Raw genomic sequence first — 57,671 nt, 5'->3', positions numbered from 1 at the left:
AGTTTTAATCGAAAATATCTCCGTAAAACCACGTGGTAAATTTGCATTGGCCAAAAACAGACAGCAGCAATTTATCCTCTGTCAGTACCAGAATGATAAATATCTGCTTTCCAAACTCAACCTTAATACAAAGGAATATTCCGAGCTGAATGTTTCAGGGCATCACATTCCCCAGAATTTTGAACCGGTTTATTTTGATCAGAATTTTTATCTCTACCACGAGGAATTTCCGTCCGTTTTCAAAATCAATATCGAAGGCGAATTGTCTGTAGAAATGGTGAAAAATGATAATGACATCAAGAAAAATCAGAAAAGAGTAGAGGTGGAAATTAACAAGCAGATTCATAATGATATCAAGATTTTGAATAGCTTTAATAAGATTGGGATCAACGCAGAAAATAATATTGTGATATCAAACAATGAATTGGCTCAAAAGATGGATAATTCGCTGACGCTGTACAGAAACAGATCTGAGATTAAGATATCGGCGCAGCAGAACAAGAACAAATTTTTGTTTTCAGATGGCAGCGAGATCATTGCAGATTCCCGTGGAATGTTGACTTTCACCAGCAGCAACAAGAATATTCCGGTTTTCTACATTCCGTCTGCGGAAGATGGTTTTCTGGCTTTAGCAACCAATTTGGAATTCGGCGGATCAGAATATTATCTTTATGAATCTACAAAATTGAAAATACGCGAAAGGGAAGAGATGTACTCGGAATATCTGGATGCTTACATCAATCATATTTTAGCTTATGGAACTGATTATTAAACCTTTTTCCGAAAACAGCTATCCTAAAAAAGGAATTCTTATCAAGAGTTCCTCGCCGCATTATTGGCTTTCCGAAATGGATTTTTTAAGCATCGATATCAATCAAGTAAAAGCGTACGCCATTCCGTCCAACGAACCGAATGTTTTATATGGTTGTCTTTTGGTTTTTGAAAATATTGCTCCAAAGGAAATCGGTAAGAATTCTTATTTTCAATGTGTAAACAACCAATTATTTATTCCGGAAAATACAACCATTTATCCTAAAATAACTCAGGAAGACTGGCTGAATATTACTCATGAATATTTAATTATGCATCCGGATTTCGGATTGGTAAAACTGGATCAGGAAATTGACTGGATTTCATTGCTACAGGATTCTGAGAAAAGTAAGGATGTCGTCAGAAAAGCTTCGAAAGGCATTAGAATTCCTCAGAATATTGAGAGTTTTTCAGTTGAAATCAATGATGAAAAAATTCTGGAATCGCTTCAAAATCCCAAAACAGAAGAAGAATGGATGAACGATCTGCCTTTCAACATGAAAAAAGTGATGGCAGGCAACAAAAAAGAGATAGAAAAATATCTGCAATATCTTGAGAAGTATCCCGACAGAGCCGCAGATTTCGGAGTTCCGCTGGATGTTGCAGGAACTTCCCGAGGCGATGGTTTTTCGAAATACAGATTCGGAGGCAGCTGGCTCAGCAGAATTTTTGGTAATAGAAATGCTTCGTCAACTGGAAACGACAATGCAGGTTCTGGAAAAAAAGGATGGATTATTCCAGCTGCGATTATTGTAATGCTGATTGCGAGAGTCGGTCTCATCACTTATAACAAAAGTGAAACTCAAAAGCAATCTTCGGGATCAATTGAAAATATTAACAAAAATACAAATCAACCTCCGCCTCCGATAATTGCAGTGACTTCCGGCGTTACGGATATCGACCTGAAAATCGATTCGATGTACGGACAGAAAAGAAAGGAATTGATGGATGAACTGATGAAAGCATCCTTGAGTTTTGGTAAAACGCACGAAAAAAGCTACGAAGATTATTTAAAAGAAGGCGGAAGGCCAATTAATGAAATTCAGGATGAGATTATTGATTTTAATGAAGAAACAGCGCTTACAACTGATTCGTTAAAAAAAGTTTACAGAAAAAAAATCTCTAAATTTTTAGTGGAAAATGAAACGAAGTACAAGAATAAAATCAAAGATTCACTGAAGAAAACGGGATCTGGAATTCCGGCCGATCAGGGAGTTGTTTCAACTATTTTAAAGAAAAAACAGGTTTTGGTCGAGGATTCATTGGGTCGGCTTTACGGTACAAAAGAATATCCGGATCCGCCAGTTGACCCGAATAAAGCGACACCAATCCAGAGCTTAAACAAAGACAAGCCTTACGCTGAAAAAGATATTTCGATATTGGAAATTTTTTATCTGATTGCAGGGATTGTAGGAATTGTGGGATTGTACAATTACTTTTTCAGAAAGAAATCTCTGAATTTAGGCGGCGAAAATGTCCCGACAGGAATTAAGATTTTTCTGATGGTTGTTTTGTTGGCGATGTTGGTTTACATCTTTTATCCATTGGTGGAAATGTTCGGCTATAACTGGTTTGTATGGATTTTGGTTATTTGTATAATGCTTCTGCTTTACCGATTATTCAGTGAGGACAAAAATATTTTAAAATCTGATAAAGATGAATAGGCAGAAATTTATAAACAAATTTGCAACAGCGTTTTTCATTCTGGCATTTTTCAAAATTGTCAGCATTTTGGCGCAGCTCTTTCACAAGGATTTTTGGAGTGTGATTGGCACATTGCTGATTTTCCTGCTGATTGCTTTTATTGTTTTCGTCGTTATTCTAGGCCTGGAAGACAAGGAAAAAAAAGGCAGTTTGTCGGAACGAAACCGACGTCGTGGCAGTGGAAATTTCTACCTGGAATCTTCAATCTTTGACAGACTTAGAAATAAATATGAGGAACTTGCTCAGAAATATGTTGATGAAAAAAATTACGTCAAGGCTTCTAAAGTTTATATGAATCTGCTCAAAGATAATTACCGGGGCGCAAAAACTTTGGAAAATGGCGGTTTGTACAATGAAGCCGCAGTGATTTATCTCAAAAAACTGAATAACAAAGCCGATGCAGCCATCTGTTACGAGAAAGCAAAACAGTACAGGAAAGCTATTGACCTTTACAAGGAACTTCATCAGAAAGAAAAAGTGGGCGATTTGTACAGAGAAATCAATGATGTCAAATCTGCAAATTCCTATTATCAAATGGTTGTGGACGATTATGTTAATAATTATCAAATCGTCAAAGGATCATTGATCTACCGGAAAAAAATGGAAATGCCGGCCGAAGCTCAAACTATTTTGTTGAAAGGCTGGAACGAAAATCGGGACGCGTTCAATTGTCTCAATAATTATTTTGCTAATATTAGTGATGTTAAAATTCTTGACCAAAAGATTCAGGAATTGTATGTAGGTTTGCCTGCCGACAAGAAGATGACTTATCTTCAGGCTTTAAAAATCGAATTCAAAAAAGACCCGAAACTTCAGGCTATCACGAGAAATATTGCTTACGAAATCATTGCCGAAAAAGTAAAAACACATTCTGAGATTGTGAATGAATTGAAACATTTCAATCCGGAAGATGAGGTAATTCTCAAAGATATTTCGAGGTATAAAACGGCACGGAATAAGATGTTTAGGAATTAAAAAAATCTTTGTTGTATTTTCTGATTTTCCGGTCACTACTTTAATTTGTTCTTAATCCGGGTTTCACATGCAAGTGCAGGATACCGCAAGTTCCCAAATTGTATATTTTTATAAAGTTGAAATAAAGCAAACTTTAAGCTTTATTAAAAAATCCAATTATGAAATTCCAAAACAACTTTATATTAGCTCTTTTTGCTCTATTTATATTTTCATCAAGTGTAAAAAGCCAGAATGTTTGGCCAGATGGAACCAAAATTGACAAGTGGTTTCAAGAAAACAAACCAACAGACATCAATAAATTAGGAAAAAAATACATCTTGACAGCCAATGGCGTGAAGAACGACAGTACAATTCTTCAGACCAAAGAACTTCAGGCAGTGATTGATTTGGCTTCTAAAAATGGCGGTGGAGTTGTGGTGGTGCCGAAGGGAACATTTCTCATCAGTTCGGTGTTCTTCAAACAGGGAACGCATTTGCATCTGGAAAGTGGAGCAAAATTAAAAGGAAGCGACGATATCAACGATTTTCCGGTGGTTACGACAAGAATGGAAGGTCAGACGGTAAAATATTTTCCTGCTTTAATTAATGCTGACGGATTGGACGGTTTCACGATTTCAGGAAAAGGAACTTTGGATGGAAACGGACTTCGTTTCTGGAAATCTTTTTGGAAAAGACGCGAGTGGAATCCAAAATGTACCAATATGGATGAAATGAGACCTAGAATTATCTATGTTTCAAACTCAAAGAATGTGCAGGTTGAAGGAATTACGATTAAAAATTCTCCGTTCTGGAGTACGCATTATTATAAAAGTGATTTCGTTAAATTATTAAATCTGACGATTCTCGCGCCGAAAGAACCAGTGAAAGCACCGAGTACAGACGCGGTTGACATCGATGCGTGTACCAATTTTCTGATTAAAAATTGCTATATGTCAGTCAATGACGATGCAATTGCTCTGAAAGGCGGAAAAGGTCCAAAGTCTGATAAAGATCCGAACAACGGCGAAAACAGAAACATCCTTATCGAAGACAACAGTTTCGGATTTTGCCACAGCGTTTTAACTTGCGGAAGTGAGTCGATTCACAATTATAATGTGATTTTACGAAATTCTAAAGTGAACGATGCATCAAGATTATTACATTTAAAAATGCGTCCGGACACGCCTCAGCATTACGAATATCTTACGGTTGAAAACATCACAGGAAATGTAAAAACATTTCTTTATGTAAAAGGCTGGAACCAATTTTTTGATTTAAAAGGTGAGGAAAGACCGAAAAAAGGTTTGGCTAACAATATCACCATAAAAAATATCGACATCAGTTGCGAAACGGCATTCTCTGTTGAAAAATCTGATTTATTCGACTTAAAAGATTTCACATTTGAAAATTTCAAAATCAAAGCTCTAAAGCCTGAAATGCAAAACCTGAATCACATTCAGAATTTAAAGCAAAAAAATATCAATGTGACGCAAGTCGCTTCTCTCACGCAATCTTACGACAAAAAAGACGATTCCGATATTTCTGCTAAATGAGTTTTTTTTCCAAAATATTCGTTCTTTTATGCTTTTGCTCACAGTTTCTGCATTCTCAATCTAAGGAAATCCAATTCCTGAGCGGGACAGATTCTGAGCATACCAAAGAGTGGGATTTTTGGATAACCGGCGGACGGAAATCCGGAAGCTGGGATAAAATAAAGGTTCCTTCACAATGGGAACAGCAGGGATTTGGCTCGTACAACTATGGAAGAGATTACGTCACCTACGGCAAAAATTTTAAATTTAATGATGAAGTAGGTCTGTACAAACACAAATTTCAAGTTCCCAATTCCTGGAAAGGAAAATCAGTGAACATCGTTTTCGAAGGTTCGATGACCGACACCGAAGTGAAAATCAACGGAAAGTTGGCCGGAGAAATTCATCAGGGCGCTTTTTATGAATTTAAATATGATATTTCCGACAAAATACTATTCGGAAAAGAAAATATTTTAGAAATTAAAGTTTCCAAAATCTCTGCGGACAAATCAGTCAACAACGCAGAACGTCTGGCAGATTATTGGGTTTTAGGCGGAATTTTCCGTCCGGTTTATTTAGAAGCCAATCCTAAAGAATACATTTCATTAACATCCATCGATGCCAAGGCAGACGGGACTTTCCGTTCGAATATTCATTTAAAAGGAATCAATTCTGTCAACAATGTAAAGGTTGAAATTTTTGATGTTAAAAATAATCTCGTCGGCGAATCTCAAGTGACCGTTCAAAAAGGTGATACTTTAAAACAGATTCAATTCTCCATTAAAAATCCAAAACTCTGGACAGCCGAAACGCCTAATTTATACAAGGCGAAATTCAGTTTACATAAAAACAGAAAAAACATATTCCAAACAGAGGAAAAATTCGGTTTCCGAACAATTGAAATCCGAAAAGGCGACGGCATTTACATCAACGGAACCAAAATCAAAATGAAAGGCATCAACCGTCACGTTTGGTGGCCTGAAACAGGTAGAGAGGTTAACAAAAACATCGATTTGATGGACGTTCAGCTTATCAAGGAAATGAATATGAATGCAGTTCGATGCGCTCATTATCCACCGAATAAATCGTTCTTACAAATTTGTGATTCTTTAGGTTTGTATGTTTTGGATGAATTGGCGGGATGGCAGAAGAAATACAGCACTGAAGTTGGCAAAAAACTCGTGAGAGAGATGGTTACGAGAGATTCTAATCATCCTTCCATTATTTTTTGGAGTAACGGAAACGAGGGCGGACATAATTTTGATTTGGATGCAGAATATGCAAAATATGACTTGTCCAACCGTCCTGTAATTCACGCGCATCACAAGCCTGGAAACGCTTTCAACCGAATTGACTGCAATCATTACGAAGATTATTACAGCACCAAAAAAATTCTCGAAGGAGAAAATATTTATATGCCAACCGAGTTTCTGCACGCACAGGATGACGGCGGTGGTGGAACTTCTCTGGCCGATTATTGGGAACTTCACTGGAATTCCAAGAAAGGTGCGGGCGGTTTTCTCTGGGCTTTTGCAGACGAAGGTTTGGTACGAACCGATTTTAATAATCAACTTGATGTGAACGCAATCAACGCTCCCGATGGAGTGCTAGGTCCGCATCGTGAAAAAGAGGGAAGTTTTTACGCCATCCGTGAAATTTACAGTCCGGTAAAAATTGATTTGAAAACCTTACCGAATGATTTTAATGGAACAATTCCTGTTCAAAACCGGTATCATTTTACGAACTTAAATGAATGTCAGTTTGAATGGAAATTGGTGAAATTTAAAACACCATTTTCATCTGAATCTGGTTTTGATTTGATTCAAAATGGAAAAGCAGAATCTCCGAATATTAAACCGACTGAAAAAGGAAGTATTTATTTAAATCTTCCTGCGAATTGGAAAGAAAGTGATGCTTTAATGCTGACTGCAACAGATTCTTTTGGAAAAGAAATTTACACGTGGACTTGGAAAATTATATCGAACGATGAAATTTCAAAACAATTTTCAAAATCATTAATTAAAAAATTTTCGGTTTCAGTTATCGAAAATGATTCCTTGTTTATTTTGAAATCAGACGAAAAAGAATTTTCATTTGGAAAAAAAGATGGATTGTTAAAGTCTGTCATTTTAGATAAAAAAGGCAAAAAAATGACCTTCCTAAACGGACCGGTTTTCGTGAATGGAAAAACAGAATTACCTTCCATAAAAGCTTTTGCAGAAGGACAAAATCAAGTCATTCAGATTTCATACAAAGACGGGAAAAAAGCCGTTTGGAAACTGAATCCGAATGGAATTTTAGAATTGAATTATGAATATTCACTTGCCGGAGATTATCAGTTTGCAGGTGTAACTTTTGACTATCCCGAAAATTATGTTATCGGCGCAAAATGGCTCGGCAAAGGTCCATATCACGTTTGGAAAAACAGAACTCAGGGACAGACTTACAACGTCTGGCAAAATCTCAAGAACTCAACCCGAACTGGTTTTTCACCTGGGATTTATCCTGAATTTAAAGGCTATTTTGACGATATTTCGTGGTTGCAGTTGAATACTGCTGAAGGAAAAATTACGGTCGGAACGAAAGAAGAAAAAATGTTCGTCAGACTTTTTGATTTTTACGGAATTTATGGTGCAGAAGGGTATCCGAAACTGCCGACTGGAAATATTTCTTTCCTCGATGCTATTCCGCCGTTGGGAACCGCTTTGGCGTTTAACATTAATAATGACACTTCAACTTTAGGCCCAGAAAGTGAGCCGAATCATTTGAAAGGAACATTCAAAAGAACTTTGTATTTCTATTTTGGTCTGCCGGATTTGGGCGACGAAAATAAGCAGTTTACAATGCCGAAAGAAAATATTTTAACAGATTAAAATGATGAACTGGATAAGATTTTTGACGCTGTTTTTAGGTTCGTTTTTGTTTGCGCAACAGACGACTTTCAAGTTTGATTTTGGCAAAGACAGAACCGAAAACGGATTTATTCCCATCACGTCAACCTCAAAATTTGATAAGAAAATCGGTTACGGATTTATGGATATTTCCGGTCTGAAATCTGTTGATAACGGCGGAAATGCTTTGACAGGAGATTATATTACCAGCGAAAAACCATTCTATTTTTCAGTCGCGATTCCTGAAGGAAACTATGACATTACATTAAATCTTGGTGATTCTAAAGGAAGTTCAGAAACAACAGTACGTGTAGAAAACCGTCGTTTGATGCTGAATGATATTAAAACAAAAAAGGGTGAAATTATAGAAAAACAAATCACAGTTCACGTCAAAGACAGCATCATCCGAAATCAGGACGGAACTCAAATTGGAATTGTAAAACTGAAACCAAGAGAACGAAAATATCTGCACTGGGACAATTTGCTTACGATTGAATTCAATGACGAAGCACCAAAAGTTTGTTCGGTCATCATTCAGCCTAACAAAATGACGAAAACTATTTTTATAACCGGCGATTCCACGGTTGTAGATGCGCAGTACGAACCCTGGGCGTCGTGGGGACAGATGTTGCCATATTTTTTCGTCCCGAATGAAGTCGTGACTGCCAACTACGCCGAAAGCGGAGAAACCCTCAAAGCCTTTGAAGACCGCCACCGAATTGATAAAATCTGGAATAAAATAAAACCTGGAGATTATCTGTTCATTCAGTTCGGGCACAACGACCAGAAAGCGGGCAACAGTACAAAATCCGGTTATAGAAAAAGATTAAAAGAATGGATTTTAAAAGCCAAAGAATTGGGAGCAATTCCGGTTTTGGTTACTTCAATGAACCGCAGAGTTTTTGATAAAAACAACAAAATAGTTAATACTTTAGATAATTTTCCTGACGCAATGAGAGAAATTGCGAAGGAAGAGAAAGTTGATTTAATCGATTTGAATGCTTTAAGCAAAACCTTATTCGAAGCGATGGGACCGGAAAAAGCAAAGAAAGCATTCGTCCATTATCCCGCAAATTCTTATCCCAACCAACCAACTGCTTTGGCGGATGATACGCACTTCAACACCTATGGTGCTTATGAATTGGCGAAATGTGTCGTGAAATCTATCGTCGACCAAAATTTACCTTTAAAGAAATATATTTCAAAAAATTATAAAAATTTTAACCCAAATAAACCTGATAAAGTTGAAAACTTCCACTGGCCGGAATCTGTTTTTATGGAATCTCTCAAACCTGATGGAAATTGAAAGTAATATAATGATGCGAACCGAAATTTTGTTTGCCCCAGCCCTGAAGGGAGCAAAATTTCTGTGAGAGTTATTTCAATATATTTCCCATTCATTCTGAGTATGAGCAAGAAAGAAGTTAAGAGAAATAATTTAGATGAAATTGGTAGTCCTGAAAGGACATCATCAAAAGCATTGGGTGAAGCCCAATGATAAAGTGAAGAAATTGCAAACAAGCCCTGAAAGGGCGAAATCAGAAACGTATCAAAAAAAATCTTTGATTTTTTAAAACTTGTGTGTTCTTCTAAAATGCCGAATCACTCACTAAAAATAACTAATGTGTCCAAAATATTTTGTGACTTTTATGGTTAATTAAACAGTTAAAAATGAAAATTAAAAATATAGTCAGTCTCAGTCTCCTCTGTTTTGCCTTCGGAAATCTCTCCGCACAAAACCCGTGGCCCAAAACAACCGAGACCGCAAAACCTTGGACCCGATGGTGGTGGATGGGAAATGCCGTCGACGAAAAAGGATTGGATAAACAACTCACTACTTTAAATAAAGCAGGTTTCGGAGGCGTGGAAATCGTGCCGATTTATGGCGCAAAAGGGTTCGAAAAACAATACCTCACTTACCTTTCTCCGGAGTGGATGAAAATGCTCCAGTTCACAACCAACAAAGCAAAAAGCCTGAATATGGGCGTCGATATGTCAGTCGGAACAGGCTGGCCAATCGGCGGACCGCAAGTTGACGAACAGGATGCGGCGACAAAAATGATTGTTCAGACCTATACGATTTTATCGGGTGAAAAATTTTCAGATAAAATCGTTCTGAAAGATGAGAAACAGAAGACTTTAAAAACGGTAAAACTCGATATTGTCACGGCTTACAATGAAAAAAATGAAGCTGTAGTTTTAACGGATAAAATTAATGCTGACGGAACTTTAAACTGGAAACCAGGTTTAGGAAAGTGGACGGTTTACGCAGTTTTTGTGGGTAAGACTTTACAAAAAGTAAAACGTGCGGCGCCAGGTGGCGAAGGTTACACTTTAGACCACTTTTCGCCGGACGCAACCAAGGATTATCTGAAAACTTTTGACAAAGCTTTTGGAAATTCCAACTACGGAATCAGGTCTTTTTTCAATGACAGTTATGAGGTTTATAATGCCGACTGGACGCCGGATTTTTTAAATGAATTCAAAAAGAGAAGAGGCTATGATTTAAGTCCGTTCATCAAATATCTCGTAAGCAACGAGGAAAATGAAATTGCAGGAAGGGTAAAATCTGATTACAGAGAAACTCTGAATGAATTGATTTTAAACAATTTCACCAAAGATTTCACCAACTGGGCGCATTCCAAAAACTCAAAAAATACCAATCAGGCACACGGTTCGCCGGGAAATTTGTTGGATTTATATGCAGCAGTCGATATTCCTGAATCTGAAACTTTTGGAAGTTCGATTTTTGAAATTCCAGGGTTGAAAAGAGATACTGCGGATATTCAGAAATCAGATATGCCGGATTTTAATATGTTAAAATTTGCTTCTTCGGCAGCGAATGTGACTGGCAAAAAATTAACTTCCAACGAAACTTTTACCTGGCTGACAGAGCATTTCAAAACCTCTTGGTCACAGGCAAAACCGGAAGTAGAGCAGGTGTTTTTATCGGGAATCAATCACGTTTTTTATCACGGTACGACTTACACTCCGGCAGATGTGAAGTTTCCGGGATGGTTGTTTTATGCGTCGGTAAATTTCATTCCTGAAAACAGTTTGTGGCCACATCTGAAAGGATTAAATTCCTACATCGAACGCACGCAATCTGTTTTGCAAAACGGAAAATCGGATAACGAATTGTTGATATACTGGCCGGTTTACGACCAATGGGCGAGTCCGAAAGGGAAAGATGTGACATTCAAAGTTCATAACATTGAAAAATGGTTGGTGCCGACTCCGATGTATGAAAATATGAATAAGCTCAGTAAAATGGGGTATTCTCTCGATATGATTTCGGATAAAATGATTGGCGAATCAAAGTCGGAAAATCAGAAAATTCAGGTTTCAAAGGAAGGCTCGGCTTATCAGGTTTTAATTATTCCTGAACTGACGTATCTGCCGGAATCTACTTTAAAAAACATAATAGATTTAGCTCAAAACGGAGCATCAATTATCTTTCAAAACGAACCAAAAGATATTCCCGGAAACTTTGAAGTGGAAAAAAGAAGAACGCAGTTAAAATCTTTGTGGAATCAGATTCCGTTTCAAAATCAAACTGGAAATGTGAAATTTGCTAACGTCGGTAAAGGAAAAATTGTGTTGAGTTCTGATGTTGCAAAAGCTTTGGAATATTTAAAAATTGAAAGAGAAAAGCTGACCGATACAGGATTGAAATTCGTCAGAAGACAGTTCGACGGCGGAAAATATTATTACATCGTCAACCATACTTCAAAGGAAATCAATCAAAATATTCCGTTGAATTTTGTTGGAAAACAAGTGACATTGATGAATCCTGAAAATGGAGATTATGGACTTGCAAAGACTCAGAATAATTCAGTAAAAGTTCAGTTGAAATCAGGAGAATCCTTAATTATAAAAAATACCGAAGATATTTATACCTCGATTCCCAATTGGTATTACGCTGAAAAAACAGAAGCGCCGATTCTTTTAAACCAACCTTGGCAACTCACTTTCAAAGAAGGCGGTCCTGAACTTCCGAAGACCAAAACTTTAGACAAACTTCAGCCTTGGACCTACTTCACAGAAGATGCTTCAACCCAAAGTTTTTCCGGAACCGGAGTGTACACGACAACTTTAAAATTAAAAAAGAAAAACGGCGACGATTATCTTCTAAAATTCGATAAACTCTATGAAAGTGCAAAAGTGATTGTCAACGGTCAGGATGCCGGAATAGTCTGGAGTCTGCCTTTTGAAATCAACATCGGAAAATATCTGAAGAAAGGAAAAAATACAATCCAAATCGAAGTCTGCAACCTGATGGCGAACCGAATCCGTGATATGGACCAGAAGAAAATCCAGTGGAGAAATTACCACGAAATCAATTTTGTGAATATTAACTATAAGCCGTTTGACGCATCCAACTGGAAAGTTCAGCCTTCCGGTCTGGACGGCGAAATTCAATTAATTCCAATTCATTATTCAAAATAAAAATTAATTATGACTAAAAATATCATAAAAACATTCGCATTAGGAACTTTGCTGACCTTCAGTTTTTCCAATGCCCAGCAGAAACCGAAAATCGTTTTAGACAACTTTTTCAACAACGAAAAAAAGGAAAATAAAGAAACTAAAGTTCTGGAGTCGTGGCATTACACGTGGAACGACACCAGCAACGGCGGGTTTTCTTTGCTGGGAGAAATCTTTACAAAGCAGGGTGCAGAAATCAGTACTTTGAAGACCGCTCCGTCCAAAAAAGATTTGAAAAACGCCAATATTTACATCATCGTCGATGCCGATATTGACAAAGAAGCATATGGCGGAAAGGCTAATCTGATTGACCCGACCAGCATCAAAAACCTGATAGATTGGGTGAAAAAAGGAGGCGTTTTGGTACTGATGAGCAACGATACTGGCAACTCAGAATTCGAACATTTCAATAAACTGGCTGGCGAATTTGGAATTCATTTTAACGATGACAGCTACAACCGCGTGCAGAAAAGAGAATTTGAACAGGGAAAAGTGATGGTTCCGGCAGGTAATGAAATTTTCTCCGAACAAAAATTATATATGAAAGAAGTGGCGACGGTTTCCGTGAAAAGTCCAGCGAAAGAATTGCTTTCTGCGGAAGGCAAAAACATCGCAGCCATCGCAAAAATAGGCAAAGGAACTGTTTTCGCGCTAGGCGACCCGTGGTGCTACAACGAGTATATCGACGGCAAAAAACTTCCTGCAGATTTCACCAATTATCAGGGAACTGAAGAGTGGGTGAAATGGTTGTTGAAACAGACTTCTAAGAAATAATTTTTGTGAAGTGCAATCGGTTGAAAATTGTTTGAGAAGATTTATTTGGGCAGCTATTTCCGCCTTCCGCTCCCAATCTTTTTTGCAAGACGATTTTCAGTTTAAATAGAACTTGCAGCTAAGCAAAAAAGGATTTCCGCTCAAGTCGGGCTGCACGAAATCGAGAAACGAGATTCATTGAATCAAAGTAAAAATAGAAACTAGGAGATAGATTCACGGTTTTAAAATGTTTTTAAATTTTAAAAGCCCTGAAGGAGCAACATCAAAAGCATTGGGTAAAGCCCAATGACAGATTAAAGGAAGATTTCACACAGCCCTGAAAGGGCGAAATCAATTAAATGAACCTTTGGAAAACGGCAACCATTAGCCAAAACTTATAAAATCAGAATTATGAATGTAAAATTCAAATTTATTTTAGGTGCAATTCTTTTTTCAGAACTCCTGTCAGCACAACGACAAATGGAATATTTGAAACGTGGAATCGTTGCCATACCTTCAGATTCAGGCGTTTTTGTGAGTTGGCGTTTGCGCGGCACAGAAGCTCAGGACACCCATTTTGATTTGTACAGAACTGAAAATAATTCAACCAAGAAGCTGAACGAAAAACCACTTTCAAGCGAAACCAATTTTTTAGATAAAACAGCAGACAAAGCAAAAAACTACACCTATTTCGTCAAATCAAATACACAGGATAAATCAGTTGATATTGATTCTGCAAACTATGTAGCCAACCAAAAACCTTATTTTTCAATTCCTCTAAAAACGCCACCAGATTATACTCCAAACGACGCTTCAGTAGCCGATTTGGACGGCGATGGCGAATATGAAATAATCCTTCATCAGACAGGAAGGTCAAAAGACAACAGCCAGAAAGGAGAAACCGACCCGCCAATTATTCAGGCTTATAAAATGGACGGAAAGCTTTTGTGGGAAATCAACTTAGGGAAAAACATTAGAGAAGGTGCGCATTACACGCAATTTTTGGTCTACGACTTAGACCAGGACGGAAAAGCTGAAATTTTAATGAAAACCGCCGACGGAAGCAGAGACGGAAAAGGGAAATTCATTGGTGACCCGACAAAAAATTACGTCAACGAAAACGGAATGATTCTTTCCGGTCCGGAATTTTTGACGGTTTTTGACGGGCAAACGGGAGCGGAAATTAATACTGTAAATTATGAAGTTCCACGGTTTGCTGGTAGTTTAAATCCAACCGACGAAGAAATGACCGAAACCTGGGGCGACGCGAAAGGAAACCGACTAGACCGATTTTTGGGAGCTGTTGCTTATCTGGATGGCAAAACGCCGAGTGTGATTATGTCGAGAGGTTATTACACAAGAACCGCAATTGCAGCCTGGGATTATAAAAATAAAAAACTCAGTCTCAGATGGCTTTTTGATACAGAAAGCTCAGAAGAAAATAAACAATATCGAGGTCAAGGAAACCATAATTTAACGGTTGCCGATGTTGATAATGATGGAAAAGACGAAATCGTTTACGGCGCAATGACCGTTGATGACAATGGAAAAGTCCTGAATAGTACAGGTTACGGCCACGGTGATGCTTTACACGTTGGCGATCTCGATCCTTCGAATCCGGGACTGGAAATTTTTGATATTCAGGAGAGGTTTGATGATGCGGGAGCACATTTCAGAGATGGAAAAACCGGAAAAGTTTTATGGAAATTACCGTCCACAGTGTATAGTGAAGCAGGAAAATTTCAGGGACCGGGACGGGGTTTATCTTTAAATGTCGACCCTCGTCACGAAGGTTCGGAATCGTGGGCAGCCGGAGCTGGATTAAAGGGAGTTTACAACACGAAAGGAAAAAAAATCAGTAATAAAAATCCACCAGCGAATATGGGGATTTATTGGGACGGGGATTTTTTAAGTGAAATTTTAGACGGAACCAACGTATCAAAATGGGACTGGAAAAATGAAAAATCCAATCTGATCTTTGATGCTAAAAGTTTTCAATGCGAATCGAATAACGGAACCAAAAAAAATCCGGTATTGGTGGCTGATTTATTCGGAGACTGGCGTGAAGAGGTGATGTACAGAACGGCCGATAATCAGGAACTGAGAATTTTTTCTACAACAATTCCAACGAAACACAGGCTGTACACTTTGATGCATAATCCGCAATATAGATTAAGCATCGTTTGGCAGAATGTAGGATACAATCAGCCTCCGCACACAGATTATTATCTTGATGAATCAATTAAGGAAATCCCAAAACCAAATATTAAAACTTTAAATCCAAAAAAATAAAATCATAATGAAAACAAAATACATCATTCCAATTTTTGCTTTGTTCGTGTTTTTCGCCGTTTCATTTCAAAAAATTCAGGATAAACCCGTGCTTTACATCATTGGAGATTCTACCGTACAAAATGGCTCTGGTAAAGGCGCAGACTCACTTTGGGGCTGGGGAAATTTTATGAATCTTTTTTTAGACTCAAACAGAATTGAGATTCAAAATCACGCAAAAGGCGGAAGAAGCAGCAGAACTTTTGTAACCGACGGCCGATGGGATTCCATTATGAAAACCATTAAAAAAGGCGATTATGTTTTGATGCAATTCGGTCATAATGATGGCGGCGCATTGGATGATACTTTGAGAGCAAGAGGTACAATCAAAGGCATTGGAGATGAGTCAAAAGATATTTATAATCCCATTCGTAAGGTGAACGAAACTGTTTACACTTATGGTTATTATATGAGAAAATTTGCGAATGAGGCGAAATCCAAAGGGGCAATTCCTATCATCGTTTCACCAATTCCAAGAAATAAATTTGATGCTAAAGGTAAAATTGAAAAAGATCAATATGGTGGTTGGGCGCAGGAAGTTGCTCAGCAGACTGGCGCTTATTTTCTTGATTTAAATCAAATGGTCATCAAAGAATATCAAAAAATGGGAGCAGAAAAGGTAAAAGCTTTTTTCCCAAAAGACCATACACATACCAACGAAGCCGGCGCAGTTCTGAATGCTGAATTAGTGGCGAAAGGCATCAAGGATTTGAAAAAATGTGAACTCAAAAATTATTTAAAATAAAAAATAAATATTATGAAAAAACTGTTAACAGCGAGTTTTTTTGCGTTGATCATCGGAGGAATGACGTCGTGCTCAGTTAAACAAAAGACTTCTGCAAGTAAAGTAGAACTTCCCAAAAAGACAGAGGTTTTGGAGGTTTCTAGAAGAGCCAATCAGTATTTTATGAACAAATGGCCGGACACTGGGAAAAATATTGTCGGCAGAAAAGTATGGCCAAGCAATCTTTGGACACGCGCCGTTTATTATGAAGGATTAATGGCACTTTATTCGGTTGATCCAAAAAAAGAATATTACGACTACGCCATTTCTTGGGGGCAAAATCACAATTGGAATATGATGCGTGACACTTACACGCGAAATGCTGACAATCAGGCATGTGGACAGACTTACCTTGATCTTTACGAAATCGACGGCAGAAAAAATCCTGAGAGAATCAAATTTGTTAAAGCTTCCGTGGACAGTATGATGGCTACCAATAAAGTAGATGACTGGTGGTGGATAGATGCATTGCAAATGGGAATGCCGCTTTTTACAAAATTGGGGAAAATTACGGGTGAACAAAAATATTTTGACAGAAACTACGAAATGTATGCTTTCACAAAATACAAACACGGCGGAAATGGACTCTACAATCAGGCAGATAAAATCTGGTGGAGAGACAAAGATTTTGTGCCGCCTTACAAAGAACCAAATGGCGAAGATTGCTACTGGAGCCGTGGAAACGGTTGGGTAGTTGCTGCATTGGCTCGTACGTTACAAGATACGCCAAAATCCGATCCTCATTATAACGAATATCTGCAGGATTACAAAGATTTGTTGGCAGCATTGCTACCGATTCAAAGAGAAGATGGTTTTTGGAATGTGAGTTTACACGATCCAACCAATTTTGGAGGTAAGGAAACCACAGGAACGGCACTTTTCGTGTACGGAATGGCATACGGCGTGAATAACGGCTTGATCGACAGAGAAACTTACCTTCCGGTTTTGGTTAAAGCCTGGAATGCTATCGTAAAAGATTCAGTTCAGCCCAATGGATTTTTAGGATGGGTACAGGGAACTGGAAAAGAGCCAAAAGACGGACAGCCGCTTTCCGTAAGCAAAGAACCGGATTTTGAAGATTATGGTTTAGGTTGCTTGCTGCTTGCAGGAAGCGAGGTTTATAAATTGAAATAAAAGGTCATCACAATTCAAAAATAACTGCCCAATGAAAATAAAAATAAATTTAAAACGAAAAAATTTCCATCCATCAGATTTGAAAGTTTTAAAGAAGATATTTCTTTCGGCAGCTATTTTTTTATTTAATATTTTTCATTCGCAGCAGTCGGGGAATGCTACCATTATCATTCCTGCCTCAGATTTTTTGGATGAAATTCCGAAAGGCAATTATGTGACTACGGCTGCCGAGCAAAAACAGGATTGGCTGTTCAATAACACCGGCATCATCCTCAATTCTGCAACCAACATTATGACAAAAATAAATGCTCCGGAAGCAGGAGATTACCATTTGTTTGTCCGGAGTATTGGGAATGGAAAAAGTTCTTTCAAAGTAGCCGTCAATGATAAAGTGACGGATGTTTTCTTTGGTAAAAATAATTTGGCTTGGGAAAATGGAGGCGTTTTCAAACTGAAAAAAGGTTTGAATGATGTCAAAATTACCAGAATTACCAAAGGTGCTGTTTTTGATGTTCTGGCGTTGACCAAAAGCACTTCTCTTACAGAAAAAGAGATCTATCCAAAGCAATTAACGGATGATGTGAAATTGCTGAAAGAATATCAAATTCCGGAATCCAATGCTGTAAAATTTGGTGATGTTGACGGCGATGGTAAAACCGATTTTCTCGTGTTGGAAAGAGATTTTTCTGCTCACGTTTTTAACAATGAAGGTAAAGAACTCTGGCAATGGAAAGCACCGGAAGAATATGCAAAGCAGCGTTCGGAATTTGAAGCGCCCGGCGTCATTTGGGACTTCGACCACGACGGGAAAAGTGAAATTGCACATTGGCGCCTGATAGACGGCAAAGAATGGCTCGTAATTGCGGATGGCGAAACAGGTCAGATTAAAAACAAAACCGAATGGCCTACACAACCGCTGCCACACGATTATAATAATTTCAGATTAGCCATTGGTAAATTCAGCAAGTCTGATCCCAATGATATTGCCGTGTTTACAGATATGGGAAACACGATTAATGTGAATATTTATGACAGCCATTTAAAGCAAATTTGGCAGCACACCGAAAAGAGAAAAAAAGACAACCTCGGTCACTACATTTATCCGATTGATTTAAATAAAGATGGAATCGATGAAGTATTGGTTGGTTCGCTTCTTTTGGATTCGAAAGGGAAAATCATCTGGAACAAGTTTGATCTGATTCCGGATAACCACGATCACGCAGACAGCTACAAGTTTGCAGATATGAACGGCGATGGTAATTTAGACATTGTAACGGCAAACAGTGAAGCGGGTGTTTATATTTCTGATGGGATGACGGGAAAAATCATCTGGCAAAATGTGGCGGAACACAGCCAGCAAATACAGGTCGGACATTTTTTGAAAAAAGATCCAGGCTTGCAGGTTGTGGTTGGTGGCAGAACTTATGGCAATCGTCAGTTGGGAGAGCCGTATTTATCAAGTCAGTTGTATTGGTTCAATCAGTCTGGAGATTTTCTTTTTAAATGGCCGGGAAATCCAATCAACGGAAATCCAGATTTCGTAAAAGGTGCCTGGAATGGGAAAGACGAGCAGCTTTTTTGGTATAAATTTAAAATGGAAAATGACGGAAAAGGTAAACTCTTCTTCCCAGATCCTGTTTTTCACATGTTCGATTTTATGGGCAAAGGTGCAGAGGAAGTCATCACGCTTAGCGGAAACAGTCTGCGGATTTGGGGCAGTAAAAAGGCTGTTTATTCAAACAAGGACAGAAAAAAAGATCTGATGTATCTGAAAAATACAGTGGTGAATCATACACATTATTAAGAATCTTTAGAAAATATTCAAACAGAAAATCAGGGCAATAGTTCTGATTTTCTGTTTTATATAATACGTACAGCCGCTTTTTATTCTTGATATTATAAAAAGAAATGGTTATCTTAAAGATTGATTTGATAGGTTCCAAAAATGCCAATATCTTTGAGTTTCTGCTGTGCATGACACTACAAGATGCCCAGTCGATCTCATATCAGTAATTTTAAAATTCAAGCAATACTATATTTATGAATGCACTATTAGGAGTTTTTTTCCATTTCTTAGGCGGATTTTCTTCGGGAAGTTTTTATTTACCTTATAAAAAAGTCAAAGGCTGGTCTTGGGAAACCTATTGGCTGATTGGCGGCGTATTCTCGTGGATCATCGTTCCACCACTGGCTGCCTATCTTACAATCCCGAATTTCTGGGATATTATTCAAAATGCAAGTTCAGCTATTTTAGGACTGACGTTTTTGTTCGGAGCGCTTTGGGGAATTGGCGGTTTTACTTATGGTTTAGGCGTTCGTTATTTAGGCGTTGCGCTTGGAAGCAGCATTATTTTGGGACTTTGTATGGTTTTCGGATCATTGGTACCTTCAATTTTTTATGAATTTTCCCCGCAATCAGGGAAAGATAATATTGGTCTGATGCTTTCAGAATCCTGGGGACAGTTTGTCTTACTTGGACTTTTCGTTTGCGTCATCGGAATTATCATCAGCGGAAAAGCTGGAATGATGAAGGAAAAAGAACTTCAGACCGATTCAATAGATCCGCACGGAACTCAAGTGAAAACAGAATATAAATTTGGATTGGGATTAATTGTTTCCATCATTTCAGGTGTTTTGAGTGCCTGTTTCAATTTCGGACTGGAAGCTGGTAAACCAATGGCAAACATCGCCAATGAAGCCTGGAAATTAGCAAATCCCGGCGATGGTGAATTTCTTTTTCAAAACAATGTGACGTATGTTGTTGTCCTTTGGGGCGGAATGGCTGTCAACCTGATTGGCTGTCTTTATCTGGCATTTAAAAATAAATCTTACACAGATTACACCAAGAAAAATGTACCTGTTGCAAAGAATATCATTTTCTGTGCACTTGCCGGGACAATGTGGTTTTTACAGTTTTTCTTCTACGGAATGGGAGAAAGCAAAATGGGTAACGGACCAAGTTCGTGGATTCTGCATATGGCATTTATCATTTTCATTGCCAATCTTTGGGGCATCATTATCAAAGAATGGAAAGGTGTTTCAAAGAAAACAATTACCACAATTGCACTTGGAATGATTGTGATTTTTATTTCTATTTTGATTGTCGGTTACGGTAATTCATTAAGATAATGATGACAAGGAAAGCTTTCAAAATGTTCCTCAACCAAGGTTCAGAAGCTGAATATAAAAAACGCCACGACGAAATCTGGCCGGAACTCAAAGATCTTTTGAAGGATTCTGGCGTAGCCGATTATTCTATCTTTTTAGATGAAGAAACAGGCGTTTTGTTTGGTGTATTGGATTGTCATGATGAAATTAATTATCAAAATTTACCACTTCATCCAATTATGCAGAAATGGTGGGATTGTATGAAAGATCTGATGCAGACGAACGAAGATAATTCTCCGGTAAGCATTGCTCTGCCAGAAGTTTTTTACTTAAAATAAATATTTGAACTTATGAATGTTGATTTTAATAATGAAGTTGTAGTTATTACTGGAGGCGCCGGAGTTTTAGGTGCTGGTTTCAGCAGAACGTTTGCAAAACATGGAGCTAAAGTCGTGATTTTAGGTAGAGATGAAGCCAAAGCACAAAAATTAGCGGATCAAATTACAGCAGATGGCGGCACGGCAATTGGTTTAAGAGCCGATGTAACCAATCTGGATTCTCTCAAAGAAGCGCATAATTTAATTAATGAAAAATTCGGAAAAACAGATATTTTAGTGAATGCGGCTGGAGGAAATCATCCCGACAGCGTCACTTCCCACGAGGTTTTTGATGTTGAAAAATCTGTTGACAAAGACTTTTTTTCATTAACCGGAGAATCCATCCGATTTGTCATGGATCTCAATTTTATGGGAACACTTTTACCGATTCAGGTTTTTGCGAAAGATATGATTGGCAGAAAAGATTGTTCTATTATTAATATCTCTTCGGTGGCAGCGTTTCATCCGTTGACCAAAATTCCCGCATACAGCGCGGCAAAAGCAGCAATTGCAAGTTTTACACAATGGCTGGCAGTTTATTTTGCTAAAGAGAAAATCCGTGTGAATGCCATTGCGCCGGGATTTTTCCTGACTGAGCAAAATCGTTTTTTACTGACGAAAGAAGACGGCAGCCTAACCGAAAGAGGCGAGAAAGTACTTCGAAATACACCGATGGGAAGATTTGGAAATCCAGAAGATCTGCACAGCACTTTGCTATGGCTTTCTCATTCGGATGCAGCTTTTATTACAGGTATAACGGTTCCGGTGGACGGTGGATTTACGGCTTATGGCGTTGTTTGATCATACAAAATTAGGGATGACGCAAACCTGGAGATGGTTTGGCCCGAACGATCCGGTTTCACTTTCTTACATCAAAATGGCGGGAGCAACAGGAATCGTGACAGCATTACATCATATTCCGAACGGAGAAATCTGGAGTGTGGATGAAATTCTGACCAGAAAAAAAATCATCGAGGAGAACGGATTGATTTGGGAAGTCGTAGAAAGCGTTCCCGTTCACGAAGACATTAAAAAAAGAAAAGGTAATTATCAAATTTACATAGAAAATTATCAACAGTCTATTCGAAATTTGGCTCAATGTGGTATCAAAACCATTTGTTACAATTTTATGCCTATTTTGGATTGGACGAGAACTGATTTGGAATTCCAACTTCCCGACGGCAGCAAAGCACTTCGTTTTGACAAGCTGGAATTTGCAGTTTTTGAATTGTTTATTTTAAAACGTAAAAACGCAGAAAACGATTACAGTTCAGAGCAGCTAAACAAAGCAAAAGCCTTGTTCGGACAAATGTCTGACACTTACAAAACCCAACTTTCAAACAACATCATTGCAGGACTTCCAGGCGCTGAAGAAGGTTATCAATTGGATAAATTCAACGATTTGATTGATGAATATTCGGAAATTGGAGAACAGGGATTGCGGGAAAATTTAAAATTATTTTTAAAAGAAATCATTCCAATAGCAGCAGAAAATGAAGTGTTAATGGCCATTCATCCCGATGATCCGCCGTTTCCGATTTTAGGTTTGCCAAGAATAGTCAGTACAGAATCTGACGCCCTGGAAATCCTTCAGACAGTCGATTCTTATTATAATGGGTTGTGTTTCTGCACAGGTTCTTTCGGTGTACGGCCAGATAATGATTTGGCAGGAATGATTGAAAGATTGGGCGATAAAATTAATTTCATCCATCTAAGATCTACAAAAAGAGACGACGATGGAAACTTCTTCGAAGCCGACCATCTTGACGGCGATGTCGATATGTACAGAGTCGTAAAAGCCTTATTGAACGAACAGAAAAAAAGACTTCTATCAGGAAGAACGGATTACCATTTACCAATGCGACCCGATCACGGACACCAGATGCTGGATGATCTGGCGAAAAAATCAAATCCCGGTTACAGTGCGATCGGCAGACTTCGTGGTCTGGCAGAACTTCGCGGTCTCGAATTGGGAATCCGGAACAGCTTTTAATTAAATAAATCTTCGACATGAAATATTTTTCAATCAGATTCTCAATCTTATTTTTAATGATTTTGAGTTTATCTTCACGGCTTTCTGCACAAATAAAATTTGATCCCGAAATTCAAAAATACAATTTCAACAGTCAATGGCTGCTGAATGTGGGCGATGTGAATGATGGAAAAGAAATTTCGTTCAAAGATCAAAACTGGAAAAAAGTAACGCTTCCGCACGCCTTCAATCAAGATGAAGCTTTTAAAGTGGCAATCGACAGTCTTTCAACCTCAATTGTTTGGTACAGAAAGCATTTTAAACTTCCGAAACAGGCCAAAGGGAAAAAGATCTTCCTTGAATTTGAAGGAATCCGTTTCGGTGGTGAATTTTTTATTAATGGAAAATCAGTCGGGATTCACGAAAATGGCGTGATGGCTTTTGGACTTGATATTTCGGACTTTGTGAAATTTGGAAATGAAGACAATGTGTTTGCTGCAAGAATAGACAACGCTTGGGATTATAAAGAAAAATCAAGCGGGCAGAGATACCAGTGGAACGACAAAAATTTTAACGCCAACTATGGCGGAATTCCCAAAAATGTCAATTTATATATTAAAGAAAAAGTATATCAGACGCTTCCGCTTTATTCTAATCTCGGAACGACCGGAACTTATATCTATGCTAAAGATTTTGATATTAAAAATAAATCAGCCGTTATCCACGCGGAATCTGAAGTGTTTAATGAATTTTCAGAACCTAAAAATGTCAGATTCGAAACTGTCATTATAGATCAAAAAGGAAAAATCATAAAAACCATAAAAGGCACTGAAACCCAAATTTCACCCGGACAAAAAACGATTTTACAAGCAGAAGCTCAGGTCGATGATCTGGAATTCTGGAGCTGGGGTTACGGTTATTTGTACACAGTTTTTACAGATTTATATATCAATAATAAATTGATTGACCGAGTACAGACCAAAACAGGATTTCGAAAAACGAAATTTGAAAAAGGAATGGTTTACCTCAATGACCGAGTGATTCAGTTGAAAGGTTATGCTCAGCGAACCAGCAACGAGTGGCCTGCGGTTGGGATGTCTGTTCCGGCTTGGCTGAGTGATTTTTCCAATAAACTAATGGTGGAAAGTAACGCCAATCTCGTCCGATGGATGCACGTGACGCCCTGGAAACAGGATGTCGAAAGCTGCGACAGAGTAGGATTGATGCAGGCAATGCCGGCTGGTGATGCCGAGAAAGATGTATCAGACAGACGCTGGCAGCAGAGAACTTTGCTGATGCGCGATGCAATTATCTACAACCGAAACAATCCGAGCATTGTTTTCTACGAATCCGGAAACGAATCGATTTCGGAAGACCATATGGCTGTGATGAAAGCCATCCGAAATCAATACGATCCATTTGGCGGAAGAGCCATCGGTTCCCGTGAAATGCTCGACAGCCAAATTGCTGAATATGGCGGTGAGATGCTTTACATCAACAAATCTGCGGACATTCCTATGTGGGCAACGGAATATTGCAGAGATGAAGCGCTCAGAAAATATTGGGACGAGTACTCCTATCCTTATCATAAAGATGGCGACGGAACTTCCTATTACAGATCTACCGTTACCAACAAAATAGAAAAAAGGCAGGATGCACAGGTTTATAATCGAAACCAGGATACTTTTACTAAAGAAACAGTAACACGCTGGAATGACTACTACAGAGTTCGACCAGGAACCGGAGACAGAGTGAGCTCGGGTGGCGTCAATATTATTTTTTCTGATACCAACACACATTACCGTGGTGTCGAAAATTACAGAAGAAGCGGCGAAGTAGACGCGATGCGAATCCCCAAAGACGGTTTTTTTGCGCATCAAGTGATGTGGGACGGCTGGGTAGATGTTGAAAATTACAGAACGCATATTGTAGGACACTGGAATTATCCTGAGAATACTCAAAAAGATATTTTTGTGGTTTCAAGTGGCGAAAAGGTTGAGCTTTTTATTAATGGAAAATCGTATGGCTTTGGTGAAAAATCAGACGGATTTTGGTTTACATTCAAGAATATCAAATTCCAACCCGGAAAGATTGAAGCCGTGAGCTATGACAATCAAAATAAGGAATTGAGCCGTGACAAAATCCAAACCGCAGGCAAACCACATTCTATCAAATTAAAAAAATGGAATGCTGCAGATGGTTTCAAAGCCGACGCAGCAGATTTGGTTTTGGTACAAGTGGAAGTGCTTGATGAGCAAGGCAACCGCTATCCGTTGGCGAATAATTTAATTTCTTTTGAGTTGAATGGTCCTGCAGAATGGCGTGGCGGAATTGCACAAGGGAAAGGCAATTATATTCTTTCAAAAAACCTTCCTGTAGAAAACGGCGTAAATCGCGTTTTGATCCGCTCAACGCTTGTGAAAGGCGAAATTTCTCTCAAAGCAAAAGAAGAAGGTTTGATTTCTGATGAAATTAAATTTAAGTCAATTCAGATCAATGAAAAAGATGGTTTGTCGGCTTACAAGAGCGGCGATTTCCAACCGGTCAATCTGTCGAGAGGAAAAACGCCTGCAACGCCCTCTTATAAAATTTCAAGACAGTCAATTGAGATTGAAAAAGCTGAAGCGGGAAGTAATCCAGAGAAAGTAAAATTAAGTTTTGATGATAATGAATTAAGCGAATGGGAGAGTGAAGGCGACATCTCCAAAGCTTTTATTACCTATACTTTGAAAAAAGAGGCATTGATTTCAGAAGTGGAAATGAAACTCGTTTCGTGGCGTAATAAAAGTTATCCAATTAAAATCTCTGTGGATGGGAAAGTTGTCTATCAAGGTACGACGCCAAAGACTTTGGGGTATTTCTCAATCCCGCTTGCAGCTCCTGCAAAAGGCAAAACTGTAAAAATAGAATTGGTGGGCGATGTAGCGGAGAAAGATGCGTTTGGCGGCGTTGTAGAAATCACCGGAAAAAAAGAACTGCAGGAAGATAAAAAAGCAGACCGTTCGCTTGGCATCGTGGAAATTGAATTTTATGAAAAACCAGATTAATTTTAGGTAAAAGTTTTTGCTGAAAGCATTTTTATTTTTAGAAACAATTCCTGTATTATTGCAGCATTTATTTTTAAAAATATTTTTTAATACATAGAAAAATACTAATCTCAACAAGGCACTGAAAATCATCAGTGCCTTTTTTATAACTTTTAAAATTGTCCGGATTGGTAAACTGATTATGTGATATTAATCAGCTTTTCGAATCAGGTTGAATTTTATTTGATAAAAATAAATTTGGATTATAGTTGTGTAATCGGTAAAATTTAATTTAAATTATTTGATTTTATATAAAATATCAATTAAAATTAAATATTTAGCGATGCAGGATATTGCAGGATGCTCAACTATCTGTAAGGATGTAGTATTGTGATAATAATTTTAATATTAATAAAAATTAATATATGCACAAGATCATATATTGTTTTCCGGTACATTTCATAAGGATTGATCAACTGAACTGTTATGGTACTTTTTTCTAACAAATTAATTATTAACCCATGAAGAAATCTATAATATCACTGAGTATTTTAATCAGTACTACAGGTTTAGTATTCGCTCAGGAAACCAAACCCAGTGACAGTACAAAAACAAATCAGGCCAACAAAACGAAAGATATAGAGGAAGTCGTTATCATAGCTTATGGATCTCAGAAGAAAGGTGAGGTTACCGGTGCTGTAGGCAAAGTTGATACCAAAAGTTTCAAAGACCGTCCAATTGCGAGAGTTGATCAGGCTCTTACAGGCCAGATTGCCGGTGTGAAAACCCGTGCAACTACTGGAAAACCTGGTGAACCGCTGGAAGTGAGAGTTCGTGGAACTGCTTCTATCTCAGCAAATAATTCCCCGGTTTATGTGGTGGATGGAATGGTGGTAGATGATATTGCGAATATTTCGCCAGACGATGTGCAATCGATTGACGTGCTAAAAGATGCTGCTTCTACTGCAATGTACGGATCTAGAGGATCGAATGGGGTTATCATAGTCACTACGAAAAAAGGAACATCCGGAAAACCGGCGTTTAGTTTTTCTCAGTATTACGGTGTGCAGACTATCGAGAAAAAACTGGATATTATGACTGCCTCAGAATGGACAGACTATGTGACGGAAGCTACAAACAAAAAATGGGTTGCCCTCAATCCTGCTGTCAATTCTGCATCAGACAGTTATGAGGTGAGAGCGAGATATTTTAATCTTGCCAATACTTATGATTATAATCTCGCCAATATCAATTATATGATTGACCCGAGATGGGGAACAAATCAGGTGGCAAATATTGACTGGCAGGATCAGTTTTATCGTCCGGCAGCGATCCAAAGTTACCAGTTGGGCGTACAGGGCGGAAGCAAAAATGCAAAATATGCGATCTCTGCAGGTTATTTTGATCAGGAAGGGTTGGCAATCAATACGGGTTTTCGAAGATTCAATCTGAGTGCTGTAGTTGATATTAATATTACCGACAGATGGAAGGTAGGAGTTTCACTACGTCCAAGTTACTCACAAAGCTACGGAGAGACAGTGGACGGAAAAGATAATCTTGCCCACAAAATGCTTTCTATGGTTCCGGTTGCGGAAAATGCAGCGGGTGTTTATACTAACTTCTGGAAGAATACAAGATACAGATGGGCTGGTTCTACACAGAGTCCAATCGGGTTGATGGAAAATACGACCAATGATACCAATGAATTTAGATTGTTATCAAGTTTATATATGTCATACGATATTCTGCCGGGACTTAATTTTAAAATTTCCGGAGGTGCAACCAACAATTTTAATTTGAATAATGGTTACACACCAACATTTGACCTGATTACCAATATTCCTGGACAAGTGAGTATTGCTAGCCGCAGAACGGTTAATTACAACAGATATTTAGGAGAGGCTTTGTTAAATTACAAAAAATCTTTCGGAGATCACAATATTGCTGCTATTGCCGGTTACAGTGCGGAGAATTACAGAGTGACCACTCAGTACAACAGAAACAAAGGTTTTGCTAATGACGATCTGAAAACGTTTAATTTCACACAGTCTGCATCGGTTCTTAACTCAGAATATACAGCTTCAGAATGGATGTTGGTTTCTATGTTCGGACGTGTGAACTATGATTATAAGAAAAGATATATGTTGTCTGCCAGTATTCGTAGAGACGGATCTTCCAGATTTGGATGGAACAACCTTTGGGGAACTTTCGCCGCATTTGGAGGTGCGTGGAACATATCTCAGGAGAGCTTCCTTAAAGATTCGAGCTGGCTGAGCAATATGAAATTCCGATACAGCTGGGGTGAGAATGGAAATAACTCTATTGGAGAATACAGAGCATTCGGAACATTGGCAGGTGGAAACTATTCATTCGGCGGCGGTCTAACCAATGGTTTAATTCCGAACACCATTCCAAATCCTGATCTGACCTGGGAAAAAACACAGTCTTCAGATTTTGGTTTTGAATTGGGATTATTCAACAGGATAGACTTCACAGCAGATTATTATATCAAGAAAACAAATGACCTTCTACTGCAACAGCCAATTCCATCCGTTACGGGTTACAATACAATGTGGAAGAATGTTGGATCTGTTGAAAATAAAGGTTTGGAATTGGATATCACCACAAAGAATTTCGTGGGCGAATTTAAATGGAATACATCTGCGAATATCGCATTCAATAATAACAAAGTTTTACAATTGGGAAGCGATAATGCTCCAATCTACACAGGTTTCAGTAATACCACAAATATCATACAGGTAGGCCAAGAGCTGAATGCTTTTTATCTTTATAAAGCGATAGGCGTTCTTTCCACTGCAGATATTGCAAATACAAGTGTTGCTAAAACAAGTGGTGCAATTGCCGGAGATGTAAAATATTTTGATTACAACGGCGATGGTAAAATTGATGACAAAGACCGTCACATCATCGGAGGTCCGACGCCTGATTACTATTGGGGTTTTACCAACACTTTCTCATACAAAGGATTTGATCTTTCCGTATTTTTCCAAGGTCAGCAAGGTGGTTACAGTTATGCACTCTTAGGACGAGCAATAGACCGCCCGGGAATGGGAACTTTGAACAATGCAATGGGAAATTGGGCAAATCGTTGGCAGTCAGATGAAAATCCAGGTGATGGAAAAACACCTAGATTAGATGGTACCACAGGAAGTCTACTGGACACGAGATGGCTTTATGATGCAAGTTACATCCAGCTGAAAAATATTACATTAGGCTACAATTTCTCTCAGGATCTGATCAGCAAATTGAGAATATCGAATCTGAGACTTTACGTAAGTTTGGAGAATGTATGGAGAAAGGATAATTACTATGGTGGTTACAACCCGGAATCTGTACAGTCAGACGGAACCGATTATGGAGCATATCCAAATGCCAAAGTTTATATGATGGGATTAAACTTTAACTTCTAAATTTAAAAAAAATGAAAACGAATAATAATAAAAGATCTTTTTTACAAGTAAACAGCAGGACAGTCACAAAGGCTTTCCTGATAGGAACCTTAATGTTGGGAATGGTGAGCTGTGAAGACGATCTAATGCTGGAGCCGGAAAACAATATCACACAAAACTCTTTCTACACCACAGAATTACAGATCAATCAGGCATTGTCTGGTGTTTATTCTGCGATGATAAACTCTTCCTCCAGAGGTGGATACGATGTTAATCTTTATCTTTTGGCCTCCGAGGTAAGATCCAATAATTACACAGCACTTTCACAAAACGGAAACAGAGATTATTATGCCATCAACCGCTTCCAGGACACTTCCTCTACCGAAGAGGTGGGAATCATCTGGGACGATACCTATCAGCTGATTTCTTATGCCAATGTGATCCTTTCAAGAATTGATGCCGTTCCGTTTGCAGATAATGCGACTAAAGAACAGTACCGTTCCGAAACACGTTTCCTAAGAGCTTACGCCTATTTTGAGCTGATGCGTACTTTTGGTAAAGTACCGTTGATAGATCGTCCTGTAAGTCCGGAAGAAGCTTTGACAATACAGAGAACAGATTTGCCGACACTTTATAATTTCATTTCATCAGAGATTGAAGCTTCAATTGCAGGATTGAAAGATACTTATGATGCTAAAAATAAAGGGAGAATTACTAAAGCAGCAGCGCACGCAATGCTCGGCCGTATCTATCTTACCGGTGCCGGCTATCCGCTTAATAACAATGCTTATGTAGAAAAAGCGAGAGCGAATCTTCTGGCTGTTATTCAGAAAGAAGGTCAGTTCGTAACTTTTGCGCCAACCTATGCAGATTTATTTAAAAGTGCTAATGATAACAAATACCATCTTTTCGAAATCCAGCATATCAGTGGCGGTGTTTCGCAAGGATCTCTTCTACCAAGCTATGTAACTCCAAATTTTGGTGTAAACGATCCATTTTATAATGCACAAAGTAGTCTTTACAGCTCGGGTGAACTAGGCGTTTCCCAATCGCTGATTAATTCTTATGAGCCGGGAGATTTGAGATTGCCATTAACGATCAAGACGTCTTTCATCGCGCAAAACGGACAGCCGGATAATCAGAATTTCTTCGTGAAATTCCGTGAAAAGGGTGTAGTGATCACAAACAGATATGACTGGCCTATCAATTTTCCAATCATCCGATATGCAGATGTTTTATTAATGTACGCTGAGGTTCTCAATATGCAGGGCAACACGGCTGCGGCTGTGCCTTTTGTCAACAGAATCCGTCAGAGAGCGGGTCTTCCTGCGCTTTCCACATCATTGTCAAGTGCTGATTTTGTAACAGCGCTTAGGAGAGAACGCAGATCAGAGTTTGCTGGTGAAGGCGTTTACTGGCACGATTTGGTACGTTGGAATATCGGTGTTGCGGTTATCAATCAGGCAGCGGCTGCACTTAATTATAATTACACGATTACAACAAATGATTATCTGTATCAAATTCCATTAACGCAGGTACAAATTGCTGGTTATGAGCAGAATCCTTAATTATGATTTTTAATTAAAAACAAATCAAGAGCGGGAAATAGATTTTATTTCCCGCTTTTTTTTGACTAAAATTCAAATATATTAGAAATCTATGCAGAATTTGGCAAATCACAAATATGAGATTATTAAAATATCTACTACCTAAACTAAACTTATATTGTTAGCATAATTTTTAATTAATTGATTTACAGTATTTTATATATTTTATGTTTTTTTTAACAATTGCAGGATAAGGCAGGATGCGGGAATTTGTTTAAGACTGTACTTTGGTGACATAATAAATTAGTGTCAATAAAATTTAAAAAAAAATTAATATAATATGTCTTTAATAATTAAACACAAGGATATTAAGCGAATTGTCTTTCCGGCAGTTTTGCTTACATCAAGTTTCCTCTTGGCACAGCAGACACCAACTGATACTGCAAATGTAAGGACTAAAGAGATCGAAGAAGTAGTCGTGATCGGTTACGGTACTGTAAAGAAATCAGACCTCACAGGATCTGTCTCTTCGGTTTCTGCAAAAGATTTGGCGGCAACACCTGCGATGAATGCTTTGCAGGCGCTTCAAGGCAGGGCGGCAGGTCTTAATATTGTGACGGCAGGCGGTGCGCCCGGAGCTAGTGCCAATGTTACCGTTCGTGGTGGTGCTTCTATCACGCAGGGAACTGAGCCATTATATATTGTGGATGGTTTCCAATTGGATGGCGCACTGAACATCATCAATCCAAATGACATCGAAAGTATAAATGTACTGAAAGGTGCCTCAGCGATTGCGATCTATGGTGCTCGTGGTGCTAATGGAATTATTGTTATTAAGACTAAAAGCGGTAAAAAAGGAAAAACCACGATTAATTATAACTCATTTATGAGTTTTGATATGCTTTCCAAAAAACTGGATATGCTTTCCAATCCGGAAGATTATGTAAAATATCAATATGAATTGGCTCAGCTTGGAGGTAAAGCCACACAGTGGAGCAACGTGTTCGATAATAGCTTGGGTACAGATTCTCCGGGATTTTACACAGGTGTATTCAATCGGATAAATAACCGTTATGCCAATGCACCAGCTTTGGACTGGCAGGAAAAAATGCTCGGTGGTACCGGCGTTACTCAGAATCATAATGTTAACATTTCTGTAGGAAATGAGAAAACACAGGCTTTCATCAGTTATAATTTCAATGATCAGAAAGGATTGTTGGAAAACTTCAGCGACAAGCGAAATTCACTTCGTGTAAATGTAAATTCAGAACTTTACAAAGGGATTAGAGTAGATTTTGGGAGTATGTTTACAGGAACTTCTACCTATGGTGGCGGTGCCTACTCCGGAATGAAAAAGATACTTCTTCAACCTATTACCGGTGGAACCAGATTTACTCAGGATGAATTATTCAACACACAGACTTTTGGCGACTATTCGGGATTAGATTCTAGTTTTGACACAGAAAATCCATTCATCGAAACTAGAGCATCGATTTCCAACAAACGTTCAAGAACATTCTTGGCAAATGCGGGGATCGAATTTGACTTTCTCAAAAACTTTACCTTCAGAACTGCCGGATCATACAATTGGAACAACAGTAAATCAATGTCATTCGCAGACGAAAACTCGCGTGCGTTTCTTACAGATCCTGTAAATACCGGTATTAATGGAAATATAGATAACAGCGAATCATACCGCTATCAAATCACAAATACATTAACATATAATAAAACATTTGGTGAAAAACATAAGCTTACTGCTTTAGTCGGTCAGGAATCCATCTTTCAGGAATCAGAAGGCAACAGTATGAGACTGATTAAGTTCCCTGTCGTTAATTTTGGACTGGATGATATTACAAATGCAACAGTTGCTGACAAAGATGCAAGCCGATCTACCAAAAGTACAAGTTCATACTTTGGTCGTGTTAACTACAATTATGACGATCGCTATTTGTTGACGGCTACAATACGTGATGACGGTTCTTCTAAATTTGGACCTAAAAATAAAAGAGCATTGTTTCCATCAGGTGCATTGGCGTGGCGTCTTTCTCAGGAGAGTTTTTGGAAAAACAGCAAACTCAGTAATATAATCAACGAGTTAAAATTCAGGGGAGAATATGGTATTGCCGGTAATGATGATATTTCAAACAGCTTGTACACTACTAATCTTGCATTGACTGATTACCCGATTAATAACACCCCTGGAAATCCTGTTTACACTACTGGTAACAGATTGGGGAATCCATATATCCAGTGGGAAGAAATGAAATCAACCAATATCGGGATAGATCTAGCTTTATTTAATAACAGAATCAAGTTGACCTCCGAATGGTACAACAACAACGTAAGCAAAATGTTGCTTGATGCTTTATTGCCAGTATCATCAGGCTACACAAGACAGCAACAGAATATTGGTGCGATGCGTAATCGTGGTATGGAGTTTACACTTAACTCCATCAATTTAAAATCTCAAGACTTCAGATGGTCAACAGATGCAAATATTGGCTTTAATAAGTCTAAAGTAATAGCTTTGGAACAGGGTCAATTATTCAAAACATTCAGTGTTGGAAGTAATAGGGCAGGAGTAGTAACTTATTATGCAAATTTAGGAGAGCAACTAGGTGATATGTACGGTTATGTTTATCAAGGCGTTTACACGACAGATGATTTTACCCAAGCTGCCAACGGAACGCTTACTTTGAAGCCAGGCGTGGTAAAACCAGCAACAGGAACGCCTAAACCGGGAGATATGAAATTTGCTGCGGATAATGCTGCGGGAGATCAGTTCACTAGAAAATTGGTGAAAATAGGAAACGGAACACCTGACTTTATTGGTGGGATCAGCAATAATTTTTCTTACAAAGGTTTTGATTTGGCAGTATTTATGAAATTCAGCGTTGGAGGCGATGTTTATAATGCTACAAAGCAAAGTTTGAGTCCGTATGCTCTTTATCAGAACGTCCCTACAGAATTTGGAAGCAATTTCTATCATCTGATTGATCCCAATACAGGAGTTGCAACAAACAATCTTGTGAGACTAAAAGAACTTAATCCTAATGAAAGTTCAAGCCTGTGGAGCTTAAGTAATACAAATACAGCTAACATTACCTATCCGTCATCATATTATGTAGAAGATGGCTCTTATCTGAGAATAGCAATGTTGACACTGGGTTACAGTTTGAATCGAGAATTTTTGCAAAGTATTTCAGTAGCAAATGCTCGTATTTACGTCACCGTTAATAACTTAGCGACAATTACTGGTTATTCAGGTTACGACCCGGAAGTTTCTGCTGCAAGTGGTGTTGCAGTGACGCCAGGCTATGATACATCTTCCTTCCCACGCTCAAGAAGTTACGTTCTTGGTATCAATCTAACTTTTTAAATTTAAAAAAATGAAAAATATAATTAATAAATCTATACTTTTAAAGAGATTGGTAGTCATTCCATCCTTTTTAATTGCAGGCGTATTTATCAATTCTTGCAGCGAAGATTTTTTGGATCAGCCTGCGACAAATATCGCTAGTACAGATACAGTATTTCTAAGTCTAGATACCGCAGATATGTTTGTGCAAGGCTGTTACAGAAGTTTGATACCAACAGAAATGTATTATCAGTTGGGAGCTGGGGACACAGTTATACATTCTGCTGAAGATGGGACGACCAATAATTCCAAATATAATATCTGCAATTATCAGTACGATGCAAAAACGCCTAATACTGTTACAGGAATTTATGCAGCTATGTACGCCAGCATAGAAAAAACAAATATAGCGATCAGCAGACTAGGTCAGATGCCTGTAAGTGAAAAACGCAACTCGTTATTAGCAGAAGTTAAAGCCATTCGTGCATTTTGTTATTATAATTTGATCAGAGTCTATGGTGATGTTCCCGCAGTTTGGATACCTCTTGAAGAAGCAGATCCAAATGACCCAAATACATTATACCCAAAACGTTCACCACGTGATGGTATTTATGACCGTGTGATTGCAGATATGCAGGAATCTGTAAATGATTTGCCAACTACTGGAACCACAGAGCGTTTGACAAAAGCTGGCGGTAATGCACTATTGGCAAGAATTGCCTTGTATGCTGCGGGTTATTCACTGAGATGGGATCTTAATACAGGAGCACCGGGTACAATGTCTCGAAGAAGTGACAATACAAGAGTAAGAGAACTTTACCAAATTGCAGATAACGCAGCTTCAGCTGTTATAAATGGTGGGACAGCAAGTCTTGTACAGGCTCAAGGTGGTAAAAGTGGATTCGAAGCTTTATGGTACAACTTCTGCCAGAGAAAATTTGCAGTAAGTAATCCGGAAATGCTGTGGCATCTTGCCAATTACGGACCGAATACCAATTCAGGTTTCGGAGTGTATGCAATGGAGGGTTCACGTGGTGGAACATACGGTTCCCGTAAAGCATTACAATTTGTATTACCTACTTATTACTTGTCTTTCAGACCCGGCGATACTCGTAGAGATGTTTCCTGTACTTCTTACAGTGTTTATTTCCTGAATTCTGGAAATGCCACGGATACTTGGGTCAATGCAGGCACTACATTTTCTTGTATTTTGGCCGGAAAATTCAGAATGGGCTGGTGTGTAGCTCCTCAGGCAGCAGATGCACGTAACTTAAATGTACCTGTTCTCAGATACGCTGATGTATTATTAATGTATGCTGAAACTCAAAATTATTTGAATAATGGTCCTACTGCCGCAGGAACTGCTGCTTTAATGCAGGTAAGAACACGCGCCGGTATTGGAAATCTTCCCGCACCTGCAAATCAGTCTGCATTCGATGATGCAATTGTTCAGGAGCGTAAATGGGAATTTGCAGGAGAATTCAATCTACGTACAGATTTAACCAGAATGAATAAAATTGCGACTGAAATATACGCTACAAGACAAGCCATGAAAAATCTTTCAGATCGTACTGGCGCGTATGCAAATACACCTGTTTATCGTCTCTACAAATTCCAGAAAAATGCACAGATCTATGGAGATCCGATTTTACAAGTCCCTTACGTAGATTTAACTAATCCCGCTCAGATTGCAGCAGTTCTTGCGGTTCCTACATCTGCCGGAACTAATAATGCAAATTATAATGCTTATCAAACGACTTTAAGAGGTATTGCAACTGCAAACGGTATGACTGTAGCTGCTGATGACAAATTCTATCCAGCCAATATGTTCCAGGCATACAGCAGTACTTTCAATACCAATGCGAAAAAAACGGTTGGTTTCTTGGCTGGTACAGCTGGTGTAATACAGGTTGGAGCTATCATTTATACAAAACCAACCGCTTCTTCCGAAAATGGCGGAAAATATCCGGACTGGATCGAAGGGAACGGAGATGGTCTTTTTTACGGATTTGTACCAAACAAAACTGAGTTGCTGCCTTTTGCTTCTGCTTCTGCAGGACATCCAATGGTGGATAATCCAAATTTGACTCAACTTCCTGGTTACTAACGATCAATAAGCAATAGTTAAATAAATTTTTCAATTAAACTCAACATATGACATACAGCTTTTGTAAAAAATGTGTTGAGTTTTAATTTAAAACAATGTTAATTTTATTTTAAATAAACCATTCATCAGTACAGTGCGGGATGCTATAAAAAGTTGAACATTCTACTTTTGATAAAAATTAAGAAATAATAAAAATGGAAAACGTAAAAACATTCAAATACGTAGATTATTTATGGGACGAGGAGAAAGCAGCATCTTTTGGAGATGATCAGGTTGCTTTGTTTTTGTACCGTTCAAACATATTAGGAGCTGATCTTAGAATTACAAATTACGGTGGAGGAAACACCAGCTGTAAAACTATTGAGAAAGATCCATTGACAAATGAAGAGGTTGAAGTAATGTGGGTTAAAGGTTCAGGTGGCGACATCGGAACTTTAACAAGAAAAGGAATCGCAGGTTTGTACACAGAAAGATTGAGAAATCTTAAAAATGTGTACGGCGGTTTAGCTGACGAAGACAGAATGGTAGGTTTATTCGATCACTGTATTTTCGATTTGGACAGCAAAGCACCTTCAATTGATACACCACTTCACGGACTTTTACCTTTCAAACATATCGATCACCTTCATCCGGATGCTTTGATTGCAGTTGCTGCTGCAAAAGACAGCGAAGCAATTACAAAAGAAATCTGGGGAGACACAATGGGTTGGGTGCCTTGGCAGCGTCCTGGTTTTGATTTAGGTTTACAGTTGGAAAAATGTCTGGCAGATAATCCTGGAATCAGAGGAATCATCCTAGGAAGCCACGGACTTTTCACTTGGGGCGATACATCTTACGAATCTTATATCAACAGTTTGGAAGTGATCGAAATGGCTTCTGAATACATCGCTAAAAAAATCGAAGAAAATGGTCAGGTTTTCGGTGGTCAAAAAGTGGAATCTCTTCCATCCGACGATCGTAAAAACAAAGCTGCTCAAATTATGCCTTTGTTAAGAGGTTTAGCGTCTTCTGAAAACAGAATGGTTGGTCATTTTACAGACAGTGAAGTTGTTTTGGAATATATCAACAGTAATGATTTGGAAAGATTAGCTCCACTTGGAACTTCTTGCCCGGATCACTTTTTGAGAACTAAAATTCAGCCTTTGGTTTTAACTTTAGATAAGAATGAAGATTTGTCTGATTCTAAAGCCATTCTTGAAAAATTAAATCCGCTTTTCGAACAATACAGACAAGAGTACAACGAATATTACGAAACTTGCAAGCATCCAAACAGCCCTGCAATGCGTGACCCGAATCCGGTGATCATCATTTATCCAGGCGTTGGAATGTTCAGTTTCTCAAAAGATAAGCAGACAACGCGTGTTGCAAACGAATTTTATGTGAATGCAATCAACGTAATGAGAGGCGCAGAAGCTATTTCTCAATACACATCTTTGCCAAGACAGGAAGCATTCGACATCGAATATTGGTTGTTGGAAGAAGCAAAACTTCAAAGAATGCCGAAGGAAAAACCATTGTCCAGAAAAATTGCGATCGTGACAGGCGCAGGCGGCGGAATAGGACAGGCAATCGCTGATAAAATGGTAGCGGAAGGTGCAGTGGTAGTTTTCACAGACCTTAATCACGAAGCGGCGGAAGCTGTTACTGCAAAATACAGCAAAGATCAGGCAATCGCTGTTCAGTGCGATGTGACGAATGAAGAAGATATTGCAAGTGCTTTCAAAGAAACTGTTTTAGCGTTTGGAGGTGTAGATATTTTGGTTCACTCTGCTGGTTTGGCGATTTCTAAATCTTTGGAAGATACGACTACAAAAGATTGGGATCTTCTGGAAAATGTTTTGGTTAAAGGTCAGTTCTTAATCGCAAAGAACGGAACTGAAATTATGAAAAAACAAAATCTTGGAGGTGATATCGTCAACATTGCCAGTAAAAATGGCTTGGTTGCAGGACCAAATAACGTAGCTTACGGAACTGCAAAAGCGGCTCAACAGCACATGACAAGATTATTGGCGGCAGAATTGGCAGCTGATAAAATCAGAGTCAATGTCGTAAATCCTGACGGTGTGATCGTCGGAAGTAAAATCTGGGAAGGTTCGTGGGCAGAAGGCCGTGCAAAAGCAAACGGAATTTCTGTAGAAGAATTACCGGCATTTTACGCCAAAAGAAATTTATTAAACGAAATTATTCTTCCTGAAGATATTGCAAACGGCGTTTTCGCTTGTGTTGCCATTCTTGACAAAACAACAGGGAATATCATCAATGTAGATGGCGGAATGGCGAATGCGTTCCCAAGATAAATTTAATTTTTTAGAAGGTTTTTATTTTAATAAATTGAAGGCTTGCTTCAGGTAAGCTTTCAATTTTAAAATTTTAAGATATATCATGATAATAGGAAAAGATATTATTGATCAGTACAACAAAGTAGGCGTTGAAAACTTTAATTCAGATTTCGATTTTCTGCAAAATAAACTTACGAGATCAGGCGCAAACGTTTCTGAGATTGTTAACAAAATTGCCGATTTCCAAGTAGCAATTCCAAGTTGGGCTTTAGGCGCAGGCGGAACTCGTTTTGGGAGATTTTCTTACGGTGGCGAACCTGCTGTTTTGGAACAAAAATTAGATGATGTTGGATTGCTTCACGCTTTGACGCATTCTGCAGGAGCAGTTTCTTTACACATTCCTTGGGATATTCCAAGTGATGTAAGTGCTTTGAAAGAAAGTGCAAAATCCCACGGACTTGTTTTTGACGCTATGAATTCCAACACTTTTCAGGATCAGCCAGGCGCTCAAAAATCATATAAATTCGGTTCTTTGAACTCCGTTAATGAAGATTCCAGAGCTTACGCGGTTGAACACAACAAAGAAGTAATAAGAATTGGAAAAGAATTAGACTCCAAAAGTTTAACCGTTTGGTTAGCTGATGGTGCAAGTTTTCCAGGACAATTGAACTTCCAAACTGCTTTATCGAATACTGAAAAAAGCTTAAAAGAAATCTACGCGGATATGCCGGAAGACTGGAAATTATTCATCGAGTACAAACCTTATGAACCCAATTTCTATTCAACAACAATTCAGGATTGGGGAACATCTTTCATGCTGGCAAACGCTTGTGGCGAAAGAGCTTTCACGCTGGTTGATCTTGGTCACCATTTACCAAATACGAATATCGAGCAAATCGTTGCAACCTTGATGTACAAAGGTAAATTAGGTGGTTTCCATTTCAACGACAGTAAATATGGCGATGATGATTTGACGGTTGGTTCTATCAAACCTTATGCTTTGTTCTTGATTTTCAATGAATTAGTTTATGGAATTGAAAATAACAAAAACAATCCTTATCCAGCTTGGATGATCGATGCTAGTCATAACATCAAAGATCCTTTGGAAGATTTGTTACAATCTTTGGAAGCTATTTTAATTGCTTATGCTCAGGCACTTTTGGTTGATCAGAAAGCTTTGAAAACTGCCCAATTAAATAATGATGTTGTAGGCGCACAAGATATTTTGCAGAACGCTTACAGAACGGATGTTCGTCCGTTGTTGCAAGCGGCAAGATTGCAGACTGGCGCAGCATTAGACCCAATCGCCGCTTACAGAAATCTGAAAGTAAGAGAAACTTTGATTTCCGAAAGAGGCTGGGCGAAAGCAACAGGATTGTAAAATCCACTTTTAAATTTTGATAATTCGAGCTTTCATGCGATCTGAAAGTTTTTATTATAAACCACTCAATTTTTTTTCATTTAAGGAAAAGTGTTTAGAGCATTAAGTTTCAATAAAGTAAGAAGTAATGATTTTCTTGATATCTAAACACTCCTTTAAATGATCATTAATTTGACAGAATAAGTTTAATTTCAAACCTGAAAAATCTTATTACGTCATCCAACAATTAACTTATTGCAAGAATGTCCAAAAAAAAGGTTACCATCGTATTTGATATTGGAAAAACCAACAAAAAGTTTTTTTTATTTGATAAAAATTACAAGGAAGTCGTAAGGGAATATACTGAATTACCGCTCACCACGGACGAAGACGGTTATCCGACAGAAGATCTTGCGGCCCTTCAAAACTGGATCAAAGATAATTTCAATGCAATCCTTGACGATGAAAATTTCGATGTAAAAGCCATCAATTTTTCCACTTACGGAGCAAGTTTCGTACACTTGGATCATAAGGGAAATGTCCTGACACCTTTATACAATTACACCAAACCAATCGACGAAGATATTCTCGATTTATTTTACGAAAAACACGGTGACAAACTAAAAATTGCCCGCGAAACAGCATCACCACAAGCTGGAATGCTGAACTCAGGTTTGCAATTATTTTGGTTAAAATACAAACATCCGGAAGTTTTTAGTAAAATCCGTTACAGCCTTCATTTGCCTCAATACTTATCGTATTTATTTACCGGAATTTGTGTTTCGGAATTTACGTCAATCGGTTGTCACACTAATTTGTGGGATTATGACAAAGGCGATTACCACGATTGGGTTTATGAAGAAGAAATCGATGTTTTGATGCCGCCAATTGTACCAACTTCTGCAAGTATCAACACGTCTTACAGAAACAAAAAAATTAAAATTGGTGTCGGCATTCACGACAGTTCTTCTGCATTACTGCCATATATTTTAAGCAAGAAAAATCCGTTTTTACTATTATCGACAGGAACTTGGAGCATTTCTCTGAATCCTTTTAATGATGAAAGTTTAACAGACGAAGACATCGAAAATAACTGCTTAAACTACATGCGAATAGATGGAAAACGTGTAAAAGCTTCCCGTTTTTTTATGGGAAATGAATACCGAATTCAAGTCGAAAAACTTTGTGCTTATTACGGAAAAGAATACGGTGCCCATAGAGAAGTTGAGTTTGATCAGGAATTATATTTAAATTTAATGAAAAACAAAGCGGTCTATTTCCGTTTTGAAGGCATTATTTTAAAACGAAAAATGATCACCGAAACCGATCTCAAATCGTTCGCAACTTTTGAAGAAGCTTATCATCAATTAATGATAGAATTAATGGATCTTCAGATTCACACGATCAAAAATGCCATAGGAAATTCAGACATTGATACGATTTATATTGACGGAGGATTTACAGACAACGATGTTTTTATGAAACTGATGTCGCATCATTTCCAGCATTACAATGTGATGTCCACGCATTCTCCACTTGGTTCAGCTTTAGGAGCTTCAATGGTAATTTCGAACAAAAAAATCGACGAAACATTCCTACAACAACATTATCAGATGAAAGTGCTTCAACCTTTAATTCTTAATTATCATTAATTAATTCTTTAAAAGTTTTAGTCAAAAAACCATCAACTATCAACCATCAACTATCAACCAATTATGTCATTTCCATTTGATACCAATTATGCTTCGCTAGAACTTCTGATCGAAAAAGCGAAGAAAAGAATGCCTCGTTTCGCTTTTGAATATCTGGATGGCGGTTGTAATGAAAATATCAACCGTGATAGAAATACAAGTGAATTAAGAGATGTTCTGCTTCGTCCGCAATATCTTCAGGATAATTACGTAGAGGCCAATATGGAAACCGAATTGTTTGGAGTTAAATATTCTGCACCATTCGGAATTTCGCCGGTTGGTCTGCAAGGTTTAATGTGGCCAAATGCGCCCGAAATTTTAGCAAAAGCAGCTTTCAAACATAATATTCCATTCATTTTAAGTACCGTTACGACAAGCAGTATCGAAAGAATCGCTGAATTAACGGAAGGAAAAGCGTGGTATCAACTTTATCATCCGAGAGAAGAATGGCTGCGAGACGATATTCTAGAACGTTGCGAAGCTTCCGGCTATGACGTTTTGGTAGTTTTGGCCGACGTTCCGACTTTTGGTTACCGAGCCAAAGAAATCAGAAATGGTCTGGCAATGCCACCTCAATTGAATTTGAGAACGGTTTCTCAAGCGATGGTAAAACCACAATGGTGTCTGGAAATGCTGAAACACGGCGTTCCAAGCTTTGCCACGATGGATAAATATATGGACAAAAATATGGGCGTTAAACAGCTCGGACAGTTCATGAATTCAACTTTTTCCGGCAGATTAAATTCAGACAGAATCAAAGCGATCCGTGACAAATGGAAAGGGAAATTGGTCATCAAAGGCGTTGCGTCAGACGAAGATGCTGCGGAATCTGTACGTTTAGGATTTGACGGAATGATCATTTCCAATCACGGCGGAAGACAGTTGGATGCTGGAGAATCAACAATTTCAGTAGTCAAAGAAATCAGTGAAAAATACAAAGATCAAATCAAAATAATGATGGACAGCGGCGTAAGAACCGGTCCGGACGTTGCCCGCGCATTAAGTTGTGGTGCTGAATTTACATTTATGGGAAGAACATTTATGTACGCAGTTGGAGCTTTGGGAGAAAAAGGGGGCGATCATATTATCGAGATGCTAAAAATGCAGTTCAGACAAGTGATGGAGCAGCTTTGTTGTAACGAAACGACTGAATTAAAAAATTATAGAGTAAAATAATATAGTTGTTTTAATAATTTTATTCTAATGAAACGGGTTTTTAAAGCTCGTTTTTTTTTATTTAAATAAATCCAATTATAAAGATTCTCTCTCAATAAATTTAAAAACATTATTAACCTGCTCTTTCTTATTTTTCAAAACCATGTAAGCCGCAGATTCAGCCATCGCTTTAAAATCTGTTGTGATCACAGTAATTCCCAATAATTCCTTCAAAGGTGTTTCATTATAGGAAATGATGCCTATATCTTCTCCTAGTTTCAGATTTTTCTGTCTGATTTGTTTTACCAAATTCACCAGATCACGTTCCTGAATGGTAATGAAAATATCCTTGTCCTGCAGTTCCATATCAGGATAGATGGCGTCCAGAATTTCATAATCCAGTTTAAACTCTTTACAAAATTTCTCAAAACCTCGAACAATTCGGAAAGGGTAGGGATTGATGGATTTGTCCGGATAGACCAAAATTATTTTTTCATATTTTTTGATTTTCTCCAAACCTTCCTTCAAAGCATTGTAAATGTCGAGTGCAAAATCCTGAAAAACAGAGCCATATTCCCCGGAAATATTTGGTTTTGTATTGTCCAGCATTACCAATTTATTCTTCGGAATCTTCTCAATCATATCGATCACTTCCTGCGTAGAGCTGGTATGTTTGGACTGATCATCACGGAAATGAGGCATCACAACATAATAATCAAAACCGCCCAAATTTCGCTTCAAAGCATTGATGAAAAGTGTTTCGTCGCAATGGTAAATGTACATTTCAACATTTCCTTTTGTACCGATGGCGTTTACGAAATAATCGTAAATCATCATTTTGTAAGTGCTCGGCTTGTTGATCAGAAAGAAAATATTAATGACATCATTCTTATTAATTCTCGAAATATAATAACCTTTTCCCTTTACAGACTCGATGATCTGCCTTTTTCTGAGTTCCTTGTAAGCTTTTTCAACAGTATCTCTTGAGAGAAAACAAGCTTCACTAAGTTCATTAATAGAAGGTATTTTTTCTCCAATTTTAATTTCTCCACCGTCAATTCCGTTTAGAATAGAATCTACAATCTGTTTGTATTTTGGAACGCGGGAGTTTTCGTTAATATTGACTTCGAATATTTCTGACATGACCTTTGGTAGGATATTACTTCAGTTTTAAAAAATCTGATTTCTAAAAATTGATTCAATTATGATACACAAGATACTAAATTTACATTAATATACTTTTATTATTTTCAATCCTTCAAGATGTAGTGTTCATCGACTTTTATCTCGATTATGATTTTAGGCTTAATGAAAAAGAAATATCACTTTTCACTTTACAGATTGCAATTTTTATCGTTTTGAAATAATTTTAACCACAAAAAAAGCCTGCCATTTCTGACAGACCTCCTAACTAAAATATGAATTTTTTAAGGCATCTTTTTAAAACCTTCTGCTTTTATTTTCCAGCTTCCGTCTTTCGGGAAACCCGGATATTTTCCGGTAGAGCTGTCCCAACCTTCCAGCATCATCGCAACAGTTGTCAAAACACCGCCGTTTCCGGGAAGATAAATTCTAAGACGTTTGTCCTGGAAGTTATGTCCGTTTTTCAGATAGGTATTGGTTTGAATGTTCATAAACAAAGCATCCAAAGCTTTATTTGGAAGTCCCAGTCTTGCTGCGTTCATTGCTGTCATCGGAAAATCCCAACCCCAGGTATGTTCCCAGTTCCATCTTTCCCAAACGATATCAAGGGTATTTTTCATTATTTTTTTATCCAGTTTCGGAGATTCAGGAACCATTCCCAAGGCACCTAAAACTGCTGGGTGGTCGGTCATCCATTTTGGAAATGTGAACGAGTCTTTTGCCGATTCTGTCGATAAATAGACACCATCCTGAACCGGAAGCGGAGCCAGTTTATTAATCACATCATCCCATTTTTTATCTCTCGGCTCACCCAATCTTTCTTTCCACTGCTGAGCGATTTTCAGCGACCAATCCCAATATGCGACTTCGTAAGTAGGGTTGTAAGTATCTTTCGCTGGGAAAACTTCCTGAGCCGGAATTACGCCTTTTCCTAAGTTGTAGCGGTTTTTCTCCTTGTCATAAGTAGCAAAATCAGCCATAAAATCAGCCGTTGCAAAAATCAAATCTTTATATTTTTCAAGAACCTTTTTGTCTTTGCTGTTGCGGTACAAAAGTTCGGTCATATAAATGATGTGTGGCTGTTCCCAAATCAAAAATGCAGCAACAGAAGAGGGACTTTCATTACCTTCATTGTCCGACATTTTAATCCATCGGACACCTTTATAACCTTGTCTTTCGGCTAATTTTTTGGCTTTATCAAATGACCTGAAATAATAATCCAGTTGCTTTTCCAAAATTTCCGGTCTGCCCCAAAGTGCAAAGTGAACGCCGTGCCACCAATGCATTTCCGTGTGCGGTTTCCCGTACCAGCTGTTGAATGTCAAACCCGTTTCCTGAGGCGGATTGTTCCCACCACACTGAACTTTCGTTAAGTATTCTGACAAGACAACTCTTCTTTCAAGCTCATTGGCTCTCGGGTCTGTACTTCCTTCAAAATCAACGGCAGCACCGCTTTCCCAGAAGTTTTTCCAGCCAGAAGTACTTTCTTTTTCTGCATCAGCGAATAAAGTTCTGTTAGATTTCGGACTTTTAGCTGAAAACTCAACACTTAGTTCTACGGTTTTGTTTTTCGAAGAAGGCTCGTAAACGAAGTAGTGTTTTCCGGCCTCACGAAGTTTTCCTTCCGTAAAATTGAATTGAGTATAATAATCCGTGCTTTGTAATTTGTGCTGAATTAAACCCTGCGTCGACTGAGAAGAAACAATTTTCGTGGTATGTTCGTTTTCTCTTCCGTAAAATGCAGCGTCATCCAAAAACTGTCCTGACGGATGTGGATATTTAGCAAAAACTTTAAGCTTTCCTTTCGCCACCAAATCAGATTCAATTTTCACCCCGATTTTATCTGAATTTTGGAAAGAAGCCGTCCAGACTTTTACCGGAGTTCCTTCCAGAGAAAATTCGCTGGTGATAATTCCCGTCCACAAATCAATTTTCTGATTGACATTGGTCAGGTCTGAAATTTTTGCTTTCTGACCGTCTTTTTTCGTCAGTTCAAGCCCGATATTTCCCAACTGCAAACGGTGTTGGTTCACACGGAAATATTCCACAGCACCTTTATTTCTTTCCGGTTCTTTGATTTGGACGCTGTATAAAGCTTTTCTCCCGTCGTTATTGAAATCGTAAGGCTTCAAAGTTTCCTCAAATTTATAATTCTCTTTATTCGGAAAGCTGTTCCAGCCCCATTCAGACTGTGTTCCGAGAGAAACACCGTTTTTGTAATATTCAGGAAACGACTGCATTCCGGTGATGTCAACCGTGTAGGCAAACTTTCCGTTTCCAACCGTAAAAGTGGAAAGCGTATCGGCTTTTGTGTTGACAATATTATGTCGCTGAACGACCTTTTTCCGGTCAATTTTCTGGGCATTCACTGAAGAAAATCCCATCAGGAAAATCCCTAGATATATTGTAATTTTTTTCATTTTTCTTTTTATTTCAGTAAATAAATTTGTTCAATGTTATATTTTATTCTGGGCAGCTATTGATTATCTCGAATGTTAATTTTTTTTATGGCAGACATTTCCGCCTTCCACTCCCAATCTTTTGTTCGTCGTTCCTCCTCGCAAAAGGATTTCCGTTCAAGTCGGGCTGCAATATTTCTCGTATCAAAATAGGACGTCATTTATTTCAAAACCGTCGCACTCATCATTCCAATCACCACATCATTGCTCACAGCCGTTAATTTTATTGATTTTAATTCTTTAGTCGCATCAATCGGCAAATCCAGAATTGTGGCAGAACCACCATCCACCTGACGGTCTGTAAATCCTTTGATACTAGAATATTTGCTCAGAGTTCCGCCTTTGTACAATTCTCCGGTCTTCAATTTTACACGGTACGGAATTTTATCATCCGGAATTTCAAATGCAAAATTATCATCAAACAAATCCTGCTCAATCGGCCACCAATTCGTCGGGTTTTTCAATTCTAATTCTGAAGTTGAACCATCAACATACTGAACCATAATTTTTCCGTTCACAATCTGCGACTGCATCGGATTCGTCGTTCCTGCCATTAGAAAATAGATTTTCTTTCCTTTTCCTGAAATTGGAATTTCAAGAGCATCTGAATAATTATCCCACTGACTGACAAAGGCAATATTTTTATCGGTTTTATCAATTAAAAATGGAATTCCAAGGAAATCAACTTTGCCATTTTTTCTTTTACTCATCAATCCGCTGTCATCGATTTGAGCGGTAATTAGCGGATAACACCAGTTTCCGATTCCCTGCCAAGGAAGCTGTAAAGTCGGAACTTCCAGTCTCGGCGAAAGGTATTTCTGATTGAAAATTTCAGTCACTTTTTCGTTGTATTTTGACGCTAATGAAATGTTGTTGAATTTACCTTGGTTTTCTATTTCCCAGTCTGTAATTTCAATATTCTGTTTGATTCCGTTGTACTCAAGCACGATTGAATTTGTTCCTTTGCTTAAAACATTCGCCGGAATTTCAATAACTGTATTTTGATTTTTTTGAATCGAGAAAGTTTTGTTTAAAACATTAACAGATAGTTTTCCATTAATCGGATTTGCTAATTTTGATTGAATATGAAGTTGTTTATTCACCCATTTGGTCTCCAAAGGAAAACGAATTTCAACATTCACAGGTTGCCACCAGGTTGTTCCATTTTGCTCGACCTGAATGAAGAAAGTTCCTTTTCTTTCTTTATTATCTAATGTAATTGCCTGATTAACCACCCCGTCTTCTCCCTTCGGTCGAATCCACCCCTCCAAAGGAGGGGAATTTTTGATTAGTCCTTGCGGGTCGTAGATATTTTTTATTTTCTTTTTTGAATCAAAATTCAACTGAAGATTTTCGGAAATATAATTGATGTAATCGGTTTGCTCGTTTTTCAGTTCTTCTCCGGAATAGTTGATTTCAATCTTAAAATCTTTTCCTTTTGGCGTTTCAAACTGAACAAATGGTTGCAGAATGGAATTGGGTTTAATCTTCCAATCCACTTTTTTACCGTTCACCTTCACCGATTTGATGTTGGAATAATTTACAGGAATCTGCATTTCCAACGCCACTAGATTCTGATATTTTGATTTAAATAAATATTCAGTCTTTTTTGAAGTTCTGGTAAACTGATAATCCCAATCCGGAAGTTTCAGCTCGGCAGAATTCCAGTCCTTCGGGAAACCGGGTTTGATGCTGATTTTATTTTCCAGTAGATTCGGATAAACTCCGAAAAGTCCTTCCGTCAAAGTTCTTGATGCCACACCAATTGGGTCAGCGAAATCTCTGTACAGTTCGCCACGAAACGCGTCGTAATGAGAAAGCTGTTCAAAATTTCCTGGACTGATGCCGTAATACATCGACTCCACCAGATTTCCTTTCCAAAGTTGATAAGCATCCTCAGTTCTTCCGGCTTGCCAGTACGCCAAAGCGGTCTGTAAATTTTCCGCCAAAGCGACATTGTTAATCGACCAATCGTATGGTTGCCAACTTGTTGTTGCTAAAGTAAAATAGTCTTTATTATCAGCACCTTTTACCGTAATAGGAATTTTTGGTGTGTGATGATTAATGTACTGTAAGTTTTGGTAATCTTCAAATTCATTCAGAATAAACGCATCGGAAACGTGGTAAATCGACCAGATTCCCGGTTTGTCGTGAACGATTTGATTGCCCAAGGCATCCTTGTATTCGGCGAAATACCCTTTGTCTTTTATCCAAAGCTGGTTTTTCATTGCTTTTAAAATCGAATCCGCTTCCTGTTCATAAGGTTGAGGATTTTCACCAATGATTTTCGCCAGTTTCGCCATTTCACGGTTGGCTCTGTAATTATAAGCTGACGTATGCGTCACCTTTCCACCCGAATATTGCAGGGCATCGCTCGCCCAAATCGCCGCGTAAGCATCATACAAATCCCCACGTTTGAAATTCCGTTTTTCCCAGTCCATATGAAGAACCATTGTCGGCCACATTTTCTTCAGGAATTCTTTGTCTCCGGTGTAATTGAAGTGCGAAAACATCTGGTCAAAAAACACCAGATTCATATCGTAATGATGCGGTTTTGTGTTGTCATTCGGATTTCTGGAAATGTATCCGCTTGAAAAAACAGAAGTTCCCATTTTTTCCTCGTGTCGGGCAAGATGTCGCATCGTGTCCATTTCGACAGGTGCAAAATCGGGTTTCAGAACCTGCGAATTGGCATAACTTTCAAAATGTTCTTTTGCTCTGTCGTGCCAGTTCAATGCATCGGCTGTGTAAGCGCCACGCCACGCATTCAAGCGCATTCTCCAGGCAACGGCGCCGTGAAGAAAGGTCGGACTTTCCCAAATTCCATCCGCAGCAACCGCTAAATTGGCTCCGAAATTATTTAAATCTGCATCCGGAGTTTTTAGCTGAATTCTATTCGTTAATGTTAAGCGGGATTTTTCCGCTTCATCAAAGATGTTTTTCAAATCTTCATCTGAAAAGTTCTTATTTGAATTTCCTTTCGCAACCTGAATATAAACTAGTTGTTTTTGTGAAGAATACGAAGCGTAAACTATCGGAGATTTGTCTGTTTTATTTTGAGTAAACTCACCCAGTTTTTCCAAAGTCTCAGCATCAGTTTGCTGTAATGAAGTGACATCAGAAAAACTTCCGTAAACGGTTTGAGTTTCTTTTTTCTTATTTAAATAATTGAGCTGAAACTGATTTTTATTCAACTGAAACTGATTGTTCAGACAATATTCAGGCAACAGATAAAATCCGGATTCCGGGTCTGCGCCGATGTCGCCGTTTCTGCTGAAAGTCGTTCCGCTCGCACCGCCGTAAACAGCATAGATTTTTGTGGAAGAATCTATATTCACAGTTTCCATTTTTAAAACCAAACCTTCTTCCTTAGCCTGTGCCAGAACGGTCAGTTTTAAAATTCCGTTTCCGAGAATTGGGTCTTTGATTTCATACAACATCGTTCCCGGTCGGTAACGTGTTTCAATTTTATCAGCCTGAATTAATTTCTTAATCGAATTTCCTTTCTGAATAACAAACTGAAGATTCCCGCCCATTCCCGGAAGATACAGTGCGAATTCAGGCAAATCTCCCGCTTCAACTCTCGAAGCACGGTTATCACCATATAAAGCACGGTTGAATCTATACTTTCCGTTGACCAGTAAAAAATCGCCATTGTCTTCTTTATAATGCAGTTCACGCTCATTATTCTGCCAATGTTTTGATTGGGAATAGGAGAGTGAGAATGCCGATAAAACCAGAAGTCCGGCGAAAATGGTTTTTCTTCGCATTTTATGGTTTTAACTCAGTTAATGGCTGTCCGTTAACGGTTACATTTTTTAAAGTCACATTTTTCAGGTAATCCACTTTGTAAGGAATCTGAACGCCAACCATTTTTGCATTAATCATCGTGAAATCCGTTACTGGCGAAGATTCATAAGCATCAGAAAATACGGCATATTTCCCGCCTTTATCAACGGTTAAATTCTCAACCCAGATGTTTCTGATGGTCGGAATGTGATTTCCCGGCTTTTCATAATGCATATTGAAACGAACGGCAGCTTCTTTGTAAGCGCCCACTTTTGTGTTGTAGAAAAATACATTTTCTATCGTTCCGCCACGGCTGGAGCTGGTTTTAATTCTCAACGCACGGTCAAGATTTTTGCTGTCCATCACGTTTCCTATGGCGTAAATATTTTTCGCACCGCCCGCAATTTCACTTCCAATTACAACACCGCCGTGACCGTCTTTCATTTCGCAGTTTTCGATGATGTGGTTTTCTGCAGGTCTTCCGATATCTCTTCCGTCTTCGTCTCTACCTGATTTGATAGCAATACAGTCGTCTCCGGTATCAAAATAAGAATCTTTAATCCAGACATTTTTACAGGCTTCAGGGTCGAAACCGTCGTTGTTTGGTCCGTGGCTGATTACTTTTACTCTTTCAATCAAAACATTTTCACACAAAACAGGATTCAGATTCCACATTGGAGAATTTTTCACCAAAACATCTGCCATATAGAAGTTTTTAGACTTGTAAGGCTGAACGAAATTGGGTCTTAAATACCATCCGTCCCCAAAAATTCTTTCTCTTGCTGGTGTTCTGTTGGCCATATATTCGTGAAGTTTTGCTCTAGCAGGGTTTTGTCTTCCCGGACGCGATGTGTTGTAGCCATATTTTGTAGCACCACACCAGAACCACCAGTTGTCTAAATCTGAATTTCCATCCAAAGTTCCTTTTCCGGTCACGGCAATGTTTTCTTCTTCATAAGCATAAATCAAAGATGAATAATTCATACATTCCATTCCTTCCCAGCGTGTGAAAACGATAGGATAGTCGTTGCTGTCCTGACTGAACAGAATCGTTGAACCATCGGTCAAATGAAGGTTTACATTAGATTCCAGATAAATTGCACCCGTCAGGAAAACTCCATTTGGAACCACAACTCTTCCGCCTCCTTCAGTGCTACATTTTTCAATCGCTTTTTTGAAAGCTTCCGTGTTTTTTGTTTTTCCGTCACCTACTGCACCGAAATCTGTAATCAGATAGTCTGCTTTTCTGAATTTTGGAGCTTTGATTTGTTTCTTTAAAGCTTTGATTTCTTTTAAAGGTTGCTTTGCGGAAGTCCACGGTTTATATTGAGCCGATAACGATATCGACATTAGCATTACAATAAGGAGTGAAATGTATTTTTTCATAATATTAAAGATTGAATTGTATCGGAAAGTTACTATTCTAAGGCAACATTCTTTTATAAACGCAATCTAAAATAATTATGACTATTGATTGTCCTGCACTGTCGGTTAAAATAAAATATAGACTCTCTAACATTTAAATATTTTATAAATTAAACTGCATCAGATATTTCAAACGCATTTCATTATAATTCTGAAATTGCCAATTGCCTTACCTAGGCATCTTAATTGTATAGTGTCAACCAATCAAATTATCGATTATGAAAAAAATACTGCTGACCGGAGCAACGGGATATATCGGTAAAAGAATGATCAGCGTGATTGCTGAACAAGGTTATAAAGTAGTCTGCTGCAGTCGTGATGTCAGTCGTTTTTCGAAACCTGCAGGCATTAAAGATGATTTGATAGAAGTGATTGAGGTCGATTTCCTTAAAAAAGAGACGCTGAAAAATATTCCGGATGATATTTCGGGTGGTTATTACCTTATGCATTCTATGAGTGCCAGTGACGATTATGAAGAATCTGAGAAAATTTGTGCCGAGAATTTTGTCTCTGCAATCGAGAAAACTAATTGTGAACATATTATTTATCTTTCTGGATTAGTGAATGGGAAAGAACTTTCCAAGCATTTGAATTCGCGATTTCAGGTCGAAAATATATTAAAAAATTCTAAAGTTCCTGTTACCGTTTTACGCGCAGGAATCATCATTGGATCGGGAAGCGCATCCTTCGAAATCGTCCGCGATCTGGTGGAAAAACTACCAGTGATGGTCACTCCAAAATGGCTCAATACCAAATGTCAGCCAATCGGAATTGCCAACGTACTTGACTTCCTTATTTTCACACTTTTCAAAACAGATGCTTATGACCAAAGCTTTGACATTGGCTGTGATGACGTCCTAACTTACAAACAGATTTTGATGGGATACGCCAAGGAAAGAGGTCTGAAACGCAGGATCTACACACTTCCTGTGATGACGCCAAAATTGTCATCTTACTGGTTATATTTCATCACAACTACATCATACAATCTGGCGAGTTCGCTTGTTGGGAGTATGAAGATAGAAGTAGTCTGTAACAAGGAAAGTCTGGATCAGATTAAAAAGATCACAGGTGTCCATCCCTTTTCTTATGAGCAGGCTTTGCATCGGACGATGGCAAAAATTCAGGCTAATGAAATCAGATCCAGCTGGAAAGACAGTTTCATTAGCAGCAGGAATGATTCTTCTCTGAAAGAATTTATTGAAGTTCCACATTTTGGCTGTTTCAAAGATATAAGAAGTTATAAATACGACGATCGGGAGAGATGTCTCAATCGGGTTTTTGGTCTTGGTGGAAAAAATGGATGGTACGGGCAAAGTCTTTGGAAAGTCCGCGGATTTTTAGATGTTTTGGTTGGCGGACCGGGACTAAGAAGAGGCCGGACACATCCAACGCAACTTCACGAAGGCGATGCACTGGATTTTTGGCGAGTGCTGTATGCCAATAGGGAAGAAGGAAAACTCATTCTGTTTGCCGAGATGAAACTTCCCGGCGAGGCGTGGCTGATGTTCAAATTATACAAAGGAAAACTTTGGCAGAAAGCGGTTTTCCGACCGAAAGGACTATGGGGAAGACTTTATTGGTTTTCTGTTTTACCATTTCATGGAATTATTTTTAAAGGAATGGTGAAGAAACTGGCGACAGAATAATATATTTCGATACCATTCATAAAAACAAAGTCACAATTATTAACTGTGGCTTTCATCATTATACTTATAAAAATTTTATTCAAAATTTACTTTCGATAGCGGAACATCATAATTAACTTTAATCAGATCGATAATCTGATTATCCACACTATCATCAAATTTCCTTGCAAACAGATTACTTCCTGCAGTTAAAAATCCCAAATCATCTGCTGTAAATGTTTTTGGACGAAGTTTGATATCGCCATCCGGAATCCAGATGATGGCTCTTTTATCATCATTCACGATCTGTCCTGCGAATTTGGTATTCATCAAAACAGTCTGGAAAAAAGACTCGTCTGCAATCAAAGTGTTTTTGTAGTAATTTTCGAACTTTTTGACTTCCGAACTGGTGCAGATGAACGAGCAGCAATCTCGTGACAGCATCATCCATTGTCCGCCAATGTAAGGTGTCACATCCTTCATAAACTCTCTTTCGTAAGTCAGCGGTGAGATTTTGTCATCTACTTCATCGAAGTAATTTTCGATCCTGTTCATCGTCTCGGGACGAATCGTTTTTTGATTTGCGACTTTAATATAATTTTTACCCTTATTTAAAGTCAGAAATTCCCGAATGATTTTTTGAGACTTTAATGGATAATCCTGACCGCTAAGATTGATGAAGTAATCCCAATGAGCATCAATATTCAGTAAGAAATTAATACCGTCCAGTTCCGCCTGTACCATACTGTAGCCGCCCCAGATTACATTTTCACTTTTGAGGATGTAAACATTTTCGAAATCTTTCAAATAAGACTCAACTTCGGTTCCGAGTTCCTTTTCAGCTTTTTTATCGATGTGGATCAGATAATGATTATCTTTTTCATAGATGGCTTCGAAGAGTCTTTTGAATTGATTTGGTAAGCGGTGCACCAGAATGAGGTAAGCGATATTAATTGTTTTTTCTGACGAAATTTCGTCGAGGATGGCATCGCTATTTTTGAAGCGTTTCTGATCAGTTTTCATAAAAATATTATTTTAGTTCACGAGTAACGATACACTTCCATAATATAAAGCGAAACCTGAATTTTCTACAAGTTACAACAAAATTAATTGATAATGAGTTATTTATGATAATACTGAAATTCTGAAAAACTTAATGATGAATAACTTACAACCTTGATGGAATTCCACTAAAAAACCCCGTTCCAAAAATCTGAAATGGGGTTATATTCTTTATAAAAAAACAGAAACTTAAACTTTTAAGATTTCCGCTTCTTTGGTTTTGTAAGCGTCGTCAGACTTTTTCACGTAAGCATCTGTCAGATCCTGGATGTCTTTCTCAGCACCTTTAATCAGGTCTTCCGCGATTCCATCAAGTCTTTTCAGTTCTTTGTTACCTTCCTGTCTTGCGTTTCTGATCGTAACTTTCGTTTGATCCGTTTCACCTTTGGCCTGTTTTGCCAATTCACGTCTTCTTTCCTCAGTCAAAGGCGGAACGTTGATGATAATTACGTCGCCATTGTTAGACGGTGCAAATCCAAGGTTTGAGTTTACAATTCCTTTTGCAATCGCACCAATTGCCGTTCTGTCCCAAGGCTGGATAGAAAGCGTCATTGCGTCCACTACAGACACGTTTGCAACCTGACTAAGAGGCGTTGGAGCACCGTAATATTCCACCATCACGTCCTGAACCATAGATGTAGAAGCACGTCCGGCTCTGATCTTTTGGAACGCATGATCCAAATGCTTGATTGCAGCATCCATCTCTTGCTTTGCGGAGGCTACAATGAGTTCTAATTCTTCCATTGTATATTTAAAATTTGATAATTGACACATATATTATTTAATCAATGATAGTTGATAAGTGATAAATGATTTTTTTAAACTGCTATTTCTGCCTTTCGTTTACGCTTATTACTCTGAGGTTCTCGAAATAAAACAAGGCTTTAAATCATCTATCAACCATCATTTATCATTTACACATTAACCAGCGTTCCGATGGTTTCACCGTCGATAAGTCTTTCAAGGTTGCCTTGTTTGTTCATATCAAAAACGATGATCGGCAATTTGTTTTCGTGGCTTAATGTGAAAGCCGTCATATCCATTACTTTCAGATTTTTCTCAAAGACTTCGTCGAAAGACAAGCTGTTGAATTTCACAGCATCTGCATTTTTCTCAGGATCGCTGTCGTAGATTCCATCTACTCTTGTTCCTTTGAGGATCACATCTGCATCAATTTCGATTGCTCTAAGTGTCGCCGCAGTATCAGTCGTGAAATATGGATTTCCAGTTCCCGCTCCGAAGATGACAACTCTTCCTTTTTCCAGATGGCGAACCGCTTTTCTTTTGATGAATGGTTCAGCCACTTTGTCCATTTCGATTGCAGATTGAAGTCTTGTGATGATTCCTGCATCTTCCAAAGCGCCTTGCAATGCCATTCCGTTGATCACCGTTGCCAGCATTCCCATATAGTCGCCCTGAACTCTGTCCATTCCTTTTGCAGCGCCAGCCAATCCTCTGAAAATATTTCCGCCACCAATCACGATTGCTACTTCGCAGCCTTTGTCGACTACTTTTTTGATTTCGACTGCATATTCTTTCAGTCTGTCGTTGTCGATTCCGTATTGGCGTTCTCCCATTAGTGCTTCACCACTTAGTTTCAGAAGGATTCTTTTGTATTTCATTTATTTTGTAATTACTTTTTATTTTATCAAAAAGAATAATAATGATTGAAGTTTCAAATTTATTTTAATTTTTGACTGTGCAAATATAATGAAAGGAAAAGAATTACGTTAATGAAAAAGATAGTCGTTCAAAAATTTTGATAAGCCTCAAAATAGATTATTTTTGCAAAGCTAAAAGACAGTGTTGAAGAATTTTTACAATCTCTTTTTTATCGTAATTTCTAGCGTGGTTTTTTCTCAGACGGGAACCACGGTTTATCAATTCCTGAATATTCCGATTTCTCCAAGACAGGCCGTTTTGGGCGATGCCGTTTCTGTCCGTGATTATGATGTCAATTTTACAGCTGCCAATCCGGCTTTGATGAATCTTGAAATGGACAATATGCTGTCTGTAAACTACGCTTCATATCTTGCTGATACAAAGATTGGAAGCATTAGCTACGTTCGCGATTTGGAATTTGGACATTTGGTTTCCTTCAATGCGCGGTATATGGATTACGGATCTATGCCGAGAACGGACGAAAATTCCATCATCAATGGCGATTTCTCTGCGATGGATGCTTCTGTAGGACTTGGTTATGCTTATCAATTCGAAGATAACTGGACTATTGGCGCGAACGTTAATTACATAACTTCAAAAATCGATACTTATTCATCTTCAGCCATTACTGCAAATGCGGGTGTGACTTATTATTTTGATAAAAGCAATGAGACGCTGGCGTTGGTTTTCAGGAATTTTGGTTATCAGATTCAGCCCTATAATGGTGTTCGGGAGAAATTACCTTTCCGAGTGGATTTAGGTTATACGAAAATTTTGGATGAATTTCCTGCTGCCATTACGATTACAGCTCACGATATTCAACAGCCGAATATTTCGGCAACGACAGATATCAACGGACAGCCGACAAAGTTTGGAAGAAAAATTTTGGACCACTTATCTTTCGGAGCCGAATTGTTTCCAGGACAGGCTTTTAATCTTAGGTTCGGATATAATGTGAAAAGAGGCGGCGAATTGGCAGTTTTGGATCAGAGAAGTTTCACGGGATTGTCCGCAGGTTTGAGTATTAAGATTTCATCTTTCCGATTCGATTATTCTCATATGCGTTATCATAATTCTTCCAATGTCAATATGATTGGTCTTACGATGGATCTTATCGAACTTGGAGGAAATAGAAGATAGATTAGGTTTGAGAGTTTCTACTACTTTACTATAAGTTGAATTTTCATTAATCTTTAATTTATGTAATGTCAAAATCTCAGAATTTTTTAATTTTGTGGTATGACAAAAAAACCGGTTATCGCGATCGACGGATTTTCATCCACAGGGAAAAGTTCCATTTCTAAAATCATTGCAAAAAATCTTGGTCTCATCCATATGGATACGGGTGCGCTATACAGAGGCATCACCTATTTTGCACTTCAGAATTCTATTAATGATGACAAAAGCATTAATATCGAAAAATTACTAACTGATCTTCCAAAAATTAATCTTGAATTTCAGAATGTTGACGGCGAACTCCAATTATTCCTGAATGGTAAAAATATCAATAAAGAAATCCGTTTTCCACAGGTTTCTGACAATGTAAGTCAGGTAGCAAAAGAAGCCGATGTCCGAAATTTCTTATTGAAAACCCAAAGAGATATCGCTGAAAAAGGCGGTGTAATAATGGATGGCAGAGACATCGGAACAGTTGTCTTACCAGATGCAGATTACAAATTTTTTATGACAGCAAGTCAGGATGAACGTGCCAAAAGACGTTTCCTGGAAC

Annotated in this window: 35 protein-coding genes (2 of these 35 running past the window's edge); 28 read left to right on the top strand and 7 right to left on the bottom strand. The window is 38.3% G+C overall.

Annotated features, from left to right (window positions below; translation table 11 throughout):
* From LUD75_RS11655 to LUD75_RS11535, 25 genes are all read left to right on the top strand, one after another.
* Window positions 1-772, top strand: the final stretch of a protein-coding gene (locus tag LUD75_RS11655; protein ID WP_232705846.1) for a hypothetical protein. It extends 1,631 nt beyond the left edge of the window; the window shows 772 of its 2,403 coding nt (coding positions 1,632-2,403); its start codon lies off the left edge, out of view; its stop codon occupies window positions 770-772.
* Window positions 756-2,474, top strand: a complete 1,719-nt coding sequence (locus LUD75_RS11650) for an APC family permease (protein WP_232705845.1) — start codon at window positions 756-758, stop codon at window positions 2,472-2,474. Before LUD75_RS11655 ends, LUD75_RS11650 begins: the two co-directional genes overlap by 17 nt.
* A complete protein-coding gene (locus tag LUD75_RS11645; protein WP_232705844.1) occupies window positions 2,467-3,489 on the top strand; it encodes a hypothetical protein in 1,023 nt (340 codons plus the stop codon). Before LUD75_RS11650 ends, LUD75_RS11645 begins: the two co-directional genes overlap by 8 nt.
* Before the next feature lie 158 nt (window positions 3,490-3,647).
* Window positions 3,648-5,021, top strand: coding sequence for a glycosyl hydrolase family 28 protein (locus LUD75_RS11640; RefSeq protein ID WP_232705843.1), 1,374 nt, complete (start codon window positions 3,648-3,650; stop codon window positions 5,019-5,021).
* Window positions 5,018-7,873 carry a glycoside hydrolase family 2 TIM barrel-domain containing protein gene (locus LUD75_RS11635; protein ID WP_232705842.1) on the top strand — a complete coding sequence of 952 codons (2,856 nt, stop codon included), beginning with the start codon at window positions 5,018-5,020 and terminating at the stop codon, window positions 7,871-7,873. Before LUD75_RS11640 ends, LUD75_RS11635 begins: the two co-directional genes overlap by 4 nt.
* Before the next feature lies 1 nt (window position 7,874).
* The gene (locus LUD75_RS11630) at window positions 7,875-9,197 is read left to right on the top strand and encodes a rhamnogalacturonan acetylesterase (protein ID WP_232705841.1); all 1,323 of its coding nucleotides are present in this window, start codon (window positions 7,875-7,877) and stop codon (window positions 9,195-9,197) included.
* 365 nt (window positions 9,198-9,562) lie between these two features.
* A complete protein-coding gene (locus LUD75_RS11625) occupies window positions 9,563-12,340 on the top strand; it encodes a glycosyl hydrolase (protein WP_232705840.1) in 2,778 nt (925 codons plus the stop codon).
* 9 nt (window positions 12,341-12,349) lie between these two features.
* Window positions 12,350-13,153, top strand: a complete 804-nt coding sequence (locus tag LUD75_RS11620) for a hypothetical protein (RefSeq protein WP_232705839.1) — start codon at window positions 12,350-12,352, stop codon at window positions 13,151-13,153.
* A 390-nt stretch (window positions 13,154-13,543) separates the two neighbouring features.
* Window positions 13,544-15,424 (top strand): rhamnogalacturonan lyase, encoded by a 1,881-nt coding sequence (locus LUD75_RS11615; RefSeq protein ID WP_232705838.1) that lies wholly within the window; start codon window positions 13,544-13,546, stop codon window positions 15,422-15,424.
* Window positions 15,425-15,431: 7 nt separating this feature from the next.
* The gene (locus LUD75_RS11610; RefSeq protein WP_232705837.1) at window positions 15,432-16,208 is read left to right on the top strand and encodes a rhamnogalacturonan acetylesterase; all 777 of its coding nucleotides are present in this window, start codon (window positions 15,432-15,434) and stop codon (window positions 16,206-16,208) included.
* 12 nt (window positions 16,209-16,220) lie between these two features.
* Window positions 16,221-17,381, top strand: coding sequence for a glycoside hydrolase family 88 protein (locus LUD75_RS11605; protein WP_232705836.1), 1,161 nt, complete (start codon window positions 16,221-16,223; stop codon window positions 17,379-17,381).
* Between the two features lie 31 nt (window positions 17,382-17,412).
* Window positions 17,413-19,185, top strand: a complete 1,773-nt coding sequence (locus tag LUD75_RS11600) for a hypothetical protein (RefSeq protein ID WP_232705835.1) — start codon at window positions 17,413-17,415, stop codon at window positions 19,183-19,185.
* 236 nt (window positions 19,186-19,421) lie between these two features.
* Window positions 19,422-20,510, top strand: a complete 1,089-nt coding sequence (gene rhaT / locus LUD75_RS11595) for an L-rhamnose/proton symporter RhaT (RefSeq protein WP_232705834.1) — start codon at window positions 19,422-19,424, stop codon at window positions 20,508-20,510.
* Complete coding sequence (gene rhaM / locus LUD75_RS11590) at window positions 20,510-20,827, top strand: L-rhamnose mutarotase (RefSeq protein WP_317207320.1); 318 nt, start codon at window positions 20,510-20,512, stop codon at window positions 20,825-20,827. The genes rhaT and rhaM overlap by 1 nt, the downstream gene beginning before the upstream one ends.
* Before the next feature lie 12 nt (window positions 20,828-20,839).
* The gene (locus LUD75_RS11585) at window positions 20,840-21,667 is read left to right on the top strand and encodes an SDR family oxidoreductase (RefSeq protein ID WP_232705833.1); all 828 of its coding nucleotides are present in this window, start codon (window positions 20,840-20,842) and stop codon (window positions 21,665-21,667) included.
* A 16-nt stretch (window positions 21,668-21,683) separates the two neighbouring features.
* A complete protein-coding gene (uxuA, locus tag LUD75_RS11580; protein ID WP_232705832.1) occupies window positions 21,684-22,859 on the top strand; it encodes a mannonate dehydratase in 1,176 nt (391 codons plus the stop codon).
* Between the two features lie 56 nt (window positions 22,860-22,915).
* Complete coding sequence (locus LUD75_RS11575) at window positions 22,916-25,885, top strand: DUF4982 domain-containing protein (protein WP_232705831.1); 2,970 nt, start codon at window positions 22,916-22,918, stop codon at window positions 25,883-25,885.
* A gap of 500 nt (window positions 25,886-26,385) precedes the next feature.
* Window positions 26,386-29,295, top strand: coding sequence for a TonB-dependent receptor (locus tag LUD75_RS11570; RefSeq protein WP_232705830.1), 2,910 nt, complete (start codon window positions 26,386-26,388; stop codon window positions 29,293-29,295).
* A gap of 11 nt (window positions 29,296-29,306) precedes the next feature.
* The gene (locus LUD75_RS11565) at window positions 29,307-30,842 is read left to right on the top strand and encodes a RagB/SusD family nutrient uptake outer membrane protein (protein WP_232705829.1); all 1,536 of its coding nucleotides are present in this window, start codon (window positions 29,307-29,309) and stop codon (window positions 30,840-30,842) included.
* A gap of 319 nt (window positions 30,843-31,161) precedes the next feature.
* Entirely contained in the window at window positions 31,162-34,203 is a 3,042-nt protein-coding gene (locus LUD75_RS11560) for a SusC/RagA family TonB-linked outer membrane protein (protein ID WP_232705828.1), read from the top strand.
* Window positions 34,204-34,213: 10 nt separating this feature from the next.
* Entirely contained in the window at window positions 34,214-36,289 is a 2,076-nt protein-coding gene (locus tag LUD75_RS11555) for a RagB/SusD family nutrient uptake outer membrane protein (RefSeq protein ID WP_232705827.1), read from the top strand.
* A 194-nt stretch (window positions 36,290-36,483) separates the two neighbouring features.
* Window positions 36,484-38,586, top strand: a complete 2,103-nt coding sequence (locus LUD75_RS11550) for a bifunctional aldolase/short-chain dehydrogenase (protein WP_232705826.1) — start codon at window positions 36,484-36,486, stop codon at window positions 38,584-38,586.
* 85 nt (window positions 38,587-38,671) lie between these two features.
* Window positions 38,672-39,949 carry a TIM barrel protein gene (locus tag LUD75_RS11545; RefSeq protein ID WP_232705825.1) on the top strand — a complete coding sequence of 426 codons (1,278 nt, stop codon included), beginning with the start codon at window positions 38,672-38,674 and terminating at the stop codon, window positions 39,947-39,949.
* A 242-nt stretch (window positions 39,950-40,191) separates the two neighbouring features.
* Window positions 40,192-41,580: an FGGY family carbohydrate kinase gene (locus tag LUD75_RS11540; protein ID WP_232705824.1), complete on the top strand. Its 1,389-nt coding sequence runs from the start codon at window positions 40,192-40,194 to the stop codon at window positions 41,578-41,580.
* 63 nt (window positions 41,581-41,643) lie between these two features.
* On the top strand, window positions 41,644-42,795 hold the full coding sequence (locus LUD75_RS11535) for an alpha-hydroxy acid oxidase (protein ID WP_232705823.1): 1,152 nt from the start codon (window positions 41,644-41,646) through the stop codon (window positions 42,793-42,795).
* Window positions 42,796-42,870: 75 nt separating this feature from the next.
* On the opposite strand, the gene LUD75_RS11530 is transcribed toward LUD75_RS11535, so the two are convergent.
* The 4 genes from LUD75_RS11530 to LUD75_RS11515 all read right to left on the bottom strand — a co-directional run bounded on the left by LUD75_RS11530 (window position 42,871) and on the right by LUD75_RS11515 (window position 51,551).
* Window positions 42,871-43,917, bottom strand: coding sequence for a GntR family transcriptional regulator (locus LUD75_RS11530; RefSeq protein ID WP_232705822.1), 1,047 nt, complete (start codon window positions 43,915-43,917; stop codon window positions 42,871-42,873).
* Window positions 43,918-44,201: 284 nt separating this feature from the next.
* Entirely contained in the window at window positions 44,202-46,337 is a 2,136-nt protein-coding gene (locus LUD75_RS11525; protein ID WP_232705821.1) for a hypothetical protein, read from the bottom strand.
* A 200-nt stretch (window positions 46,338-46,537) separates the two neighbouring features.
* Window positions 46,538-50,146, bottom strand: coding sequence for a DUF4450 domain-containing protein (locus LUD75_RS11520; protein WP_232705820.1), 3,609 nt, complete (start codon window positions 50,144-50,146; stop codon window positions 46,538-46,540).
* Between the two features lies 1 nt (window position 50,147).
* Window positions 50,148-51,551 (bottom strand): glycoside hydrolase family 28 protein, encoded by a 1,404-nt coding sequence (locus tag LUD75_RS11515; protein WP_232705819.1) that lies wholly within the window; start codon window positions 51,549-51,551, stop codon window positions 50,148-50,150.
* 257 nt (window positions 51,552-51,808) lie between these two features.
* On the opposite strand from LUD75_RS11515, the gene LUD75_RS11510 reads away from it, so the two are divergent.
* A complete protein-coding gene (locus LUD75_RS11510) occupies window positions 51,809-53,239 on the top strand; it encodes an SDR family oxidoreductase (RefSeq protein WP_232705818.1) in 1,431 nt (476 codons plus the stop codon).
* A 75-nt stretch (window positions 53,240-53,314) separates the two neighbouring features.
* Here the strand turns inward: LUD75_RS11510 and LUD75_RS11505 are convergent, their stop codons facing one another.
* The 3 genes from LUD75_RS11505 to pyrH form a co-directional block, all read right to left on the bottom strand.
* Entirely contained in the window at window positions 53,315-54,241 is a 927-nt protein-coding gene (locus LUD75_RS11505; protein ID WP_232705817.1) for a beta-1,6-N-acetylglucosaminyltransferase, read from the bottom strand.
* Between the two features lie 228 nt (window positions 54,242-54,469).
* Window positions 54,470-55,024, bottom strand: a complete 555-nt coding sequence (gene frr / locus LUD75_RS11500; RefSeq protein ID WP_034968049.1) for a ribosome recycling factor — start codon at window positions 55,022-55,024, stop codon at window positions 54,470-54,472.
* Between the two features lie 170 nt (window positions 55,025-55,194).
* Window positions 55,195-55,902, bottom strand: coding sequence for a UMP kinase (gene pyrH, locus LUD75_RS11495; RefSeq protein ID WP_232705816.1), 708 nt, complete (start codon window positions 55,900-55,902; stop codon window positions 55,195-55,197).
* A 184-nt stretch (window positions 55,903-56,086) separates the two neighbouring features.
* Here pyrH and porQ point away from each other — a divergent pair, with 184 nt between their 5' ends.
* Together porQ and cmk are read left to right on the top strand one after the other, a co-directional pair.
* Complete coding sequence (gene porQ / locus LUD75_RS11490; protein ID WP_232705815.1) at window positions 56,087-57,082, top strand: type IX secretion system protein PorQ; 996 nt, start codon at window positions 56,087-56,089, stop codon at window positions 57,080-57,082.
* A gap of 99 nt (window positions 57,083-57,181) precedes the next feature.
* Window positions 57,182-57,671: the 5' portion of a (d)CMP kinase gene (gene cmk, locus LUD75_RS11485; protein ID WP_232705814.1), read on the top strand. The gene runs 188 nt beyond the window's last position; only the first 490 of its 678 coding nucleotides appear in the window; the start codon lies at window positions 57,182-57,184; its stop codon lies off the right edge, out of view.

The sequence above is a fragment of the Epilithonimonas sp. JDS genome (genome assembly GCF_021261315.1).
GTDB lineage: Bacteria > Bacteroidota > Bacteroidia > Flavobacteriales > Weeksellaceae > Epilithonimonas.
The sequence above is the reverse complement of the archived record's forward strand: the minus strand, read 5'-3'. Positions and strand labels throughout refer to the sequence as shown.

What these genes read in the sequence shown, in the direction of transcription:
- LUD75_RS11575 (WP_232705831.1), top strand. Translation starts at nt 22,916, where the DNA reads ATGATTTTGAGTTTATCTTCACGGCTTTCTGCACAAATAAAATTTGAT.
- LUD75_RS11570 (WP_232705830.1), top strand. Translation starts at nt 26,386, where the DNA reads ATGAAGAAATCTATAATATCACTGAGTATTTTAATCAGTACTACAGGT.
- LUD75_RS11600 (WP_232705835.1), top strand. Translation starts at nt 17,413, where the DNA reads ATGAAAATAAAAATAAATTTAAAACGAAAAAATTTCCATCCATCAGAT.
- LUD75_RS11640 (WP_232705843.1), top strand. Translation starts at nt 3,648, where the DNA reads ATGAAATTCCAAAACAACTTTATATTAGCTCTTTTTGCTCTATTTATA.
- LUD75_RS11650 (WP_232705845.1), top strand. Translation starts at nt 756, where the DNA reads ATGGAACTGATTATTAAACCTTTTTCCGAAAACAGCTATCCTAAAAAA.
- LUD75_RS11535 (WP_232705823.1), top strand. Translation starts at nt 41,644, where the DNA reads ATGTCATTTCCATTTGATACCAATTATGCTTCGCTAGAACTTCTGATC.
- frr (WP_034968049.1), bottom strand. Translation starts at nt 55,024, where the DNA reads ATGGAAGAATTAGAACTCATTGTAGCCTCCGCAAAGCAAGAGATGGAT.
- LUD75_RS11645 (WP_232705844.1), top strand. Translation starts at nt 2,467, where the DNA reads ATGAATAGGCAGAAATTTATAAACAAATTTGCAACAGCGTTTTTCATT.
- LUD75_RS11525 (WP_232705821.1), bottom strand. Translation starts at nt 46,337, where the DNA reads ATGAAAAAAATTACAATATATCTAGGGATTTTCCTGATGGGATTTTCT.
- LUD75_RS11630 (WP_232705841.1), top strand. Translation starts at nt 7,875, where the DNA reads ATGATGAACTGGATAAGATTTTTGACGCTGTTTTTAGGTTCGTTTTTG.
- LUD75_RS11530 (WP_232705822.1), bottom strand. Translation starts at nt 43,917, where the DNA reads ATGTCAGAAATATTCGAAGTCAATATTAACGAAAACTCCCGCGTTCCA.
- LUD75_RS11515 (WP_232705819.1), bottom strand. Translation starts at nt 51,551, where the DNA reads ATGAAAAAATACATTTCACTCCTTATTGTAATGCTAATGTCGATATCG.
- LUD75_RS11635 (WP_232705842.1), top strand. Translation starts at nt 5,018, where the DNA reads ATGAGTTTTTTTTCCAAAATATTCGTTCTTTTATGCTTTTGCTCACAG.
- LUD75_RS11545 (WP_232705825.1), top strand. Translation starts at nt 38,672, where the DNA reads ATGATAATAGGAAAAGATATTATTGATCAGTACAACAAAGTAGGCGTT.
- LUD75_RS11610 (WP_232705837.1), top strand. Translation starts at nt 15,432, where the DNA reads ATGAAAACAAAATACATCATTCCAATTTTTGCTTTGTTCGTGTTTTTC.
- LUD75_RS11555 (WP_232705827.1), top strand. Translation starts at nt 34,214, where the DNA reads ATGAAAAATATAATTAATAAATCTATACTTTTAAAGAGATTGGTAGTC.
- LUD75_RS11625 (WP_232705840.1), top strand. Translation starts at nt 9,563, where the DNA reads ATGAAAATTAAAAATATAGTCAGTCTCAGTCTCCTCTGTTTTGCCTTC.
- LUD75_RS11520 (WP_232705820.1), bottom strand. Translation starts at nt 50,146, where the DNA reads ATGCGAAGAAAAACCATTTTCGCCGGACTTCTGGTTTTATCGGCATTC.
- LUD75_RS11560 (WP_232705828.1), top strand. Translation starts at nt 31,162, where the DNA reads ATGTCTTTAATAATTAAACACAAGGATATTAAGCGAATTGTCTTTCCG.
- LUD75_RS11615 (WP_232705838.1), top strand. Translation starts at nt 13,544, where the DNA reads ATGAATGTAAAATTCAAATTTATTTTAGGTGCAATTCTTTTTTCAGAA.
- uxuA (WP_232705832.1), top strand. Translation starts at nt 21,684, where the DNA reads ATGACGCAAACCTGGAGATGGTTTGGCCCGAACGATCCGGTTTCACTT.
- LUD75_RS11510 (WP_232705818.1), top strand. Translation starts at nt 51,809, where the DNA reads ATGAAAAAAATACTGCTGACCGGAGCAACGGGATATATCGGTAAAAGA.
- LUD75_RS11605 (WP_232705836.1), top strand. Translation starts at nt 16,221, where the DNA reads ATGAAAAAACTGTTAACAGCGAGTTTTTTTGCGTTGATCATCGGAGGA.
- LUD75_RS11585 (WP_232705833.1), top strand. Translation starts at nt 20,840, where the DNA reads ATGAATGTTGATTTTAATAATGAAGTTGTAGTTATTACTGGAGGCGCC.
- rhaT (WP_232705834.1), top strand. Translation starts at nt 19,422, where the DNA reads ATGAATGCACTATTAGGAGTTTTTTTCCATTTCTTAGGCGGATTTTCT.
- LUD75_RS11550 (WP_232705826.1), top strand. Translation starts at nt 36,484, where the DNA reads ATGGAAAACGTAAAAACATTCAAATACGTAGATTATTTATGGGACGAG.
- pyrH (WP_232705816.1), bottom strand. Translation starts at nt 55,902, where the DNA reads ATGAAATACAAAAGAATCCTTCTGAAACTAAGTGGTGAAGCACTAATG.
- LUD75_RS11565 (WP_232705829.1), top strand. Translation starts at nt 29,307, where the DNA reads ATGAAAACGAATAATAATAAAAGATCTTTTTTACAAGTAAACAGCAGG.
- LUD75_RS11540 (WP_232705824.1), top strand. Translation starts at nt 40,192, where the DNA reads ATGTCCAAAAAAAAGGTTACCATCGTATTTGATATTGGAAAAACCAAC.
- LUD75_RS11505 (WP_232705817.1), bottom strand. Translation starts at nt 54,241, where the DNA reads ATGAAAACTGATCAGAAACGCTTCAAAAATAGCGATGCCATCCTCGAC.
- rhaM (WP_317207320.1), top strand. Translation starts at nt 20,510, where the DNA reads ATGATGACAAGGAAAGCTTTCAAAATGTTCCTCAACCAAGGTTCAGAA.
- LUD75_RS11620 (WP_232705839.1), top strand. Translation starts at nt 12,350, where the DNA reads ATGACTAAAAATATCATAAAAACATTCGCATTAGGAACTTTGCTGACC.